Raw genomic sequence first — 49,475 nt, 5'->3', positions numbered from 1 at the left:
AGCCACGTCGCGACGTGGCTCGGGTCGTCTTTGGTTGTGCGGCCGCCTGCCCGCGCGTCACACGCCGAAGTACTCCCGCACCACCGGCGCGATCCCGCGGAACGCCTTGCTCCGGTGCGACAGCGCGTTCTTCTCCTCGCGCGTCAACTCCGCCGACGTCCGGTCGGCGTCGTCCGGCCGGAAGACCGGGTCGTACCCGTGCCCACCGTCGCCGATGGGCTCGGTCGTGACCTCGCCGTTCCAGACCGCCTCGACCACGTGCTCGGTGCCGTCCGGCGTGACGAACGCCGCGGCGCACACGAACGCCGCCGTGCGCTCGACGACCCCGTCGAGGTTCCGCAGCAGCAGCGCGATGTTGTCCGCGTCGACCCGCGTGCCGGCGTACCGCGCCGAGTGGATGCCGGGAGCACCGTCCAACGCGTCCACAGCGATGCCCGAGTCGTCGGCGAGCGCCGGGAGCCCCGTGTGCGCGACCGCCGCCCGGGCCTTGATGAGGGCGTTCGCGGCGTAGGTGTCCCCGTCCTCGACGGGCTCCGGGCCGTCGTACCCGACGAGCTCGACGCCGTCGCCCAGCGCCGACCCGAGGATCTCGCGCAGCTCGACGACCTTGCCCTTATTGTGCGTCGCCAGGACCACCGTGCGGGAGGTCACGCGAGCCCCAGCACGGACTTCTGGATCGCCGCGAGGGACTGGTTGCCCGCGAGCCCGAGGTCCAGCAGCACGTTGAGCTCGTCGCGGTCGAAGGGTGCGTGCTCGGCGGTCCCCTGCACCTCGATGAACTTGCCCGAGCCCGTCGTGACGATGTTCATGTCGGTGTCGGCGGCGGAGTCCTCGGTGTACGCGAGGTCGAGCATCGGCTCGCCCTTGACGATCCCGACGGAGATGGCCTGCACGCTGTCGAGCAGCGGAGTCGCCTTCTTCGCCACGAACCCGCGGTCGCGCCCCCACTCGATCGCGTCCACCATCGCGACGTACGCGCCCGTGATCGACGCCGTGCGGGTGCCGCCGTCGGCCTGGAGCACGTCGCAGTCGATGACGAGCGTGTTCTCGCCGAGACCCTTCGTGTCGACGACCGCGCGCAGTGACCGGCCGATCAGGCGGGAGATCTCGTGCGTGCGCCCGCCGACCTTGCCCTTGATCGATTCACGCTGCATGCGCTCGTTCGTCGAGCGGGGCAGCATCGAGTACTCGGCGGTGACCCAGCCGGTGCCCTTGCCGGCGAGCCACCGCGGGACGCCGTTCGTGAAGGACGCGGTGCAGAGCACCCTGGTGTTGCCGAACGAGATGAGCGCGCTGCCCTCGGCCTGCGTGCTCCACCCCCGCTCGATCGTGACGGGACGGTGGTCGGTCGCGGTGCGGCCGTCGATGCGGAGCGTGTCGCTCATGGGGTCCTTTCGATGCGGGGCAGCGTGATGGCCCCGGTCTGGAGGTGGCCGACGCTGGAGACCTCGGGGCCGAGGAAGCGTCGGGCGAGTCGGATGAAGCCGTTCTTGTCGTCGCCGGTCGCCTCGAACGAGTAGGTCGGCGGCTCGGTGGCAGTGCGTTCGAGCCCGTGCTCGACGAGTCGTCGGTACACGTCGTTGGCGGTCTCCTCGGCGCTGGAGACGAGCGTCACGTCCGGGCCCATCACGTACTGGATGGCGGCGGACATGAGCGGGTAGTGGGTGCACCCGAGGACGAGCGTGTCGACGTCGGCTGCGCGGATCGGTGCGAGGTAGCCCGCAGCGACCTCGCGGAGCGCTGGGGAGGAGGTGTCCCCCGCCTCGACGAACTCGACGAAGCGCGGGCATGCCGCGAGGCTCAGACTGATGTCCGACGCGACCGCGAAGGCGTCCTCGTACGAGCGCGACGCGATGGTGCCGACCGTGCCGATCACGCCGATGCGTCCGGTGCGGGTCTGCTTGACGGCGGCGCGTGCAGCGGGCTGGATGACCTCGACGACGGGGATGCCGTAGGCCTGCTCGTACCGTTCGCGGGCGTCCCGGAGCACCGCGGACGAAGCGGTGTTGCACGCGATCACGAGGGCCTTCACCCCCTGTTCGACGAGGTCGTCCATCACCTCGAGCGCGTAGCGACGGACGTCCGCGATGGGCTTCGGGCCGTACGGCGAGTGCACGGTGTCGCCCACGTACCGGATGCTCTCGCGTGGCAGCTGGTCGATGATGGCGCGGGCCACCGTGAGTCCGCCGACCCCGCTGTCGAAGACTCCGATCGGTGCATCCGTCACGACACCAGCGTACCGAGCGCGCGGGCCCGCCCGCCCGCCCCACGGGCGGGCGAAATACGCACCGACCCGACGGAATCCGCCCGCTCGCGAAAGCCGCCGGTCCAGGAGGCGCGACCCGCCCCCGCCAGGCCGCCCCGCGCCTCCAGGCCGCCCCCACCCCGCGAGCGGGCGGAACACGCACCGCCCGCCGCGCCGACCCGGCACGTACCGCCCGCTCGCGCGCGCCGGCCGTCGGATCCGTACCTCCGAGCCCGGGCGACACTAGTGTCGGAGAGGTGACCAGCGCGCTCCTCACGGACCAGTACGAACTCACGATGGTCGACGCGGCCCTCAAGGACGGCACGGCCGACCGCCGGTGCGTGTTCGAGGTCTTCGCCCGCCGCCTGCCGGACGGACGCCGCTACGGTGTCGCCGCGGGCCTCGGCCGGTTCCTGACCGCGCTGACGGACTTCCGGTTCGGCGACGACGAGATCGCGTTCCTGCGCGACCGCGGCGTCATCGACGCCGGGACGGCCTCGTACCTCGCTGACTACCGGTTCACCGGGGACATCCGCGCCTACCGCGAGGGCGAGGTCTTCTTCCCGAACTCCCCCGTCCTCCAGATCGAGGGCACCTTCGCCGAGGCGGTCGTGCTCGAGACCCTCGCGCTGAGCATCTTCAACGCCGACAGTGCGATCGCGAGCGCCGCCGCACGCATGGTCTCCGCTGCCGACGGTCGTCCGCTCGCCGAGATGGGCTCCCGGCGCACCGGCGAGTGGAACGCCGTCGCCGCCGCCCGGGCCGCGTACATCGCGGGCTTCGGGGCGACGAGCAACCTCGAGGCCGGGCGCACCTGGGGCATCCCGACGATGGGCACCGCGGCGCACGCGTTCACGCTCCTCCACGACTCGGAGGAGGACGCCTTCCGGTCGCAGATCGACGCCCTCGGGACCGGCACGACGCTGCTCGTCGACACCTACGACATCGAGGCCGCCGTCGACACCGCGGTCCGGCTCACCGACGGCAAGCTCGGCGCCGTCCGCATCGACAGCGGCGATCTGCCTTCCGTCGTGGCGTCGGTCCGCGCACAGCTCGACCGGCTCGGGGCGACCGACACGAAGATCACGGTCACGAACGACCTCGACGAGTACACGATCGCGGCACTCCGCGCGGCACCGGTCGACTCCTACGGCGTCGGGACCTCCGTGGTCTCCGGATCGGGCCACCCGGCCGCGGGCATGGTCTTCAAGCTCGTCGCACACCGCGACGCGAGCCACCGCGACGCGAGCCACCGCGACGCAGCCGACGGCGGTGCGGCCGACGACGGCTGGGTCCCGGTCGCGAAGAAGTCGGCCGAGAAGGCCACCGTCGGCGGACGCAAGCAGGCCGGCCGCCGCCTCCGCAACGGCATCGCCACCGCCGAGGTCGTGCTGACCACGGGTCAGGTCGGGCCGGACGAACGCCCGCTGCTCGTCCCGGTGGTGACGAACGGCGAGGTGGACCCGGCGTTCCTCGGCGTGCAGGGCGTCGAAGCGGCCCGCGCGCACCACAAGATGGCGAAGGCCGAGCTGCCCGCCGACGCCTCACGCATCGGTCGGGGCGACCCGGCCATCCCCACGCTCGTCATCTGAGCGTCGGCGTCACTCCGCCTTCATCTTCTCGTAGATCGCCTTGCAGTCGGGGCAGACCGGGAACTTTGGGGTCCCGCCCGGGGATCCACTTCTTCCCGCACAGCGCCTTGACGGGCTTGCCGGTCAAGGCCGACTGCAGGATCTTGTCCTTCTTGACGTAGTGCGAGAAGCGCTCGTGGTCGCCGGGCTCGATCGCCTCTTCCTCGAGGAGCTTCTCGAGCTCGCGGTCCATCACGTCGAGGCCGCCACCGGGTTCCGTCATGCTCATGCGTCCAGGGTACGACGACCGGGCGCGCGCCGCGACGGTCCGCAACGCGCGGGGGGCGTGGCCGACCCGTGACGGCCTGGAGGCGCGGGGCGGGGTCGACCCGCGCCTCCAGGCCGTCAGGTGGTCACCCCGGGAGGCGACCCGGCTCAGTTGCGCTGCGCTGCGGCCAGCAGGTCCGGCCCGTGGCGGTCGAAGAGGCGACCGCCGATCGCGACGCCCGCCACCAGCACGACCACGCCGACCAGGACCCCGACGACGAGGGTCAGGATCCCCCACGGCTCCGGGCCGTCGACGAAGGCGAGCACCGCGAGCCAGGCCGCGGGGACGGAGCAGACCAGGATCCCGACCACCATCGACGACTGCGCGACCGAGGCGAGGACGCCGGCGGCCTGCGGCTGCTGGAAGGGGTGGTCGCCCGGTCGGACGGTCGGGTACGGCAACAGGACGGACACGACGCTCGACAGCCCGAGGCCGGACAGGAGCGCGCTCGTGCTCACGCCGACCAGCAGCGGGAAGGCCGTCCAGTCGCCGAACAGCCACGCGGAGACCCACGAGCCGGCGACGAGTGCGGGGATGCCGACCGTGAGCACCGGCACGAGGCGACCGAGTCGGTCGCTCCAGCCCGGGGCTCCCGAGGCGACGTGCAGCCACACCGCGGTGTTGTCGTACGAGACGTCGTTGTGCGGCAGGAAGCCCGCGATGAGCGCCATCAGCGGCAGCGGCACCAGGGCGGTCCAGTGCCACGGCACGCCGGCAACCCCGAGCGGGATGACGACGAGCGGGACGAAGACGATGATCAGGTAGGACGCGCGGTACCGCGGGTCGCGTCCCCAGTAGGTGAGGGCCCGTGCCGCCACCGCGCCGACGGGCGTGGAGCCGAGCGTGTCGAACCATCCGAGGCCCCGGTACCGACGGGTCCGCGCACGGCCGTCGACGGTCTCGAGCGCCCGGCCGACCACGGCCCACCAGGCGAGGCCGAGCAGGGCCACGACGACCACCGCGACGACGAGCTTGACGATGCCCTCGCCCACACGGCCGCTCGCGACGTCGGCCGGGACGGCCCAGGCGGCGCCCCACGGCGTCCATCCGGCGACGTCGGCGACGCGCTGCATCTCGGCGCCGGCCGGGTCGAGCCAGTCGACGCGGAGCAGGAGCGACACGGCCGGGATCGCCAGCACGACGATGACCAGCGCGACCAGCCAGCCGGCGTCCCGCGACCGGTGCGGACCGATCAGGGACGCACCGACGGCGCTGCCGACGCGGATGAGCAGGGCGCACGTGGCGATGGCGAGGAGGGCGGCGACGACGCCGAGGACGCCGACACCCGCACCGCGCATCCACGCGACCGACTGCGCGACGGCCACGACGGCGACCGCGACGACCGGGACCCCGATGAGTCCGGCGACCCCGAGCCCGACCGCCAGGTCGCGTCGGCCGATGCCGAACACGGTGAAGCGCCGCGGATCGAACTGGTCGCCGCGCCCGACGACGAGCGGGACGACCGTGAACGCGAAGGCGATGAGCGTGCCGACCGGGACGACGACCGAACGCGCGACCTCGGGTGCGGCGTCACGGAGCCCGACGACCTCGATCGCGACGAGCACCGCGGCGACGAGTCCCGCGACGCTGCCGAGCACGACGAGGACCGACCGGCGGGCGCTCCCGCGGACCTCGCCCGCGAGCAGGTCCGCCCTCAGCCGGAGAAGCTGTGCAACCATTCCATGCTCTCTGCCACGACGCGGCCGCCCGCGAGTTCGACGAACTTGTCCTCGAGGCTCTTGCGCCCGCGGACCTGCGCCATCGTGCCGGAGGCGAGGACCTTGCCGCCGACGATGATGGCGACGGAGTCACACGTGCGCTGCACGAGCTCCATGGAGTGGCTGGAGAGCACCACCGTGCCGCCCCCGCGCGTGTAGCGACGGAGGATCTCGGTGATGGTCGCTGCGCTCACCGGGTCGACGGACTCGAACGGTTCGTCGAGCACGAGCACCCGGGGCGAGTGGATGAGCGTCGCCGCGAGGGCGATCTTCTTCGCCATGCCCACGGAGTAGTCGGCGACCTGACGGCCGAGCGCCTCGCCGAGACCGAACGCCTCTGCCAGGTCACTGCTGCGCTTGCGCGCGGTGGCACCGTCGAGCCCGCGGAGGGTCGCCGAGTAGTACAGCAGCTGCGCGCCGGTCAGCCGGTCGAACAGCCGGAGCCGGTCCGGCAGCACGCCGAGGTCCCGCTTGGCGGCGGTCGGGTCGGCCCACACGTCGTGGTCGAGCACGGTCACGCTGCCGGCGTCGGGGCGCAGGAGTCCGGTGACCATCGACAGGGTGGTCGTCTTGCCGGCGCCGTTCGGGCCGACGACGCCGAAGATCGAGCCCTGGCGGATCTCGAGGTCGACCTCGTCGACGGCGAGGGTCTGGCCGTAGCGCTTCACGAGGCCGTCGGCACGGAGGACGACGGGCTGCTGGGGCTGCTTGGCCGTGGGCGCGGGGCGCTTCGTGCCGCTCGGGCGCTTCTTCGCGGACTTGGTGTCGGGCGCCGCGGTGTCCGCTGCGGTGTCGGCTGCTGCCGTGTCCGCTGCGGGGTCCGTGGCGGTTGCGGTGTCCGTCGGGGTCGCGCGGTCGGTCGGGGTCGCGCGGTCGGTCGCGTCCGTGCCGGCGGTCGCGTCCGTCTCGTCCGCCCGGTCGCGCGGGCCAGGAGGCACGGTGCCGGTCGTCCCCGCCGTCTGCGTCGGGCGGGTGGCACGTCCCTTGCCGCCGCGCGCCTTGGCAGGGCGGTGACCGGTGGTCGTCGGCGCCACCGCCTGCGCGGCGACGCGGTCCACCCCCGTCTCCGTCGTCTCGGTGGCCGTCGTGTCGTCGGTCATCGTGTCCTCAGCGGAGGCGTCGTGTGCATCCCCGTCCCCCATGTCGTCGTCAGCGGCGTCTCCCGCCGCGGTGGCGTCGTCGTCCTCGGTGGCCGCGTCGTCCGCGGTGTCGTCGTCGCCGTCGGCGGCCGCTTCGGCCTCGGTGTCGGCGTCCGCTTCCTCGGTCAGCCAGGCAGCGTCCGACGTGGCGTACACGTCGTCGTCGTCCCCTGCTGCTGCGGCCACCGCCCCACCGTACCAACGCTCACCGGACAGCGGGGGACGCCTCGGGCGCAGTGTCCCGAATCCCCGGCGCTGTGTCACGAATTGAGCACGAAGCGGCCGAGACCGTACCCCGGTGGAGGGTCGTTCCGTATCATTCACCGAGGCACGACGAAGTGTTCACCACTTGGAAACCTGCCCCGGCCGGTGTCCCCGTGACGATCCCTCCCTGCGAATGCGCGCAGAGACGGCGGTCTTCCCGGGCAGATCGGATCTTCCGGGAGCACACTCGACGAGGCCCGCCCGTGCCCCAGGGCGCGCGGGCGGACACCAGAAGGGACCAGCATGACCACGCAGATCGTCATCCTCGCAGCGGGGATGGGCAGCCGCCTCGGGCGCAGCCTGCCGAAGCCGCTGACCGAACTGAGCGACGGCCGCACCATCATGCAGCAGCAGTTCGACAACATCCGTGCGGCGTTCGGTTCGAGCGCACGCGTCACGATCGTCGTCGGCTACAAGTCGGAGTACATCGTCGAGGCCTTCCCCGAGGCGAACTTCGTCTACAACGAGTCCTACGACTCCACGAACACCTCGAAGAGCCTGCTCCGCGCCCTCAAGGCGACGGGCAAGGGCGGCGTGCTCTGGATGAACGGTGACGTCGTCTTCGACCCGCGTGCCCTGGTGCGTGCGGCCGACATGATCGACGAGGACCGCTCGTTCGTCAGCGTCAACACCGACAAGGTCTCCGACGAAGAGGTCAAGTACACCGTCGACGCCGAGGGCTTCATCCACAAGCTGTCGAAGCAGGTCGTCGGTGGCCTCGGCGAAGCCGTCGGCATCAACTACGTGTCCTCGAAGGACAAGCAGGCGCTCATCCGCCAGCTCGGTCGCGTCGACGACCAGGAGTACTTCGAGGGCGGCATCGAGGCTGCCATCGCCGAGGACGGGCTACTCTGGAGCCCGATCGACATCTCCGACCTCTACGCGGTCGAGATCGACTTCGCCGAGGACCTCGAGCGCGCGAACAACCTGTTCGCCTGAACCAGCGTCAAGACCCCCTCGGCAGTTCCGCCCGAAGGGAAACCGTGACCACAGCGAGTGCGCCGACCGCGCCCGCGGCTGCCGCACCAGCGGCGTCCCGGAGCGCCGGTCGGCGCTATCGTCATGCCCTCTGGCTGCTGACGATCCGAGACCTCCGCGTCCGCTACTCGACCTCAGCGCTCGGCTACTTCTGGTCGATCCTCGACCCGCTCGTGATGTCGGCGATCTACTGGTTCGTCTTCACGCAGGTGTTCCACCGCGGGTCGGTCGGCGAAGAGCCGTACATCGTGTTCCTGCTGTCGGCGCTGCTGCCGTGGATGTGGTTCACCGGTGCCGTCTCGGACTCCACGCGGGCGTTCATCAAGGAGACCAAGCTCATCCGGTCGACGACGATCCCGCGCAGCATCTGGGTCGCCCGGGTCACGGCGTCGAAGGGCATCGAGTTCCTCCTCAGCCTGCCGGTCCTCGCCGTGTTCGCGATCGCGACGGGGGCGCACTGGCACTGGGAGATCGCGCTCTACCCGCTCGCGATCGTGCTGCAGTGCGCGCTCGTGTACGGGCTCGGCCTGATCGTCGCGCCGCTCGTGGTCTTCTTCCGTGACCTCGAGCGTGCGGTGAAGCTCGTGCTCCGCTTCCTCTTCTACGCATCGCCGATCATCTACGGCACGTCGGCACTGCCCGACAAGCTGCACGACCTCGCGGCCTTCAACCCGCTCAGCGGCATCTTCGGCATCTACCGCGCGGCGTTCTTCCCGTCGCAGCTGAACTGGTTCGAGGTCGGGGTCTCCGTCGTCGTCACCGTCGTCGTCCTCGCGATCGGACTCGTCGTGTTCCGCCGCAGCGAGCACCGCGTCCTGAAGGAGCTGTGATGACCGCCACCGAGCAGACCAGCCGCAGCGCGACGGTCGCCCCCGTGATCTCCGTCCGCGACGCCGGCATCCGGTTCAAGCGCAACCGTCGGGCGAGCCGGAGCTTCAAGGACCTCTTCGCCGGCAGCAACCGCCGCAAGCGCGCGGACGAGTTCTGGGCGCTCCGGGGTGTGTCGTTCGACGTCCGCCCGGGTGAGGCGATCGGGGTCGTCGGCCGCAACGGTCAGGGCAAGTCGACGCTGCTGAAGCTCGTGGCCCAGGTCATGCTCCCCGACGAGGGACGCATCCACGTCGGCGCCGGGGTCGCACCCCTGATCGAGATCACCGGTGGCTTCGTCGGAGACCTCTCGGTCCGCGACAACGTCTACCTCACTGCGGGACTGCACGGCATGTCCCGGGCGGAGATCCGCGACGCCTTCGACGAGATCATCGAGTTCGCCGAGATCGGCGACTTCGTCGACACCCCGTACAAGCACCTGTCGAGCGGCATGAAGGTGCGCATCGCGTTCGCGGTCATCTCGCGCCTCGACGAACCGGTGATCCTGGTGGACGAGGTCCTGGCGGTCGGCGACAAGGGGTTCCGCGAGAAGTGCTACAAGCGGATCGAGGAACTCCTCGCCGGCGGCCGCACGCTGTTCTTCGTCTCGCACAGCGACAAGGACCTCCGCCGCTTCTGCGAGCGTGGGCTGTACCTCGACAGGGGTCGCCTGCAGCTCGACGGCACGATCGAGGAAGCACTGCAGCGGTACTCGTCCGACTACGCAGTCTGACCACCGATCCCCGTCCACAACCAGGGTCCCCCGGGCCGCTCTCCACAGCCGCCACTCCCCCGAGCCGAACCGGCCGCCGGACGTCAGACCCTCACCCTACGGTGACGGCATGCACCACCCGACACCGGCCTACCCCGTCCCGTTCTCGATCGACCGTTCCCGTGCCCCGCGCCGCTACGACCTGCTGAACACCGGCGACGAACCCGTCGACGGCATCACGCTCACCCACCTCGGCACCGGCTACTGCCCGCCGCTCGCCGTGCACCGGCTCGAACCGGGTCGGTCGCTCTCGATCGCCGTGTTCGGCGCCACCACCGACGACACGGGCGTGGTGATCGTCCGCTGGCGTCGACCGGACCGCTCCGAGTACCTCTGGCGGATGTCCCTCGTGGGTGACGCCCGTGCTGCCTGACCGTCCTCGTCGTGCCACCGCCGACCGGTGGGTCCGGGTCGGTCCCTCAGTCCTCGCCGCGCGCCGCCGCGACGGTCTGCCAACGGGCGAGCAGCCGTTCGACCGCGTCGTGCAGCCGCTTCGTCGCCGCACCGGGCGTCGTGTCCCCGAAGTACCGCTCGACCCAGTGCTGCAGCTTCGCGAGCTCGGCGGCGTCGTTCGCCGCGGCGTCGACCCGCGCGACGACGTCCTGCGCATCGGACGCCGTCAACCAGTTGGCGTCGCTCAGGTACCCGCGCTCGTCGACGTCCGCCTCGGGCGAGACCGGCCGGGTCACGATGAGCGGCTTGCCCACGGCGAGCCGGTCGTAGATCATCGCGCTGATGTCCGTGATCGCCACGTCCGCTCCGGCGAGCTGCCACCCCAGCTCGGCACCGTCGTCGTACACGTGGTGGGCGCCCGGGTCGGCGGCGTTGGCGCTCGCGATGGCAGCGACGATCCGCTCGTGCGCCGCCTTGTACGCGGCGTCGCGCACACCGCTGCGGGGGTGCGGCCGGTAGACGAGCCGGTGCGTCGGCGACGCGAGCACCCGTTCGGCGATCGTGGTGCCGTGGCTCGCGATCGACCCGTAGGCGGCCGCTGCGCGGTCCCCCTCCCACGTCGGCGCGTAGAGCACGACCGTGCGGTCGTCGGCCGGGTACGGCGGGGCGCCGGCGAAGTGGTCGGCCTGCGGGCGACCGATCGAGATCGTCCGGGCATCCAGGTCGTAGTCCCACAGGGCGTCCGACAGCCGTCCACGAGCGGCGTCACCGGCGATCAGGGCGTAGTCGTACGCCTTGAACTGGTTCGTCGTCATGTACATCTTGTCGCTCTCGCCGTGGTTCACGAAGACGTGCCACATGCGCCCGTACCGCATCATCTGGAAGTTGCGGGCGTTCTGGTTGACGTAGAAGACGATCTTCGGGGCCTGCTGCTCGACGAACTGCTCGAGGTCGACGACCTGGCGCGCGTAGACCACGGGCACCGGGGACTCGTCGAGCAGGGTGAGCATGGTGCCGGGGCTCCGCGCGATGATCGCGACCGGGTGGGTCGCCGCGAGTTCGGCGAGGGGGGCGTACCACTGCCGCACCTGGTACATGTTCACGGGGCCGTCGGCGAAGTAGACGGCGATCTCCACGGTGCCCGGAGCAGGGGCCGCCACCGACGGCAGTCGGCGTGCGAGTTCACGACGGCTGCGTCGCGACTTGAGCAGGCGGTCGGCGAGCCGCAGGGCCGTGCGCGCGTCACTGATGATCGGCATGGTCTCTCCTCCTGGGTCCGGGGACGGTTCGGTGCGGGCGGGTCAGACGACGGGCGGACGGCCGGCGAGCGTCATGCGGCCGATCGTGAGCCAGCCCATCACGTGCACGGGACCGCAGTCGCTCCGCCAGCCTTCACGGACGCCACCGAACCAGGTGGCGAGCCGCTGCGGGTGTCGCCACCAGCGCGCGACCTGGATCGCCGCCCACGACCCGACGTACAGCGGTCGGAGCACCGCCGGCAGGTTGCGCCGAGCCAGCCAGACCCGGTTCCGGGCGTTCAGCCGGTAGTACTCGGTGTGGCGTGCCGGGTCGATCGCGGGGTGGTGCGCGACGAGGTCCCCGGCGTACCAGGTCCGTCGGCCGGCATCCCACACGCGCCACGCGAGCTCGATGCCCTCGTGCGCGTAGAAGTACTCCGCTCCCCAGCCGCCGGTCGCGCGGTACACGTCCATCGGCAGGACGACCGCCCCTTCCCACACCGAGAACACCGGCGACGAGTGGTCGGGCTCGCCCTTGCGGATCCGCGGGATCCAGCGCGTCGGGTTCGCAGCGCCGGTGGGGTCGACGACCCGGGGTTGCACGAGACCGAGCGACGGATCGCGCTCGAACCGGCCGATCGCGTCGCGCAGGAACGTCTGCGACGGCACCGAGGCATCGTCGTCGAGGAAGAACACGTAGTCGCCGTCGACCACCTCGGCCCCGGCGTTCCGCCCGGCGGGGATGCCCACGTTCTCGGGCAGGGCCAGCGCGCGGACGCCCTCGGGCAGACCGGTCGGCTCCCAGCCGTTGCCGACGCACACCACGTCGAGGTCGACGTCCTGCTGCGCGAGCACGCTCTCGAGTCCACGACGCAGGTCGTCCGGGCGGGTCCCCTGCGACAGGCTCACCACGGCGACACGGGGCCGCTCGCGGTGCGGGACCGCGTGACGACGGAGCGTGCCCGGGGTCACCCGCGGACCCGCTTCGACGAGATGATCGCCACGAAGTGCCCGAACGTCGCCAGGACCGCCAGCGGCAGGAGCGCCCCCACCAGGATCCGGTCGGCCAGGGGATGACCGATCACGAGCGCCAGCAGCGCGAAGACGAACGCGAGGATGCTCAGCTCGACCGAGTGGTACAGGCGGTGGAACGGCAGGAACCGCGCGGCGCGACGCAGCGTCGCGAGCCGTCGTCCGGACGGGGCGGTGCCGGCGTCGCGACGGTCGACGAGCTTGTCGAGCCCGGCGTTCGCCCGTGCGACGTGCACCATGTCGTTGAGCGCCTTGTTGAGGACGATCACGAGTCCCAGCGCGCAGCCGATCGTGGTCCACATCCAGTCCGCGCCGTGGATCGGCCACGTGGCCGCACGGACGCCGAGTGCGATGGGGATGAGTCCCTCGGTCGTGTAGTGCCCGACCTTGTCGAGGAACACGCCGGCGGGCGACCGGGTCCCCCGCCACCGGGCGACCTCGCCGTCGCAGCAGTCGACGAGCATCTGCAGCTGCCCGAGCACGAGCGCGAGCGCCGCGCCCCAGATGCCCGGGATGAGCAGGGCGGCCGCGACGCTCCACCCGACGAGGATCATCAGGCCGGTCACCTGGTTCGCCGTCACGCGGGTCTTCAGCAGCACCCACGTCAGGTACGGCGAGACGTCCCGCAGGTACAGCGACGCCGTCCAGTGCTCGGCGTTCGCCCGCGACCGGACCTCGTCCGGTTGGGCGACGGCACGGAGTTCGGCGATCGAGGTCGGGCGGGCGTTCCCGCGGCCGGTCGTGTCATCGGTCAAGAGGTCAGGTCACCGTCCCGTGTGCGTGGTCAGCTCGGACGTCCGGGTCAGGAAGCCGATGATGAAGCCGAGTCCCCACCCGACGTGGATGCACGGCAGCACCACGACGAGCCAGAGGAGCGTCGGCAGCCCCGACCGCCGGGCGACCGCGACGGCCCCCAGCACGACGAAGACGATGTAGACGGCGGGCACCACGAAGCCGAGCAGCGCCCACGCCGCCCCCGTCCCGAGTGCGGCGCCGATGATCCCGACGATGCCGGCGACGATGCCGAGCGCCATCGCGGCGACCATGGCCGGGGGCACGAAGTAGCGCAGGCCGTTGTGGGCGGGGAACCGGCGGGCGAGCTCGCCGCGCCACAGCCCCGTGGCGACGAACTGCCGGACCAGACGCTTCAGGCTCGGCCGCGGGCGGTACGTGACGACGAGCTCCGGGGTGAACCACACCGTGCCACCGGTCTGCCGGAGGCGCCGGTTGAGCTCCCAGTCCTGGCCGCGCTTGATGCCCTCGTCGAACAGCCCGACCTCGAACAGTCGGTCACGCCGGAACACGCCGAGGTACGCCGTCTCGGCCGGACCGGCCTGGCCGCCGACGTGGTGCGGCGTGCCACCGAGCCCGACGCGGCTGCCGTACGCCAGCGCCACGGCGCGTTCGAACGGGGTCCGCCCCTCGGCGCGCATGATCCCGCCGACGTTGTCCGCGCCCGACTCCTGCAGCACGCGCACGGCGATCCGCGTGTAGTCCTGCGGCAGCACCGAGTGCGCGTCGACACGGACCACGACGGGGTGCACGGACGCGCGGATCGCCACGTTCAGCCCGGCGGGCGTGGAGCCGGCGGGGTTCTCGATCGCGCGGATCCGGGGGTCGGCGGCGCTCATCTCGGCGACGAGTTCGTTGGTGCCGTCGATCGACGGGCCGAGGGCGAGGATGACCTCGAACGGACCGGAGTAGTCCTGCTCGAGCAGACTCTGGACGGCTGCCCGGACCTCGGTGACCTCGTTGAGGACGGGCATCACGTACGAGACGCCCGGCAGGGGCTGTCCGTCTGTCTGCATCGGTACCTCGGGGTCCTCACCTGGGTGCACGGGACGCACCGCGGACGGTGCCGCCCCGCAAGAGCGACCCTGAGCCTATCAAGTCGCCGCGGGTCGTCGGGTCGTCGGGGCGACCGGCAGACGGACGGGAGGTGGGCCCCACCCGGCCGGTACCGGCGCGTCGCGGAGCCTGCGGAGCGTCGTGACGGCCGAGACGGGAGGTGGGCCCCACCCGGCCGGTACCGGCGCGGCGCGGAGCCTGCGGAGCGTCGTGACGGCCGAGACGGGAGGCGCGGTGCCAGCTGGCACCGCGCCTCCCGTCCGTCGCTGGTCGCGTCAGCCCTTGTAGGTGCCGAGCGTGACGTCCGCCTCGCGCGTCTCACCGCCGCGGATGAAGGTGATCGTGGTCTTCGCGCCACCGGCGAAGTACCGCACCTGTGCCGTGAGGTCGGTCGCGTCGGACACCGTCGCCGAGCCGATCTTCGTGACGACGTCGCCCTTCTGCAGGCCGGCCTTGGCCGCCGCGCCACCGGACGACACCGACTTGATGAGGCCGCCCATCTGCGTGGCGTTCGCGTCCTCCGCGGCGTCGCCCACGGTCGCACCGAGTAGCCCGTGCGTGGCGGAGCCGTTGTCCTTGATCTCGTTCGCGACCCGCTTGACGAGGTTCGACGGGATCGAGAAGCCGACGCCGATGCTGCCGGACTGGCTCGACGACGAGTCGGACGAGCTGCCCGCGCTCGCGATGGCCACGTTGATGCCGATGAGCTTGCCCTTGGAGTCGAGCAGCGCACCACCCGAGTTGCCGGGGTTGATCGACGCGTCGGTCTGGATGACCGGCAGCGAGACGGTGCTGTTCGTCGACGAGTCGCTGCCGTTGCCGCCGTTGCCCCAGAAGTCGAAGGGACCGCCGCTCGAGCCGTTCCCGCCCTCGTTCGAGTCGCCGCCCTCGGTGGGAGCGCTCGAGGTGACCTGGATGCTGCGGCTCAGGGTCGAGACGATGCCGTCCGTCACGGTGTTCGACAGGCCGAGCGGTGCACCGATCGCCACCGCGGTGTCGCCGACGTTGAGGTCGGACGAGTCCGCGAAGCTGATCGGCTTCATGTCGGTCGCGTCGATCTTGATGACCGCGAGGTCGACCGTCGGGTCCGTGCCGACGAGCTTCGCCGGGTAGATCTTGCCGTCCGACGTCGTCACCGTGATCGTCCCGTTGGAGCTGTCGCCGTCGAGCGTCACCACGTGGGTGTTCGTGACGATGTAGCCGTCCTTGCTGAAGACGACGCCGGAACCGGTGCCGGCTTCGCTGCTCGACGAGACGTTGATCGTGACCACCGAGGGGGTCGCCTGCGCGGCCACCGCGGTGACGACCGTGGCGTTGTTGTAGTCGTTGACGGTGAGGTTGCCGCCGCCCTGCGCGCTCGAGGACCCGACGACGTTGCTGCCGCCCTGCGTGTTGGACGCGGCGAGCCAGCCGGCGCCGCCGCCGACGAGGCCCGCGATGACGACGCCGGCGATGATCGGGAGGGCGAGGCGGCCGCGACCGGTGCCGGTGCGGCGGCCGGGGGCTGCTGCTCCGACGCCTGCTCCGGCTGCGCCTGCTGCTCCGGCGGCTCCGGTGTCGAAGTAGTGGCCGTTGCGCTGGTTCGAGCCGTCGACGTCGCCGAATGCGCTCGTGGGGGCCTGGGCGGACGGGGCTCCGGCGTACTCGGAGGCCGATGCCGGCGCCGAGGTCGGCTGGGCGTACTCGCCGTAGCGGGGCTGCTGGCCGTACTGCGCCTGCTGTCCGTACTGCGACTGGCCGTACTGCTGCTGGCCGTACTGGGACTGGCCGTACTGCTGCTGGTCCTGGCCGTACTGCGGCTGTCCGTACTGCGGCTGGCCGTACTGCTGCTGGCCGTACTGGGACTGCTGCGCGTGGTCGGTGCCGTACGGGGTGGCGTGCGCACCATACCCGGCCGGCGCCTGGCCGTACTGGCTCGTCTGGCCGTACTGGCTGGGCTGGCCGTTCTGGTCCGGCTGGCCGTACTGGCTCGTCTGGCCGTACTGGCTCGTCTTGCTCGTCTGGCTCGTCTGACCGGCGTCGCCGTCGTTCTGGGACAGCGTCGGGTAGGGCGCCGTGTACCGGTCGGTCGGGTGGTCGTTCGAGGCCGCGATGACATCGGTCTCGCTCGCGGGAGCGATCACGTCGGTGTGGTCCGCGGAGCCGTCGTTCGGCGAACGGTCGCTCGTCGGAGCATCGCTGCTCGGAGCGTCGTCGCGGAACGCGTGGTCGAAGTGCTCGGAGTCGTTCGGCGAAGCGTCCTCGGATGCGGCCTTCGCGGCCGCGTCGTCCGGACGGATGTCGTCGCCCTGCCCGTTGGGCGTGGTGTCGGTCATGCTGGACGTGCTCCTTTCAAGCTCGTGCAGTCTGTCGCACCCACCTGAGCGGTGCTCCTGGTGACGCTGCAAGCGACCTATGGCGATCTTATGCGTGGGCTGTGCGGCCGTTCCCGAGATGACCTCGGCCCGGCCGCTAGGTTGGGGTCCGTTCAGCGCCGCGAGTGCGGTCGACACCTCGGAGGGAACCACATGCGCCACGCAGGACCCTGGTTGCGAGCAGCAGAGGGAGCGATGCTCCTCGGCCCGGACGGCGTCCCCGCGCCGACGGTGTTCGCCGAGATGAGTGCGCTCGCGGCGGCCACGGGCGCGGTCAACCTCGGGCAGGGCTTCCCGGACGAGGACGGTCCCGCCGAGGTACTCGAGGCAGCGGTCGCAGCCATCCGCGACGGCGTCAACCAGTACCCGCCCGGACGCGGGACCCCGGACCTGCGGGCGGCCATCAGCGAGCACCAGGCCCGGTGGTACGGCCTGGAGGTCGATCCCGACCGCCAGGTGCTCGTCACCGCCGGCGCGACCGAGGCCCTCGCCGCGACGCTCCTCGCCCTGGTGGAACCGGGCGACGAGGTCATCACCTTCGAACCGTTCTACGACGCGTACGGTGCGCTCATCGGGCTCGCCGGTGGTACCCACGTGACGGTGCCGCTGCGGGCACCCGACTTCCTCCCGGACGAGGACACCCTCCGCGCCGCGTTCTCCGACCGCACCCGTGCGGTGCTCGTGAACACCCCGCACAACCCGACCGGCCGTGTCCTCCCGACGGAGGTGCTCACCACGATCGTCGAACTGGCCACGAAGTACGACGCGGTGATCGTCACCGACGAGGTGTACGAGCACCTGACCTTCGACGTCCCGCACGTCCCGATCGCCACCCTGCCCGGTGCCGCCGATCGCACCGTGACCATCTCGAGCGCTGGGAAGACCTTCAGCACCACCGGCTGGAAGATCGGCTGGCTCACGGCGGCACCGGCGCTCGTCGACGCGATCACCACCGTGAAGCAGTTCCTGACGTTCGTGAACGGCGCGCCCTTCCAGCCCGCGGTGGCGACCGGACTCCGGCTGCCGGACAGCGTGTTCGCCGGCATCGCCGCCGAGCTGTCCGCCAAGCACGACCTGCTCGCCGCGGGACTCCGAGCGGCCGGCTTCGAGGTGATGCGCCCGGACGGCGGGTACTTCGTCATCGCCGACACGGCCGCACTCGGGTACGAGGACGCCCGGGCGTTCTGCCTGCAGCTCCCCGAGCTCGCCGGGGTGGTCGGTGTCCCGGTCTCGGCGTTCGTCCGACCCGATCACGCCGACGGCTACCGGTCACTCGTGCGGTTCGCCTTCTGCAAGCGGCGCTCGGTGCTCGAGGACGCCGCCACTCGGCTCGCCGATCTCGCCCTGCGCGGCTGACTCCCCCGCGGGCGGGCGGACCGGACCCGCCCGCCCGCCACCGCGAGCGGGCGGTATCAACCCGACCCACGCCTCCAGGCCCACGCATTTCGCCCGCTCGGCGCCGGCGCGCCACCGCGCCTCAGCGCGAACGGGCGGAATCGACGCTGCTCACGCCTCCGTGCCCACGCATTTCGCCCGCTCGCCGCGAGCGCCACCGCGCCCTTAAGCGAGCGGGCGGCATCGACACCGCTCGCGCTTCCGCGCCCACGCATTTCACCCGCTCGTCACGAGCGCCGCCGCGCCCCAATGCGAACGGGCGGAATGGGAGCCGCCCGCGCCTCCAGAGCGGCGTATTTCGCCCGCTCGGCGGGGACGCACACGCGCACGCATCCCCCGCGCGCCGCCGCGCGGGTCAGGGGCGGGGCGTGACCTCGTAGCGGCGGAGGGCCAGCGACGGGTTCGTGCGGCGCACGGCGTCCGTCACGGCGGTGTCGATCCCCGCGACGAGCATCCCCGGGACCGCCCCGGCAGCGGCGACCGCGACGCCCGAGGGGTCGAGGACGACCGAGCCCCCGATGCCGATCGGCGGCGTCTGTCCCACCCCGACCACCCACACGGTGTTCTCGATGGCACGGGCGGTGAGCAGCGTCCTCCAGTGGTGCTCCTTGCCGGGGCCTCGGACCCACTCGGCGGGCAGGACCACGACGTCGGCGGCGCCGTGTTCGGGTGCGGCCAGGCGCCGGGTGACCTCGGGGAACCGCAGGTCGTAGCAGGTCTCGAGGCCGACGCGCAGCCCGCCGAGCTCGAACACCGGCAGCTGTTCGGGGTCGCCGGACTCGATGTGGTCCGACTCCTTCGAGCCGAACGCGTCGTAGAGGTGCACCTTCCGGTACGTCGCGGCGATCGACCCTTCGGGCAGGACCGCGATGAGGGTGTTCCGGAAGCGGTCCGGGACGTCAGCGGCTTCGGCGACGCCGACGACGAGGGCGATGCCGACCTCGCGGGCGATGGCCTGCAGCCCGGTGACGAACGGACCGTCGAGCGGTTGGGCGGCGGCCACGAACCGGTCGTCGATCTCGGCGGTGAAGTACGAGGTGTACTCCGGCGTGACGAGGAGGTCGGCGTGACGGGCGGCGGCGTCGACTGCCGCGGCGCGGACGGTCTCGAGGTTCGCGACGGGGTCGTCCACGGGTGCGAACTGCGCCGCGGCGACGGTGAGGGTGCCCATCCGCCGAGCGTACCGGGCGGCCCGAGACTCGGCTCCGCGGACGTTCCTCGCGCAGTGCGGGCGCGAAACTGTCCGCCCGGCCGAGACTCGGCGCCGCCCACCCGCACACGCGCCCACCGGCACAGCACCAGCCAGCACGCCAGCACGCGCACACGAAGAAGGCCCCGGTCCGACTGGACCGGGGCCTTCTCTGTGACGCTTGGTTGCGGGGGCAGGATTTGAACCTACGACCTCTGGGTTATGAGCCCAGCGAGCTACCGAACTGCTCCACCCCGCGGCACGTTGAACAGCCTACACGGGGCCGTGGCGGGGCACAAATCGAGTGCCCCGCCACGGTGTGTCTAGTTCCCGCCCTCGGCCTCGGTGGCGGCCTGGATCGCGTCCTGCAGCCGCTGGTCGGCCTCGGCAGCGGCGACCAGGTCGTTGTCCGCGTAGGCGTCCTGGCGGTCCTGCAGCGCCTGCTTGGCGTCGTTCAGGGCCTTCTGCAGCGCCGCGTTGTCGACCGTGCCGGAGCCGGACGAGCCCGAGGACGCACCGGAGTCGGAACCCGACGACCCGGAGTCCGACGAACCCGAGTCGGAACCCGACGACGCACCCGAGTCACCCGAGCCACCCGACGCACCGGAGTCACCGGCCGACGCACCCGAGTCGCCGCCGAAGAGGCTGTTGAGCGCCTCGTCGAGGGTGTCCTCGAACGCGATCTTGTCGCCGAACGCCACGAGCACCTTCTGCAGCAGCGGGTACGAGCCGCTCGACGTCGACTGCACGTACACGGGCTGCACGTAGAGGAAGCCGCCACCCACCGGGAGCGTGAGCAGGTTGCCCTGCTTCACGGTCGAGTTCCCGCGCTTCAGGATGTTCAGCTCCTGCGAGACGGTCGAGTCACCGTTGAAGAGGCTCTGCACCTGACCGGGCCCGGGGATGTTGTCCGTCTTCGGCATCGTCAACAGCGTGAGCTTGCCGTAGCCGGACCCCTTCTTGCCCTTCCCCGCGCCTCCGGCATCGGAGTCCACGGCGAGGTACCCGGTCAGCACGTTCCGGTTGTTCGCCCCGGCCGACTGCTGCGGGATGTAGGTCGTGTACAGCGTGTACGCGGTCCCCTGCCCCGGCACCTTCATCGTGAGGTAGTACGGGTCCTGCAGGTTGCCCTTGGCCGTCGTCGTGGTGGTCGCCCCGAGCGCGTTCGTGCCCGAGTTGGTCGTGGTCGACGCGTCCGAGGTGTCGGTGTCGTTCGTCCCCGAGGTCGGTTCCTGCGGCACGTTCCAGGCGTCGTCACCCGAGTAGAACGAGTTCGCGTTCGTGACGTGGTAGGTGCCGAGGATCGACCGCTGCACCTTGAACAGGTCGGTCGGGTACCGCACGTGGTCGAGCAGCTCCGCGCTCATGCTCGACACGGGCTTCGTCGCCGTCGGGAAGATCTTCTGCCACGTCTTGAGCACCGGGTCCTTGGTGTCCCAGGCGTAGAGCGTCACCTTGCCCGTGTACGCGTCGACCGTGGCCTTCACCGAGTTCCGGATGTAGTTGACCTGGTCGGTCCGGTACGCCGAGCTCTCGGCACCCGCGATCGTGTCGGAGAGGCTCTGGCTCTGCGAGTACGGGTACGCGTCGCTCGTCGTGTACCCGTCGACGACCCACTGGATGCGGTGGTCGACGATCGCCGGGTACGCGTCGTTGTCGAGGGTCAGGTACGGCGCGACCTTCTGCACGCGGGTGATCGGGTCGCGGTCGTAGAGGATCTGCGAGTCCTGGTTCACGGCGTTCGACAGCAGGATCTGCTCGGACTGGAACTTCGCGGCGTAGACGAGCCGGTTGAAGAAGTTGCCGATGCTCGGGCCGCCGTCGCCGGCGTACGTCGTCGTGGCGTTGCCGCCGCTGTCGTCGTTCTCGTCCGAGCCGGACGGGTAGTCGAGCTCGACGTTCTTCGAGCCCTTCGGCGCACCGACGATCGAGTACGCCGGCGAGGTCTCACCGAAGTACACGCGCTGCTGGAAGTCGCCGAGGGCACCGTTGGACGGGATCCCCGACTCGAGGAACACCGGCTTGCCGTCGCTGGCGCGCTGGTTGCCGTACGCCGCCGTCACGCCGTAGCCGTGCGTGTAGACGAAGGCACGGTTGTACGGGGTGTTCGCCTGCGCGCTGAGGCCGTCGAGGTCGATGTCGCGCACCGCGATCACGGTGTCCTCGGTCTCGCCCTTGACGTCGTAGCGGTCGACGTCGAGCTCCTTCGGGAATTGGTAGTACTGCCGGTACTGCTGCAGCTGGCTGAAGGTGTCCGAGACGATCTTCGGGTCGATCAGGCGGATGTTCGCCGTCGTCTGGGCGTCCTGCGCGAGGGCGCCGGAGCTCGCCTCGGTCGTCGCGTCGTAGTTCTGCTCCTGGACGCCCGCGACACCGTAGGCGTCACGGGTCGCCTTGATGTTCCGCTCGATGTACGCGGACTCGAACGTCCGCTCCGAGGGCTTCACCTGCAGGCGCTGGACGATCCACGGGTAGATGCCGCCGATGACGATCGCCGCGACGAGCAGGAGCCCGGTACCGACGATCGAGATGCGCCAGCGGCCGATGACCGCGGTCACGATGAAGAGGATCGCCACGATCGCGGCGATGCCCGCCATGATCTCGCGACCCGGGATGACGGCGTTCACCTCGGTGTACTGCGCACCGGTGATGAGCGAGTTCGACTTCGTCAGCGCGGCGTACTGGTCGAGCCAGAGGCTCACGGCCTGCAGCGCGACGTAGACGGCGGCGGTGATCGCGAGCTGGATGCGCGCGGCCTTCGAGATCCGGACCTCGCGCCCGCCGAAGCGCATCGCGCCGTACAGGTAGCACGCGGCGAGCGCGGCCAGCCCGGCGATGAGCACCACGGCCGACGAGTAGGCCACGATCGCGCGCCAGAACGGCAGTTCGAACACGTAGAAGCCGATGTCGAGCCCGAACTGCGGGTCGGTCTTGCCGAACGGCGTCCGGTTGAAGTACTCGAGCACCATGGTCCACCGGCCGGCGGTCGACAGCCCGGCGAAGATGCCGAGCACGACCGGGATCCCGATCATGACGGCACGGCGCAGCGGCTCGATGACCTGCTGGTAGCGATCGAGCTGCGAGTTGAGCTTCGCGTAGACCGGCCGGAACCGGAACGCGATCGCGATGCTCGCGTAGACGGGCACCGCCATCCCGAGGAACCCGGCGAGGAACATCAGGGTCCCGGCGATCCACCGCGTGGTCAGGACCTGCTGGAAGCCGAGCTGTGCGAACCACGCGTAGTCGGTGTACAGGCTCGCGAAGATGAAGAAGGCGATCACCAGTGCGGCCAGCACGATGATCGTGACCACGATCGGGACCCGCGGCGAACGCCGCCCCGAGGTGGACGAGGTTGTCGTCACTTGATGTGCTCCAGACGTGTCGAACCGGCGGGCCCGGCGCGGCGGGCCGTCAGTGCATCGATCCTATGTGGCGCGAGCACCCCTGAAACTGTACGGAGGCTCAGGATGGTGGGTCGCGCCTCCTGGAACGCGGTTCGGGAGGCACGGATCGCGACGGCCGCGGACGTCGCCTGGAGCGCGTGGCCGGGTCTACGACGTGCAGCGCGCGAGCTTCGCGGTGCTCTTCCCGGAGGCGATCGTCTGCAGGTCGGTGACCGCCTGGTCGAGCGTGGCGACCTTGTAGACGTCGAGTCCGTCCGGGACGTGGCCGACGACCTCGCCGCAGTTGTCGGCCGGCGCGAGGAAGACGGTCGCGCCGGCGTCCTTCGCGCCGTAGAGCTTCTGCCGGATGCCGCCGATCGCGCCGACCTCGCCGTCGGCGGTGATCGTGCCGGTGCCGGCGACGTGCTTGCCGCCGTTGAGCTTGCCCGGCGTGATCTCGTCGATGATCCCGAGGGCGAACATCATCCCGGCCGACGGGCCGCCGACGTCCTGGAGCTCGATGGAGACGCGGAACGGGAAGTCGTACTGCTCGGTCACGCCCACGCCGATCAGGGCCGTGCCCTGCTCGCTCCGCGGCGTCAGTTCGACCGTCTTCTCGGCGCCGTCGCGTTCGACGACGACCGTCGCCGGGCCCGAGGTGCCGTGCTTCGCGACCAGCTCACGGAGCGAGGTGGCGTCGGCGTTCTCGGTGAGCGAGGTCCCGTCGAAGGAGCGGATGACGTCGCCCTTCTCGATGACGCCGTCGGCTGCCGAGCCCTTCTGGACCGTGCCGACCTCGAGGTCGGTGGGCAGTTCGTACCCCTGCTGGATGAGGGCCGCGGCCACGGCGGACTGCTGCGACTGCTGCATGTCGGCGGTGTCCTGCTGGTTGACCTGGTCGGTGGTGACGCCCTCGGGGTAGATCGCGGACGCCGGGATGACCGCCTCGGACTTCGTGAAGAGCGCCCGGATGACGCTCGTCCAGGAGGGGCGGTTCGTGGCGTCGCCCTGGATGCCGACGGTGAGCATGTCGAGTGCGCCGGCGGTGGGGTAGGTCGGGTGGCCGTCGACCTGGATGAGCTTGACCTGCTTCGCGTCCTTGCCCGTGCCCTGCTCCTGGGTCCCGATGGTGTTGTACACCGGGCCGGGGACCTCGATCAGGTAGGGGCTCGGCAGCAGGCTGGCGAGGAGCCCGAGGACGACGGCACCGATCAGGAACGCCCAGCCGACGGTCCGGGAACGGGGACGACGACGGGGCTCGGCGGCGAAGAGGGTCACGAGAACGTCCTTCCACGGGGGCTGTTCGCCCTCGGCGCAGCGGTTCGGGCGTTCCCACGGGGGCGTCCCAGGCGCGGCCCCGTGAGCAGCGATTAGCGTAGTCGTCATGCCTGATGAACCGCAGCCGGGGCCGGACGACGACTTCCAGGAGATGCTCCGGAAGCTCCTCTCCGGCGAGGGCCAGATCGACCCGTCGCAGCTCGCCGGTGCCGCCGGACTGCCGAACGACCCGGCCTTCGTCGCGAACCTGATGAGCCAGCTGCAGCGTGCCGCGCAGTCGGGCGGTGACGGCATCGACTTCTCCGTCGCGTCCGACCGCGCCACCGCGATCGCTCGTGAGGGCGGCCACCCGGTCGACCCCGCGACCTCGCAGGCGGCCGACCAGGCGTTCCAGGTCGCGGCGCTCTGGCTGGACGAGGCCACCTCGGTCGCCGAGCTCACCGCGACGCCGAGCCTCTACACGCGCGAGCAGTGGGCGAAGGCGACGACGCCGGTGTGGGCGCAGATCGCCGAACCCGTGGCGCTGAGCATCTCGAACGCCCTGACCGAGGCGATCGAGCAGCGCGCCCCGGAGCAGCTCAAGGCGATGCTCGGCGACGTCTCGAAGGCGATGCGCGGCGTCGGCGGCGCACTGTTCGCGATCCAGCTCGGCCAGGTCGTCGGACAGCTCTCGAAGGAGGTCGTGTCCGGCGGCGACGTCGGCGTGCCGCTCCTCGACGAGCAGGTCGCCGCACTCCTGCCGCAGAACGTGGCCGAGTTCGCCGAGGGACTCGACGTCCCCGAGGACGAGGTCCGCATCTACCTGGCCGTCCGGGAACTCGCGCACGCACGGCTGTTCCGTTCGGCCCGCTGGCTCCGCCTGCACATCATCTCGTCGATCACCGACTACGCGCGGGGCATCCACATCCCGTTCGACCGCGTCGAGGAGCTCGCGTCCGAGATCGACCCGACGAACCAGGAACAGCTCCGCGACGCCCTCGCGTCCGGTGCCCTGATCCCGCCGCGCACCGAGGAGCAGGAGACCGCCCTCGCCCGCCTCGAGACGATGCTCGCGCTCGTCGAGGGCTGGGTCGACACCGTGACCGCCGCCGCCACCGAGCGCCTGCCGAAGTCCGGCGCGATCGCGGAGATGGTCCGTCGTCGTCGTGCGGCCGGTGGTCCGGCCGAGTCGGCGTTCGCGACCCTCGTCGGCCTCGAACTCCGCCCCCGCCGCCTCCGCGAGGCAGCGGCGATGTGGCAGCGGGTCACCGACGAGCTCGGCACCGAGCAGCGCGACGCGCTCTGGTCGCACTTCGACGCGGTCCCGACCTCGGACGACATCGACGCGCCGGACGCCTTCGTGGCCCGGCTGCGCAACCCCGGCCGCTCCGCCGAGGACGACGAGTTCGACAAGGCGCTCGAGGACCTGCTCAACGACGCCACCGGTGACCGTCCGCGCGAGGACGAGTCCGGCAACGTCGACGAGGGCGACGCTCCGAAGTAGTTCTCCACAGATCCGCTGTCCCTGCCCCGCGCGGGCGTCTGGTCCGCCAGCGTGGGGGCATGGGCATCCGCATCGATCCGACCCTCGAGTTCGTCTGGCGCGACCCGACCACCGTCCAGCTCGGGGTCGATCCGCCGCGCGCCGTCGTGCCGGTCCCGAGCACGGCCGAGGAACGGTTCCTGTGCGCACTCCGCCGCGAGACCGGCCGCGACGCACTCTCCGGAGTCGCCGCGGCGAGCGGGTGTCCGCCTGGTCTCGCCGCGCGCGTCCTCGGGGATGCCTCACCCGCGGTCGTCGACGTCCTGCCGGAACCGCTGGCCCGGGTCGAGGTGCACGGCACCGGGACCCTGCCGGACGCGGTCGCCCAACTGCTCTCGGGCGAGGGCGTCACGGTCGCGCGCACGACGGCGCCGCGGGGCGGACCGGTGACCGTCCCCGACCCGGATCCCCAGCTCGCCGTGGTGGTGGCCGACCACGTCGTCGACCCGGCGGTCCGCGCGGCCTGGACCCGGCGGGGCACCGCACACCTGCCGGTCGTCGTCGGGGACGGACGCGTGCGCCTCGGGCCGTTCGTCGTCCCGGGTGCCGGGCCGTGCCTCCAGTGCGTCGAGTACGCGCACGTCGACGACGACCCGTGCTGGCCGGCCATCGCGGCGCAGGTGTGGGGCCGCCCCGCGGCACCGCTCTCGCCCTACCGGATCGCGGCGGTCGCGGCGGCGGCGACCCGGATGCTCCTCGAACGGCTGCCGTCACGCACCCAACACCCCGGTCCGGACCAACTGGTCTTCGAGCGCGACGACCTGTCGGTCAGTCGGCTCCCGGTGACGTTCCATCCGCGCTGTTCGTGCCGAGCGCTGCCAGGAACCGACTCGCCACCCGGGCTCCCCCACGCGTGGAACCCTGTCGCGACCACGTGACCGTCACCGACCGGCGGGCACGGGTCAGCCCGACGTAGAAGAGCCGGCGTTCCTCGTCGATCTCGGCGTCGGTCGTGGCGTACGAGATCGGGAGCAGCCCCTCGGCCGCACCGATCACCACGACGTGCGGCCACTCCAGGCCCTTGGACGAGTGCAGCGTGGCGAGGGTCACGGCGTCCAGCTCCGGCTCGTGGTGCGTCGCGGCACGGTCCACCAGGTCCTGCGTGAACTGCTGCATCGTCGTGCCGGCGGGAGCGTCCTCGGCGAGGCCCATGATCGCCTGCAGCGCTTCCCACTGCTCGCGCACGGCGCCGGTGCCCTCCGGTGGCGTCGGCGTCCACCCGCTCACCTGCAGCACGAGGCCGACCCGCCGGGTGAGCTCGTCGTCGGTCTGCCGGACGGCCTCGCCCCGCATGTGGTGCACCGCGAGCTTCACCTCGGGGCGGTCGAAGAAGCGGGTGCCGCCCTGGACCCGGTACGGGATGCCCGCGCGTCCGAGCGCCGACTCGACCGCGGCGGCCTGGGCGCCGAGGCGGTAGAGCACCGCGACGTCCCCGTAGGACGCGCCCGAGGCCGGGTCGGCGACCAGCGACGCGATGGTCCGGGCGACCGTCTGCGCCTCGTCGCCGTCGTGCACGCACGCGAGCACCTCGGGCCGTGGTCCGGGCTCGGTGTGCTGCGCGACGAGGTCGAGGGCGCCCGGTTGCCCGCGCATGAGCGCGTTCGCGGCGTGCACCACCTCGCGCGTGGAGCGGTAGTTCCGCTCGAGCCGCAGCACGGATCCGCGGGGGAACTCCGAGCCGAAGCCGAGCAGGTAGCGACTCGACGCCCCCGCGAACGAGTAGATCGTCTGGCTGGCGTCGCCGACGACGCAGACGTCGTCCCGGCCGCCGAGCCACGCGCGCAGGAGGTCGTGCTGCACGGGCGAGACGTCCTGGTACTCGTCCACGACGAAGAAGCGGTACTGCTGCCGGACGTACGACGCCACCCGCGGCTCGGACTCCACCATGCCGAGCGTCGCGAGCAGGACGTCCTCGAAGTCGAGCTGCCGTCGGTCGTCCTTGAGCTGCTCGTACGCGCGCATGAGGTCGAGGACCCGGCGCGGCGCGGTGTCGCGCGGCATGACCCGTTCGGCCGCCGCGGCCTCGTACTCGTCGTACGAGAGCATCTGGACCTTCCGCCACTCGACCTCGCCGGCCAGGTCACGGAGCGTCGGGGTGTCCACACGCAGGCCGACCGTGTCCGCCGCGTGCGCGATCATCCGACCCTTGGACTCGACGATCTTCGGGGCGTGGCCGCCGACGGTGTCCGGCCAGAAGTAGCTGAGCTGCGCCATCGCCGCGGCGTGGAACGTGCGGGCCTGCACCGTGCCCGCCCCGAGGGAGCGCAGCCGCGACCGCAGTTCGCCGGCCGCCCGGGTGGTGAAGGTCAGGGCGAGGACGTGGTTCGGCGCGTAGGTGCCGGTGGCGACGCCGTACGCGATGCGGTGCGTGATGGCGCGGGTCTTGCCGGTGCCGGCACCGGCGAGGACCGCCACGGGACCGAGCAGGGTCCGGGCGACGGTGCGCTGTTCGGCGTCGAGCGCGGCGAGGAGCTCGTCCGGCGACGGCGGTCGGAGCGGCTCGGCCCCGGCCCCGGCGGCGGCGTTGCTCACGGCAGGTCCAGCGGCCCGCCGTACCACTCTTCGATGATGGCGCGGGCGATCGACGTCTTCCCCGGCAAGAGCAGGGTGTCGCCCGCACGCTCGCGGATCTCGTCGCGCGAGAACCACCGGACGTCGAGGATCTCCACCCCGTCCGGCCGGGCCGTCGTCGGGTCCCCGTCCACCGCACGGGCGCGGAAGCCGAGCATGAGCGACGCCGGGAACGGCCACGGCTGCGAGCCGAGGTACTCGGGTTCCTCGACGCGGACGCCGGACTCCTCCCAGACCTCGCGCCGGACGGCGTCCTCGAGCGACTCCCCCGGCTCGACGAAGCCCGCGAGCAGCGAGTACCGGTCCGCGTCCCACGCCGCGTTCGACCCGAGCAGGATCCGGTCGTCGGCGTCGGTGACCCCGACGATGATCGCCGCGTCGGTGCGCGGGAAGTGCTCGTGTCCCTCGGGATCGCGGCGCACCCAGCCGCCGGTGACCACGTCGGTCGCGGATCCGGTGCGGGGCGAGAAGCCGTGCACGGCGTGCCAGTTCGCCATCGCCACGGCCTCGACCGCGAGGCCCTGGTCGCGCGGCGACAGCTCGGTCCCGAACATCCGCAGGCTCTCCCACGCGTCGTCGGCCGGTTCGATCCGGGCGGCGGTCTCGGCGTCGAGGAACGCGGCGACGAACCGGGTGCCGGCGGGCGCATCGGGGGCGTCGGACACGGCGCGACCGAGGTACAGCGTCACCGCGTCGACCGGCACGGCATCGGCGGAGACGAAGCGGAGGGTGCCGTCGGCGTTCCGCAGCATCTCGGAGCCGCGGACGGGCAGGTACCGGGTCGACGGGTCGTCCCGCAGCACCCGGTCCAGGTCGTCCGTCGTGCGGAACTCCGCGTCGCGGTCGAGGTCGTTGCGGGAGAGGGGCAGCCTCGCGGCGAACTCGACGGTCACGGCAGGGGGCTCCTCGGGTCGGATCGGGTCGGCGGTGCAGGAGCCCGGGCTGCCGCGGGCCAGCGTGGCGCACGCTCGACCACCGGCTGCGGACCTACCCTGAGGGGCATGGCGGGATCCCAGTTCACTCTAGCCGCGTTGGCGACCACGGCCGTCTCAGGCCTCGTCGTCACGGGCACGCGCACGCTCGGCTCGGCCGCGTCCGGGGACTACGAGTCGGCCGTCCTCCGCGACGCCGACGGCGCCTGGTCCGCGATCCGCCGCCCACGCAACCAGCGGGCCGAGGCCCGACAGTCCGCCGACCTCGTCGCGATCCGGGCGCTGAGCGCCGGGATCCGCACGCGCCTCCCGTTCGGCGTCGCCGAGTACCGCGGACAGGCGCCCATAGGCTCGACCCGCGCCATCGTCACCTCGTACCTGCCCGGGACGCACCCGAAGCTGCAGGCCCTCGTCGAACGACCGGAGCTCGCGACCAGCGTCGGCCGGGCGATCGCCGCGATCCACCAGCTGCCGACGAGCTTCGTCACCGACGCCGGCCTGCCGTCCCTCACCCCGTTCGAGGTCCTGCGCTCCGCCGTCTCCGTGATGGACCGCGCGGTCGCCACGAAGCTCGTCCCGGCGGCGCTCAAGGAGCGGTGGGAGGGCGCGGCGCGCGACCAGCAGCTCTGGCAGTTCACGCCCACCGTCGTGCACGGGTCGCTCGGCACCGAGACGATCCTGGTCGCCGGCGACGACGTCTCCGGCGTCATCGACTGGGGCGAGCTGCGGCTCGGCGACCCGGCGAAGGACCTCGCGTGGGTGCTCGCCGGCCGCAAGGACGCGTTCGACACCGTCCTCAGCGCGTACGAGGCGAACGGCGGCGGCCGGGACCGGCAGCTCGCGCAGCGCGCGCGGGTGCACCACGAGCTCGAGACCGCGCAGTGGCTGCTGCACGGCGTGCAGGTGAAGAGCACCGAGGTCGTCGACGACGCGGTCGCGATGATGCACCGGCTGGTGGACGCGGTGCAGACGCCGAGCGCGGCACCGCTGCAGTCGGTCTCGCCGGAGACGATGGAGATCGGCGAGGTCGAGCAGCTGCTGTCGTCGACCGAGCGTCGGCACGGCTGACGCGCGTCGGCACGGCTGACGCGCGTCGGCACGGCTGACGCGCTCCGGCGCTGGAGCGCGGCTGACGCGTCGGCGCGGCTGCCGCGCGTCGGCCCTGGAGGCGCGGCTCGCCCCCGCCCCGTCGCCGGCGGTCCGCCGCGCCACCGGTCCGGATCGAACCACGGTTCCGACATCGAACCAGCGTCCGCGCGTTGTTCGACGTCGGATTCGTGGTTCGACCTGCGGGCCCGCGTCAGCGCGGCCGGGCCGGCGCCGGGCCGGCGTCAGCGCGGCCGGCCGGCGCCGCGCCGGCGTCAGCCGATCGCGTCCCGCCAGGCGCGCTCGAGTCCGGCGCGGTCGAGGAGTTCGCGCGGCCGGACCTCGAGGTCGTCGGCCACGAAGTAGAACACCGCGTCGACCTCGTCGATCGGACGCCCGGTGAACTCCGCGTAGGCCACCCGGTACAGCGCGAGCTGCAGCTGCCGCTTCGCCAGGTCGTCGTCGCCCGACGGGGCCTTGCCGGTCTTCCAGTCGACGACCTCTGCCCGGCCGTCGATCTCGTAGACCGCATCGAGCTTGCAGACGACGCTGTGGCCGAGGAACGGGATGTGGATCTCGCGTTCGACCTCGATCGGTGTCAGCTCGGCCCACCGTGACCGGGCGAAGGTCGCCTGGAAGTCGGCGAGCCGCCGGGCGTCGTCGTCGGTGACCGCGACGTCCGCCGAGGCGTCGACCACGTCGTCCGGGTCGAGGTCGAGTTCGTCCGGCCAGGCGTCGAGCGTCTCGAGCGAACCGCCGCTGCGGGCACGCTGCTCGACCCACTGGTGGAAGAGCGTGCCGAGGCGGGTGGCGCGGTACGGCCGCTCCGGCATCGGTCGCCGCAGCCGCTCGGCCACGGCGTCCGGTTCGGCGAGGTAGTCCTTGAACCCGGACGCCGGGACGCGGTGCGGGACGACCACCCGGTGCCGGGCCGACCGGTTCGCGGCGCGCTCGGCGAGCAGCAGGTCGATGTCGGCGCTGAACCGACCGGCCGCCCCGGGGTTGGCGTTCCGCACGCGGTCGGCGGCGGCGACCACCCGGGCGGCGCGCTGCCCGAACGGCACGTGCGGCCAGGACTGCGTGGCCCCGGCATCACCGAGGGGGTTCTCCTCGTGCTCGGTCGTCTCGGGGACGGCGGCGGCGTCCACGACACCGGCGTCGACGAGGTCCCGCAGGTACCGACTCGGCTCGGTGGGTCGGACCCCGCCCGCCCAGAACGAGCCGGAGACGAGCAGGTCGTGCTTCGCCCGGGTGAGCGCGACGTAGGTGAGGCGACGCTCCTCGTCCTCGTTGCGGGCCTTCACCTGTTCCTTGTAGGCGTCGATCGCGAGCGTGACGTCCTTCTGCGTGTCGTGCCCGCGCCAGTCCAGTCGCGGCAGCTCGTCGGCGTCTCCCCGGAACTCGTACGGCAGCCGGCCGAAGCCGATCCACCCGGACGAGCCCTCCAGCGGGCGGGCCGGGAGCGCACCCTCGACCAGTCGGGGAACCGCCACGGCGTCCCACTCGAGGCCCTTCGACCCGTGGATCGTCAGGATCTGCACGGTGCCGGCCTCGGGCTCCTCGGAGCGGGGACCCATGTCGTCACGACGGGCAGCGGCGTCGATCCAGCCGAGGAACGCACCGAGGTCGGCCCGGTCGTCAGTCGTCACGAAGCCCGCGAGCTCGTCGATGAAGGCGTCGAGGAACGCCCCGCTCCCCTGCTCGTGCGCGGCGACCTCGATGTCGAGCCGCATCTCCTGCACGACGAGCGTGACGAAGTCGACGAGGTCGCCGCTGGCCCGGGACCGGAGCGCCTGGAGCTGGCGGCCGAGGTCGCGCATCCGGAAGCGTCCGGTCTCGCTGATGTCGGCGAGCGCGCCGTGCTCGTCCGGGGCGGTGGCGACGAAGTCGAGGGCGTCGACGATCGAGCCGTGCTCCCCCGCGGCGACCGACGCCCGGAAGGCTGCGGTGACGTCGTCGTCGAGTCGCTGCTGGGTGTGGTCGCGGCCGAACAACCAGCGGGCCAGGGCGTGCAGGGCGGCGATGTCCGCGGCGCCGATCCGCCACCGGGCACCGGCGAGTAGCCGGATGAGGTCGTTGCCGGCGGCGGGGTCGTGCAGCACGCGGAGGTACGCGACGAGGTCGACGATCTCCGGCCGCTGCAGGAGTCCGCCGGTGCCGAGCACGTGGAACGGCACGCGACGGTCGCCCAGGGCGGCGGTGAACGCGGCGAGGTCCTTCCGCGAGCGCAGCAGGAGCGCCATCGACCCCGTCGGGTCGGCGGCGCGGCGCGCGGCGAACCACTCCGCCACGGCGGCGGCCTCGTCCGGGAGGGTCTCCGGGAACACGGCGTGGACCGTCCCGGCGTCCGCCCCGGGTCGGGGGACGAGGCGCTCGACGTCGACCTCGGACGCCTCGGACAGGGGCGCGACGACGGCGTTGGCGCCGGCGAGGACGTCGACCGGGTTCCGCCAGCTGGTGGAGAGCGCGAAGGTGACGGGGCGTGCGGCGTCGGCGCCGTCGTCGGACGTCCCGCCGAAGTCCCGCGGGAACCGGGCGAGGTTGGCGGCGCTCGCCCCACGGAACCCGTAGATGGACTGGTGGGGGTCGCCGACCGCCATCACCGGGTGCCCGCGGAAGAGCCGGGCGAGGAACCGCGTCTGCACGACCGAGGTGTCCTGGTACTCGTCGAGGAGCACGACGCCGTACCGCTGCCGGAGGTCGGTGACGACGCGCGGTGCCGACTCGGCCGCGGCGAGGGCGAGGGCGATCTGGTCGGAGAACTCCACGAACCCGCGGTCCACCTTCTGCCGGCGGAACTCCTCCACCAGGTCGACGAGGGGTTCGAGGGCACCGACCGCGGCGACGGCGTCGGTGATCACCTTGTACGCGCCGCCGCGGGCGTTCCCCGGCAGCTGGAGCAGCTCGGCGAAATCGATCGCGAACCGACGCAACCGCTCCGGTTCGACGAGGTGCTCGGACACCGCGCCGGCGAGCGAGACGACCGCGGCGGTCACGGTGTCGACGTCGCGGTCGAGCCCGGCCAGCCGGTCGTCCCGCGCTGCGACGACGACCCGGCGCGCGAGCTGCCAGGCGGACGGTTCGGTGAGCACCTGGGACTCGCCGTCGCGGCCGACGAGCAGGGCGTTCTCGCGGAAGACCGAGTTGGCGAACGCGTTGTAGGTGGACACCGTCGGCGCCTCGAACGCGTCACCGGCTTCGAGCAGCCCGACGTCCTCGAGCGCGCGGATGCGGTCGTTGATGCGGACCGACAGCTCGCCGGCGGCCTTGCGGGTGAAGGTCAGGCCGAGGATGCCGTCGGGGCGGACCATCCCGTTCGCGAGCAGCCAGACGACCCGCGACGCCATCGTCTCGGTCTTCCCGCTGCCGGCTCCCGCGACGACGAGCGCCGGGGTGAGCGGGGACTCGATGACGGCGCGCTGCTGCGCCGTGGGGCGCGGGCGTCCGAGGGCGTCGGCGATCGCGTCGGCGTCGTGCCGGGGCGGCTCGACGCGGTCGGGGTCGGCGGTGCGGGCACCGTCGGGGCCGAGCAGCTGTTCCTCGTTCACCAGGTCACCTCGCCCACGACGTGGATCCGGCACTCGACGCCGGTCCGGGCCTTCTCGCAGTGGTCGTCGACGTTCGCGAGGAAAGTCCGTCCGGCCATGCCCGTCGCCACGGTGTGCAGCCGCTGGCGGTAGGCCTCACGCGTCTCGTCATCGAACGCCTGCTGCGTCCGCTCGGAGTAGGCACGGCCGCTGCGGGCGTTCTGCACGAACACGAGCCGGGCATCGGCCATCGCCGAGCCGGCGGGGACCCCCTCGACCGCGCCGTCCTCGACCGCGAGCTGGTACGCGCCGAGCTGGGGGTGTTCGGGCATGTCGTTCTTCTCGCTCGGCATCGAGCGCCCGGTCTTGAGGTCGACGACGCTGACCCGGCCGTCCGGGTCGACCTCGATCCGGTCGATGCTGCCGCGCATCCGTGCCGGCCCGGTGACGAGCGCGAACGAGGTCTCGGCCCCGAGCAGTCGGCGTCCGGCGCTCGCGAAGGTGCGGAGGTAGTCGCTCAGTCCCTCGATCATGCGACGGGTGCGGGCGCGTTCGCGATCGGCGATCCACGGCGACTCGAACGTCAGCTCGTCCCACCGGCCCTCGACGTGCTGCCACAGGGACTCCACGTCGACGGCGGTGGCGTGCTCCATGGTCTCGTGCACGATCGTCCCGATGCCCATCGCGGGGCTCGGGGCGCTGCCGCCGAAGGTCTGCACGAACCAGTGCACGGGACACTCCTCGAAGGTACCGATGCGGGAGGGCGAGACCGACACGGTCGGGGGCACGGGCTCGCCGCCCTCGTGCTCGGGTGCCGGCTCGGCGTCGAGGTCGACGAGAGGGTCGTCGGTCGAGGGCTCGGCGAGCCCGTACCAGTCGTCCGGAGCGGCGCCGGGGACCTCGGCCTCGGCCAGGCGTGCGAGCGCGGACGCGGCCTCGTGGTCGCCCGAGGCCACCACGCGCCGACGGAGCGATCCGGCGAGGCCGCGCAGGGACAGCGGGTGCACGGTCGGCTGCCGGTCGGGCGGCACGGGCACGAGGCGGACGAACGGCGAGGGCGACTCGTCGTCGTTCGCCACCGTCCCGATGATCACCTGGGTGGTGGCGCGGGACACCGCACGGGCGAACAGGCGGAGTTCGTCGGCGATCACGGCGGCGCGGTCGTCGATCGTCTCGTGGTCGATCCCCGCGGCGGCACGGACCAGGCCGTCGGGGTCGAGCAGGCTGCCCCGTACCCGGGTGTTCGGCCAGACGCCGTCCTGCAGCCCGAGCACCACGACGACGTCGCACTCGAGCCCGATCGTGGCCGAGGGGGTGAGCACGCGGACCCGGCCGGCGGTGCGGTCGGGCCCGATCGAGTCCTCGGGCAGGTCGGCGCCGAGCAGGTCGTCGACGAACACCCGCGCGGGGGCGTCCGGCGTGCGCTCGACGAACCGCTTCGCCGCGGTGAACAGCCCGACCACCGCGTCGAGGTGCCGGTCGGCCTCGGCCGCACCGACCCCGCCGGCAGCCGACTGGCCGCCCCAGACGCCGGCGAGCCCGCTCCGTTCCCAGAGGCCCCAGAGGATCTCCTCGATGCTCGCACCGGACTCGGCGTCGTGGTGCGCCTGCACCAGGCTCCGCGCGAGCCGCGTCGCGCGTCGGGCGAACCCGGCGTCGACGGTCGCCAGGCGCTCGGGCGCCCCGAGTGCGTCCACGAGGAGTTCGTCGGCCGTGCGGGTACCGCCACCGGCCAGTTCTTCCCGCCGCAGCGCGAGGCGGAGTCGCCGCATCGCCAGGGTGTCGAGCCCGCCGAGCGGCCCGGTCGCGAAGGACGTGGCGAGCACCGGGTCGAGCGGGAGGACCCCGAGCGCGACGGCCGCGGCGTCGAGCAGGGACCGCGCCGCGGTGTCGTCGCGGGGTCGGACGGGCGCGGCCCCGGCGGTCGCGGGGACCTCGGCCACGGAGAGCGCGCGGACGAGCTCGGGGATCGCGGCCCCGCTGCGGGTGACGACGGCCATCCGGTGCCACGGGACGCCGTCGAGCAACCGGTGTTCGCGGAGCCGCCGGGCGATCGCGACGACGAGCGCAGCACGGCTCGCGCCCTCGAGGTGCACGACGGCGTCGGAGCGGGCGTCCGCCGTGGTCGCCACGGCGGTGCGCTGCCGTCCGGCCGCGGCGGCACCGATGCGCGCCGTGATGCCGGAGACGAGCGCGCGGACGGGTGCCGCGTGCCGGTGCACCGTGCCGAGGACCAGCTCGTCGACGCGGTCCACACCGAGCCGGGAGGCCAGGCGGCCGAGCACGTCGGGCTCGGCCCCGCGGAACGCCGACGCGGCGATGTCGGGGTCACCGAAGGCGACGATCTGCACGCCGGAGCGGGCGAGCGCCCCGAGCAGCGCGATCTCCCCCTCGACGAGCTCCTGCGTGTCGTCGACCACGACGAGGCGCAGCGCGGCGACGCTCGCCGGGACCTGCCCCCGCAGGACGGCGGCCGTGGCGTAGGCGACGAGTTCGGCGGCGTCGAGGCTGGTGGCCCGGAACGAGGTCACGGCGGCGCGGTACTCGTCGACGAAGTCCCCGACGGCCCGCCACTCCGGACGCCCGGTGTCGTCCCCGAGTTCGCGCATGTCCTCGGGTTCCACGCCCGCGGCGACCGCCCGCATCATGACGTCGCGCAGGGCGGTGCGGAAACCGGCGCGTTCGCGGACGACGGCGGTGATCGGTGCCGGCCAGTCCGGACCCGTGCCGTCGGTCTCGTGCCCGTCGAGCAGGTCGGCGATGATGCGGTCCTGCTCGCCACCGGTCAGCAGGGTCGGGGTCTCGAGGCCCTGGACGGCCGCGGCGTGCGCGACGAGCTGGAAGGCCAGCGAGTTCACCGTCCGTGCGAGTGCACCCGGCATCACCCGGTCGACCGAGGCGGCGAGTCGGTCGCGGAGCGCGGTCGCGGCCGTGCGGGCGCTCGTCAGGGCGAGGACGGTGGCGTGACCGTCGGGCGAGATCGCGTCGTCGCGCGTGAGCCGTGCCGCCACCAGCCGCGACAGCGTGGTCGTCTTGCCGGTGCCCGGTGCGCCGATGACCGCAGCGTGCCGGCCGTCCGGCAGCGCGAGCACGGCGGCCTGCGACGGGTCGGACGCCAACGCCCGCGCGACGCCCGTGGCCTCGGGTGCGGGCGTGAGCGTCGTCTGGGGCACCCTCGTACGGTAACCGCAGCGACCGACAGTGCGCCTGCGGCGAACGCCCGATGGCCGTCGGGGCCGCTCGGATACGCTGTGCTCGTGGACATCAAGATCGGCATCACCAACAGCCCGCGCGAGATCGCGTTCGAGACCGCCCAGACCGCCGACGAGATCGAGAAGGCCGTCGCGGCCGCGCTCGACGACAAGGCGACGCACCTCTCGCTGCAGGACGACAAGGGCCGTCGGTTCATCGTCCCCGTCGCGTCCCTCGCCTACGTCGAGGTCGGCGCGGAGGAGTCCCGTCGCATCGGTTTCGTCGCCTGACGTGGAGCTGCTCTTCGCGGTCCTCGGCGGGCTGATCCTCGGGGCCGTCGCGCACGTGGTCCTGCCGTGGCGGTCGAGCCGTGGCTCCCTGCTCGGCCCCGCGGTCGGCGGCATCGTCGCCGCGGTGCTGTGGGAAGCCCTGACCTGGGCCGGCTGGCAGTACGACGCGACCTGGATCTGGGTCGTCGCCCTGGTCGGTGCTGGCGTGGTCGCCCTCGTCGCGGAGTGGGTCCTCGGCAAGCGCCGTACGGCTGCCGACGCGGCGTACTACGAGCGCGTCAAGGCCTCCGGCGCCTGACCCGGGGGCCGTCAGGCCGTCAGGCCGAGCGCGTCCATGCGCCGCGTGTGCGCAGCGATGAGCTCGGTCCAGACCGGCTCGAGCCGTTCCTGGTCCTCACGCGCGTGCGATGCGAGCGCCGACCGGGCCACGAGCAACGTGTCCCCGACGAGCCGCCGCCCCCACATCGCCAGTCGCGACCCGACCTGCGGGTCCTCGGCGATGCGTTCGGTGAGCTCCTCGACGACGGCGGCTTCCTCACGCGCGTCGAACACGGTCTTCAGGCGCTGCCGGACCTCGGCCGGGAGCGACCGGAGCAGCGAGCCGAACAGGTCGTTGAGGATCCCCGCGGTGACGTAGCCCGTGAGCATCGACTCGTACCAGTCCGCGCCGCTCGTGCGCTCGAGGAACAGGTCGATCGCCTCGCGGTGGGGGGCCATCAGCGCAGCCGGGTCACCGCCGGTCCGTTCGATCTCGGCGACGATGGCGCGGTGCCGCTCGAGCGCCGTCGTCGCGAGCACGCCCGTGACGAGCCGTCCGGACAGGGTCGGCGCACCGGCCCCGGCGCGGCCCATCGTCTCGTAGAGCGAGAGTTCGAGGTACGCCGCCTGGCCCAGGTAGACGTCCAGCTCGGGGCTGACGTCGTCGAGCTGCAGACGTTCCACGGGCGAGGCGTTCCGCGGGTTCCGCGACGCGAGCCACGCGGACGCGAGCTCCGCCGCGCGCTTCCGGTTCCACCACGACACCACGGCTCCAGCATAGGGGCCTGGAGAACCGAGCCCGACCCGCCGGTAGACTGGTCGGGACTTCCACCAGAACTAAGGTGATTCTTTGACTTTCGCAGACCTCTCCATCGAGCAGGACATCGTCGACGCGCTCGCGACGAAGGGCATCCTCGAGCCCTTCCCGATCCAGCAGCAGACGATCCCGCTCGCCCTCACCGGCCAGGACATCATCGGCCAGGCCAAGACGGGTACGGGCAAGACCTTCGGCTTCGGCCTCCCCCTCATCCAGCGCCTCGGAGCCGACCCGGCGCCCGGCGTCAAGGCCCTCGTCGTCGTGCCGACCCGCGAACTCGCGGTCCAGGTGACCGAGGACCTCGAGCTCGCCACCTCGAACCGCCCGACGACCATCGCGGCGATCTACGGCGGCAAGGCGTACGAGGGGCAGATCGAGCAGCTCAAGGCCGGCGCCCAGATCGTCGTCGGCACCCCCGGGCGCCTGATCGACCTGCAGCGCCAGCGCCTGCTCGACCTGTCGCACGTGCAGGAGGTCGTCCTCGACGAGGCCGACCGCATGCTCGACCTCGGGTTCCTGTCGGACATCGAGCGCATCTTCCAGGCCATCCCCGAGGTGCGGCACACGATGCTGTTCTCGGCGACGATGCCCGCGCCGATCGTGGCGCTCGCCCGCCGCTTCATGAGCCGCCCGGTGCACATCCGCGCGACCGACCCCGACGAGGGTCTGATGCAGGCGAACATCAAGCACCTCATCTACCGCGCGCACTCGCTCGACAAGGACGAGGTCATCGCCCGCATCCTGCAGGCCGAGGGGCGCGGCAAGACCGTGATCTTCACCCGCACGAAGCGCGCCGCCGCGAAGCTCGTCGAGGAGCTCAAGGACCGCGGGTTCAACGCCGCAGCGGTGCACGGCGACCTCAACCAGGAGCAGCGCGAGCGTGCCATGGCCGCCTTCAAGGCCGGCAAGCGCGACGTGCTGATCGCCACCGACGTCGCGGCCCGCGGCATCGACGTGGACGACGTCACGCACGTGATCAACCACACCATCCCGGACGACCCGGACACCTACCTGCACCGTGCCGGGCGCACCGGCCGTGCGGGCAAGACCGGCATCGCGGTCACGTTCGTCGACTGGGACGACCTGCACAAGTGGACGCTGATCGACAAGGCGCTCGAGTTCGGCATCCCCGAGCCCGTCGAGACCTACTCGTCGTCGCCGCACCTGTTCGAGGAACTCGACATCCCGGCCGGCACCAAGGGCCGTCTGCCCGGCGCTTCGGCGCACGCGGCATCGGCCGGTGGCCCCGCCGAGAAACAGTCGGGCGACCGTCCGCGCAGCGGCTCGCGTCCGCCCCGCACCCGGACGCGGTCCGGCTCGGGTTCGGCATCCGGTTCCGGCAACGGCTCGGGAGGCGCGGCACGGTCCGCCTCGCAGCCTGCGGACGCCGAGTCCCCGGCCCAGTCCGGTGGTGCCGAGGGCGCACCGGCCGACGGTTCGACCGACGGCGCCGCGAAGCGTCGTCGTCGGCGTCGCCGCCGCGGGAGCGGCAGCGGCTCGTCCGAGGCGACCGCCTCGGCGCCGCAGGGGTCGTCGGACGGCGAGTAGCGCCTCCAGGCCGTCACCGAAGGGTCCGTCGCCGACGCGACGGGCCCTTCGTCGTCCCCGTCCGCCGGAGCGGCCGCGCTGGTCAGGCCAGGCGGGAGCCCGCGCCGACGACGGGCGCGCTGCCGGTCGCCTCGGAGCGGATGGCGTCGAACGCCGCCAACGCCGTGCGGTGCTCGCCCAGCCGGTTCGGCTTGCCCGTGCCGTGGTAGTCACTCGACCCGGTGACGAACAGGCCGTACCGCGTCGCCCAGTCGAGCAGGGTGCGCTTGCCGTGCGCGAGGTTCTCGCGGTGGTCAACCTCGAGCCCACCGAGCCCGGCCTCGACCAGTTCGCGGAGCATCGGCTCGTCGATCACGATCCCCCGTGACGACGCGGCGGGATGGGCGATGACGGGGACGCCGCCGGCCTGTCGGATGAGCTCGACGCCCCGGAGCGGGGACGGCGCCTCGTGCGGCTCGTAGTACCCGGAGGCCGGGTGCAGGATCCCCCGGAACGCCGCGCTGCGGTCGGCCTCGAGCCCGCGGGCGACGAGGGCGTCGGCGATGTGCGGGCGGCCGATCGTGGCCCCGTCGCGGGACTGCGCGAGCACGTCGTCCCAAGTGATCGGGTGGTCGCGGCCGATGCGGTCGACCATCCGGCGGGCCCGGGCGAGGCGTCCGTCGCGGATCCGTTCGGTCTCGGCGACGAGCGCCGGGTCGGCGGGGTCGACCAGGTAGCCGAGGACGTGCACGCTGCGGTAGCCGACGCGGGTGCTCAGTTCGAGACCCGGGAGGAGCGTGACCGGCAGGTCGCGGACGGTCGCCGTGGCCTCGTCCCACCCCGCGGTCGTGTCGTGGTCCGTCAGCGCGACGGCGTCCAGTCCGGCGGCTGCTGCCGCCCGGACGAGGTCCGCGGGTCGCTCGGTGCCGTCGGAGACGCTCGAGTGCGCGTGCAGGTCGATGAACGGATCGGGCACGTCGACAATGCTATCCACAGGTGAGCGGGCGCACAGGCCGCGGAGCGACGGGCGGTGCGATGATGGGTGCATGTCCGACACCACGCCCCGCGCGACGAGCAACCGTTCCACCACCCCCGGATCCTCGACGTTCAAGGACTACATCGGCTCGCAGTGGGCCGATCGTGACCGTCCGCTGCCCGAGCCCCGCGAGCAGGCCGCCTTCGCTGCCGAACGCCGCGCGAAGCTCTCCGAGCTGCACCCGGGCCGGACGATCGTCGTACCGGCCGGCCAGGCCAAGGTGCGATCGAACGACTGCGACTACCCGTTCCGCCCGCACTCCGCGTTCGCGCACCTGACCGGCTGGGGCACCGACACCGTCGTCGGCTCCGTGCTCGTCATGACGCCGAACGGCTCCGGGCACGACGCCACGCTGTACTTCCGCGCGACCGCCGGGCGCGACTCCGAGGAGTTCTACGCCAACCCCGAGATCGGGGAGTTCTGGGTCGGCCCGCGCCCCTCGCTGGACGAGGTCGCGGCGGACCTCGGTCTCGCGACCGCCGACCTCGGCGCGTTCGACGCCGTGCGCGCCGGGCTCGACGCCTCGGCCCTCGTCGTGCGCGACGCCGACACCGACCTCACCCGTGGGCTCGACGACCGGATCGGCAGCGCCGTCGGTGGCGCGCCCGAGGCCGACGGCGTGCCCGCGACGGACGACGCCCTCGCCCGTGACCTCTCCGAGCTGCGCCTCGTGAAGGACGCGTACGAGGTCAACGAGCTCCGCAAGGCCGTGAACGCGACCAAGGCCGGGTTCGACGACGTCATCGCCGACTTCGACGCGGTCCTGGCGCACCCCCGCGGCGAGCGCATCGTCGAAGGCACGTTCAACCGCCGTGCCCGTGCCGACGGCAACACCGTGGGCTACGACACGATCGCCGCCTCCGGCCACCACGCCTGCATCCTGCACTGGACCCGCAACGACGGCGCCGTCGAGCCGGGCGACCTGATCCTCATCGACGCCGGGGTCGAGGTCGACTCGTTCTACACGGCCGACATCACCCGCACGCTCCCGGTGAGCGGCACCTTCACCGACGTGCAGCGCCTCGTGTACGAAGCCGTGCTCGAGGCGGCGGACGCGGCCTTCGCCATCGTGAAGCCCGGCATCACCTTCCGTCAGGTGCACGCCACCGCGATGGAGGTCATCGCCCGCAAGACCGCCGAGTGGGGCTTCCTGCCCGGCAGCGCCGAGGAATCGCTCCAGCAGGACAACCAGTTCCACCGTCGCTACATGGTGCACGGCACGAGCCACCACCTCGGCCTCGACGTGCACGACTGCGCGAAGGCCCGGCGTGAGATGTACATCGACGGCACCGTGCAGGCCGGCATGGTCTTCACGATCGAGCCCGGCCTGTACTTCCAGCAGGACGACCTCACCGTGCCCGAGGAGTTCCGCGGCATCGGCGTCCGCATCGAGGACGACATCCTCGTGACCGAGGACGGCGCCGAGAACCTGTCCGTCGGCATCCCCCGGACCCCCTCGGAAGTGGAGGGGTGGATCGCCCGCTCCGGCCGCTAGCCTGAGCGGGTGACGACACCGGAGGTCTCCCCCAGCCCCAGCGAGAGCGCGTTCTCGATCGACGTCGAGCACTTCGACTCCCCCGACGCCCAGCGGCTCCGCGCCGCCCAGCGCCTGGAGATCGACCGTGCGTACGGCGGCGACACCGAACCCGGCGACAAGCCGACGGCGGACTCCATCGCGGTGTTCTTCCTCGCGCGGGACGACGACGGCACGCCGCTCGGCTGCGGCGGGCTGCGGGTCGTGCAGGACGGCATCACCGAGATCAAGCGGATGTACGTCCGGCCGGAGTCCAGGGGTGCCGGTGTCGCGGCGGCGCTGCTGCGTCGGTTGGAGGACGCTGCGCTCGACCTCGGTTCGCCGGCGCTCGTGCTGGAGACCGGGAACGAGCAGAAGCGTGCGATCGGGTTCTACGAGCGCGAGGGGTTCACGCGCATCGCGAACTTCGGGCCGTACGTCGGGGTGCCGACCTCGATCTGCTACTCGAAGGTCCTCTAGCCCGGGCCCCGAGCGGGCGAAGTACGTCCCGCTCGCAGCACCTCGGCGGCCGTTCCCGCCCGCTCGACGACGTGCGCGCGGCGTGTCCCGCCCGCTCGACGACCTGCACGCGGCGTGTCCCGCGCGCCGAGGTCGCGGAAACGGCCGCTCCCCGCGACGGGGAGCGGCCGTTCGTGCGACCTCGGCGGACGTGAGCGGCGCGTCGTGCGACCTCGACCCCAGCCTCGCCCCGACCTCGGCCCCGAGCCCCGCCCCGACCGTTACCCCGAGCTCGGCGGCCGCCGGCGACTCAGCGCGACTCGTCGTCCTTCGGGGCCGCGGACTCCGCGGACTCGGCGGAGCTCGGCGCCGGCGGCGTCGCCCCGGTCACCCGCTCCCCGTAGCGCGGCGGCTCCTCCGCACGCGGCTGCTGTGCGGACGCGGGCGCTGCCGGCGCGGGAGCGGTCGCCGGGGTCTCCCCGTAGCGCGGCCCCTCGTTCGTGCCGTAGCGCGGCGTCCCCGTCTGCGCGCCGGAGGACGGCGTGCCGGGCTGCTGCGCGCCTCCTGGCTGGTGGTGCGGTGTGGCGTGCCCACCGTACGGCGATCCCTGCTGGCCGGCGCCCCACCCGCCGCCGGACCCGGCCGACTGCCCGCCGGACCCGGGAGCACCGGAGCCGGACCCGGGCCCCGGACGCCACGGCTGCTGCGGCGACTGCCCCTGGAACCCGGTCCCCGGCCCGCTCTGCGGTCCCGGCGCACCCGGCGTACCGGGGTTCCAGTGCGTGGTGGGCGCGAGCCCGGCGTCACCGAGGATGCGACGGGCCTGGCCCACGAGCTGCGGCTCGATGACGATCTGGTAGTTCGTCGCGAGGACCTGGTGCACGCTCGTGAAGTCCCGCTGCCGCTTCGTGATCGCGAACGAGACGATGCCGTAGAGCATGCCGAACGCCGCACCGATGATGGCGGCGGCGAGGATGAGGCCACCGGCACTCGGCGAGAAGAGCGTCAGCACGATGCCGAAGAAGATGCCGAGCCAGAGGCCGGACAGCGCGCCGGCGATCGCCGCACGGCCGTACGTCATCTTGCCGGTGACGCGCTCGACGGTCTTGAGGTCGTTGCCGACGATCGAGAGCTGGTTGACCGGGAAGTCGGCCTCGGCGAGCTTCGCCACCACGCGCTGGGCGTCGGGGTAGCTGTCGTAGGTGCCGAGGACGTCGCCCTTGGGCAGCGTCGGGAAGGCCTGGGCGGTCCGGCCGCCGAACGGGCTCTGATTGCTCACACAGCCATCATTCACCGCACACCTTGCAATCGCACGTGCACTCTCAGGGAAGCCGCCGACCGCCACGGCGGATCCGGCCAGACGCACCGACTACGCTGGGTCGGGTGAGCGCCACGAAGGTCTTCGTCGCCCGCCTCGCCGGGTGCTCCGTCTTCGACCCCGCGGGAGACCGCGTCGGCCGCGTCCGAGACGTCCTGGTGGTGTACCGCCGGGCCGATCCGCCGCACGTCGTCGGTCTCATCGTCGAGGTCCCCGGCAAGCGCCGGATCTTCGTGAGCATCGGCCGCATCACCTCGATCGGTGCCGGGCAGGTCATCACGACCGGCCTCGTGAACATGCGCCGCTTCGAGCAGCGCGGTGGCGAGGTCCGGGTGATCGCGGAGATGCTCGGCCGCAAGGTCCTCATCAAGAAGGAGCGCATCCGCGCCACCATCGAGGACGTCGCGATCGAGGACCGCGGGCAGGGTGACTGGGAGGTGTCGCAGCTCTTCCTCCGCAAGCCGAAGACCACGCCGTCCCCGTTCGGCAAGGGCCCGACGACGTTCGCGACCTGGAACGAGGTCACCGAGGACGAGCTCCCCGGCGAGGCCCAGTCAGCCGAACACGTGATCGCCGCCTACTCCGACCTGCTGCCGGCCGACCTGGCGTCGACGCTGCTCGACCTGCCCGAGGAACGGCGGTTCGAGGTCGCCGAGGAGCTCCCCGACGACCGGCTCGCCGACGTGCTCGAGGAGATGCCCGACCAGCAGCGGATCGAGATCCTCACCCGGCTCGTCGACTCCCGTGCGGCCGACGTGCTCGACCACATGCAGCCGGACGACGCGGCCGACGTCCTCGCGCAGTTCTCCGACGAGCGCAGCGAGGCCCTCCTCCAGCTCATGGAGCCGGAAGAGGCGCAGGACGTCCGCATGCTCCTCGAGTACGAGCCCGACACCGCCGGTGGTCTCATGACGACCGAACCGGTGATCGTCTCCGCGGACGCCACCGTCGCCGAGGGGCTCGCACTCGTCCGCCGCCACGAACTCGCGCCGGTGCTCGGCGCCGCCGTCTGCGTGACGCTGCCGCCGTACGAGCCGCCGACCGGCCGGTTCCTCGGCCTCGTGCACTTCCAGCGGATGCTCCGCTACCCGCCGAACGAACGACTCGGCACGCTCATCGACCAGCAGACCGACCCGGTCCGCGTCGACGCGAGCGCGGCCGAGGTCACGCGCATCATGGCGACCTACAACCTGCTGTCCGTCCCCGTGGTCGACGATGCCCACCGTCTCGTCGGGGTGGTGACGATCGACGATGTCCTCGACCACGTCCTGCCGGACGACTGGCGAAGTCAGGGCGAGGGGGAACCCTCACCGCTTCCGCGCCAACGCCCACGCAGGACGCCCGTGACGACGGGAAGGAGGACCACCCGTGGCCCGAACGGATGACAACCGCCGCGATCGCGAGCGGACCGATGCTCGACTCGACTCCCCCAAGGGCATGCGCACCCGCGTCCTGCCGACCCGGCGCCGAGGTCGCGGTGACGCCTTCGGTCGCGCGACCGAGGGCATCGCGCGTGCGATGGGAACGCCCTGGTTCCTCGTCGGCCTGACCCTGTTCTGCGTCGTCTGGATGGGCTACAACACGCTCGCCCCGAAGCCCTGGCAGTTCGACTCCGCGGCGATCGGCTTCACGGCCCTGACGCTCGTGCTGTCCCTGCAGGCGTCGTACGCGGCACCGCTCATCCTGCTCGCCCAGAACCGGCAGGACGACCGCGACCGCGTGCAGTTCGAGCAGGACCGGCAGCGCGCCGAGCGGAACCTCGCCGACACCGAGTACCTCGCCCGCGAGGTCGTGGCGCTCCGCCTGGCGATGCGGGACATGGCGTCGAAGGACTTCATCCGCGCCGAGATCCGCTCGCTGCTCGAGGAACTCGACCGGCGCGACGCCGAGGACGCCGGCTTCGCCGACGAGTCCGGCACGACGGCCCGTGGCTGACGGCGGCCGGTCGGACGAGCAGCTGGGCAGCGCGGTCCTCGCCGCGCTCGGCCGCGTGATCGACCCCGAGATCCGCCGGCCCGTCACGGAGCTCGACATGATCCGTGGTGTCGACGTGCAGCCAGGAGGCGCGGTGCGCGTCGACCTGCAGCTCACGATCGTCGGGTGCCCGGCCGCCGACACCATCGAGCGCGACGTGCGTGCGGCCGCCGGTTCCGTGGACGGCGTCTCCAGCGTGGCGGTCGACGTGTCCGTGATGGCCCCGGCGACCCGTGCCGCGCTCACCGAACGCCTCCGCGCGGGGAGGCCCCGGGGCGTGCAGTTCACCCCGGACTCGCTCACCCGGGTGATCGCGGTGACGAGCGGCAAGGGCGGCGTCGGCAAGTCGACGGTCACCGTGAACCTCGCCGCCGCCCTCGCGGCCCGCGGGCAGCGCGTGGGCATCGTGGACGTCGACGTGCACGGCTTCAGCGTCCCCGGGCTGATGGGGCTCACCGACGCCGCGGGCGTGGCCCCTCGCCCGACCCGGGTCGACAGCATGATCCTGCCGCCGGTCGCGCACGACGTGAAGGTCGTCTCGATCGGCATGTTCGTGGACGACGTCTCGACCGCGGTGTCCTGGCGCGGTCCGATGCTGCACCGCACCGTCTCGCAGTTCCTCACCGACGTGTACTTCGGCGACCTCGACGTGCTCCTGCTCGACCTGCCGCCCGGTACCGGTGACGTGGCGATCTCGGTCGGCCAGCTGCTCCCCCACGCCGAGGTCCTGGTCGTCACCACGCCCCAGGCGGCCGCTGCCGACGTGGCCGAACGGAGCGGGATCGTCGCCCGTCAGACCGGGCAGCGGGTGATCGGCGTCGTCGAGAACATGGCGGGCCTCGTGCAGCCCGACGGGTCGGTGCTGCACCTCTTCGGTGAGGGCGGTGGTGCGGAGACCGCCCGTCGGCTCTCCCGCGACCAGGAGACCGCCGTCCCGGTGCTCGGCAGCGTGCCGTTGTCCGTGCCGCTCCGCGAGGGCGGCGACGCCGGCGTCCCGGTGGTGCTCGGCGATCCCGAGGACCCGGCGGCGGTGGCGCTGGCGGCGATCGCGGACCGCATCGGCACGATGGGACGGGGCCTGTCAGGCCGGAAGCTCGGGCTGTCGCTGTCGTAGGGTCGGGTGCATGAGCACTGATCACGTCAGCGTCGACTGGGAGCAGGCCCGCGACACCAACCGCGCGAACTGGGACGACCGGGTGCCCATCCACGAGGGCGCCTACGAGATCGACGCCCTGACCGACCCGGGCCACCGCTCGACCGTCGTCCGCGACGACCTACCCGCACTGCGACCGTGGCTGCCGGACGGCTCCCTCGCCGGCCTCGACCTCTGCCACCTGCAGTGCCACATCGGCACGGACACGGTCTCGCTCGCGCGTGAGGGCGCCCGCGTCACCGGCGTCGACTTCTCGCCCGCGGCGCTCGCCTCGGCCGCCGGGCTGTCGGCACGCCTCGGCCTCGACGTGACCTGGGTCGAGACGGACGTCCTCGACGCCAGGGCCGCGGTGGTGGGCGACTTCGACGTCGTCTACACGAGCATCGGGACGATCTGCTGGCTCGACGACCTCGACCGGTGGGCCGCCCAGGTGTCGGCGCTCCTGCGACCGGGCGGTGTGTTCTTCATCCGCGACGGCCACCCCGCGCTGTACGCGCTCGACGAGGACGCCGACGGGCTCGTCACCCGCTACCGGTACTTCGCGGACGGCTCCGCCCAGCAGTGGGACGACGCCGGCACCTACGCGGGCGACGGCACGGTGTCGAACACCCGCACCTACGAGTGGCCGCACCCGCTGTCGCAGATCGTGAACGCCCTGCTCGGCGCCGGGCTCCGGCTGCGCCGACTCGACGAGGGTCGGACGCTGCCGTGGCGGTTCAGCCCGCGCATGGTCGACACCGGGGACGGCTCGTGGGAGTGGCCCGGCGAGGACCGCGACCGCCTCCCGACGACCTTCACGATCGTCGCGTCGAAGGACTGATCCGCCAGCCGATCGACGCTGCCTGTACGTCCTTTCATGGACAGGTCGTTCCACCGCGGAGCAATATGCAGGGGTATTCCACAATGCTCCTGCGGAATCGGGTCCGCAGGGGCTCCACCCGTGTCCGGCAACGCCGCCGGACCGAGGACAGGAGAACCGTGTGAACAGCAGGACCAGACTCAGGATCGGACTCGTCGCGGCCCTCGCGGCTGCGCTGGCGGGCGGGTCCGTCGCAGCAGCACCGGCCATGGCGGCCACACCGGCGTGCGCCACCGCGTGGAGCGCGGGCACCGCGTACAACGGCGGCGCGACGGTGAGCGAGAGCGGGACGAACTACACCGCGAACTGGTGGACGCAGGGAGACGACCCGGCGACCCACTCCGGCGCGACCGGCAGCGGCCAGCCCTGGACGTCCACGGGAGCCTGCGCCGGCACCGGCGGCGGCGGCGGCGGTACGACCAACCCGGGCGGCGGCACCACCACCCCGGGCACCGGCGGCAGCGGCGGGACGGCGAAGGGCCTGGTCTTCAGCCCCTACAAGGACGTCACCGTGAACCTCGACTGGAACACGAACGTGATGAACACCGCCGTCACCGGCACGCGCATCCCGGTCGTCGGGTCGAGCAACAGCCTGGTGTCCACCCGGGAGCCGGGCCTCAAGGCGATCACCCTCGCCTTCGCCACCGGCACCTGCGGCAGCGAGAACTGGGGCGGCGTCGCCGCGGACGCCTTCGCGAGCGCCAACATCCCGAAGCTCGACGCCGCGGGCGTGAACTACATCGTGAGCACCGGCGGTGCGGCGGGCTCGTTCAAGTGTTCGGGCACCGCGCTGCAGAGCTTCATCGCCCGGTACGCCACCCCGCACATGATCGGCGTCGACTTCGACATCGAGAGCGGGCAGTCCGCCGCCGACGTGCAGAACCTTGTCAACGCCGCAGCGCTCGCGCAGTCGAAGTACCCGGGGATGCGGTTCTCGTTCACCCTCGCGACCCTGGCCGCCAGCGACGGGAGCTTCGGCGGCCTGAACAGCACCGGTGACGCCACGGTCAAGGCCATCAAGGCATCGAGCCTGACGAACTACACCGTCAACCTCATGACGATGGACTTCGGCCGCGCGACGACCGCGAACTGCGTCCTGTCCGGATCGACCTGCGAGATGGGCAAGTCCTCGATCCAGGCCGTCACGAACCTCGAGCACACGTACGGCATCGCACCGTCGAAGATCGAGGTCACCCCGATGATCGGCGTGAACGACGCCTCCGACGAGGTCTTCACCCTCGCCGACGTGGACACGCTGTCCGCCTACGCGAAGGCGAACGGGCTCGCCGGGGTCCACTACTGGTCCCTCGACCGTGACACCCCGTGCTCCTCGACGACGGCGATGTCCACCTGCAGCTCCGTCCCGAGCGCACCGGCCCTCGCGTGGACGGACCGCTTCCTGGCCGACCTGCAGTAGTCGCCACCGTGAACGGACTGGAGGCGCGGTGC

The 49,475-nt window shown here is 72.2% G+C and carries 39 protein-coding genes, 1 tRNA gene and 1 pseudogene; 19 read left to right on the top strand and 22 right to left on the bottom strand.

The annotated features are described in order from the left end of the window. Window positions 1–57: 57 nt before the first annotated feature. The 3 genes from rdgB to murI are packed head-to-tail and all read right to left on the bottom strand — an operon-like array spanning window position 58 to window position 2,227. Window positions 58–651 (bottom strand): RdgB/HAM1 family non-canonical purine NTP pyrophosphatase, encoded by a 594-nt coding sequence (gene rdgB / locus BIV01_RS04125; protein ID WP_071302032.1) that lies wholly within the window; start codon window positions 649–651, stop codon window positions 58–60. Then, window positions 648–1,385: a ribonuclease PH gene (rph, locus tag BIV01_RS04120; protein ID WP_070416667.1), complete on the bottom strand. Its 738-nt coding sequence runs from the start codon at window positions 1,383–1,385 to the stop codon at window positions 648–650. Before rph ends, rdgB begins: the two co-directional genes overlap by 4 nt. Then, window positions 1,382–2,227: a glutamate racemase gene (murI, locus tag BIV01_RS04115; protein WP_070419170.1), complete on the bottom strand. Its 846-nt coding sequence runs from the start codon at window positions 2,225–2,227 to the stop codon at window positions 1,382–1,384. The genes rph and murI overlap by 4 nt, the downstream gene beginning before the upstream one ends. 314 nt (window positions 2,228–2,541) lie before the next feature. On the opposite strand from murI, the gene BIV01_RS04110 reads away from it, so the two are divergent. Further along, on the top strand, window positions 2,542–3,837 hold the full coding sequence (locus tag BIV01_RS04110; protein WP_071302040.1) for a nicotinate phosphoribosyltransferase: 1,296 nt from the start codon (window positions 2,542–2,544) through the stop codon (window positions 3,835–3,837). A 9-nt stretch (window positions 3,838–3,846) separates the two neighbouring features. Here the strand turns inward: BIV01_RS04110 and BIV01_RS04105 are convergent. The 3 genes and pseudogenes from BIV01_RS04105 to BIV01_RS18880 all read right to left on the bottom strand — a co-directional run bounded on the left by BIV01_RS04105 (window position 3,847) and on the right by BIV01_RS18880 (window position 7,187). Further along, window positions 3,847–4,105, bottom strand: a pseudogene (locus BIV01_RS04105) (DUF3039 domain-containing protein). 146 nt (window positions 4,106–4,251) lie between these two features. Beyond that, window positions 4,252–5,823, bottom strand: a complete 1,572-nt coding sequence (locus BIV01_RS04100) for a hypothetical protein (protein ID WP_071302031.1) — start codon at window positions 5,821–5,823, stop codon at window positions 4,252–4,254. Next, complete coding sequence (locus BIV01_RS18880; RefSeq protein WP_254791775.1) at window positions 5,799–7,187, bottom strand: ABC transporter ATP-binding protein; 1,389 nt, start codon at window positions 7,185–7,187, stop codon at window positions 5,799–5,801. The genes BIV01_RS04100 and BIV01_RS18880 overlap by 25 nt, the downstream gene beginning before the upstream one ends. Window positions 7,188–7,508: 321 nt before the next feature. On the opposite strand from BIV01_RS18880, the gene BIV01_RS04090 reads away from it, so the two are divergent. From BIV01_RS04090 to BIV01_RS04075, 4 genes are all read left to right on the top strand, one after another. Next, a complete protein-coding gene (locus tag BIV01_RS04090) occupies window positions 7,509–8,204 on the top strand; it encodes a phosphocholine cytidylyltransferase family protein (protein ID WP_070416669.1) in 696 nt (231 codons plus the stop codon). Between the two features lie 44 nt (window positions 8,205–8,248). After that, a complete protein-coding gene (locus BIV01_RS04085) occupies window positions 8,249–9,073 on the top strand; it encodes an ABC transporter permease (RefSeq protein WP_070416670.1) in 825 nt (274 codons plus the stop codon). Continuing rightward, complete coding sequence (locus tag BIV01_RS04080; protein WP_071302030.1) at window positions 9,073–9,843, top strand: ABC transporter ATP-binding protein; 771 nt, start codon at window positions 9,073–9,075, stop codon at window positions 9,841–9,843. Before BIV01_RS04085 ends, BIV01_RS04080 begins: the two co-directional genes overlap by 1 nt. Window positions 9,844–9,952: 109 nt before the next feature. Continuing rightward, the gene (locus BIV01_RS04075; protein ID WP_071302029.1) at window positions 9,953–10,255 is read left to right on the top strand and encodes a hypothetical protein; all 303 of its coding nucleotides are present in this window, start codon (window positions 9,953–9,955) and stop codon (window positions 10,253–10,255) included. A 46-nt stretch (window positions 10,256–10,301) separates the two neighbouring features. Here the strand turns inward: BIV01_RS04075 and BIV01_RS04070 are convergent, their stop codons facing one another. The 5 genes from BIV01_RS04070 to BIV01_RS20175 form a co-directional block, all read right to left on the bottom strand. Next, window positions 10,302–11,534 (bottom strand): CDP-glycerol glycerophosphotransferase family protein, encoded by a 1,233-nt coding sequence (locus BIV01_RS04070; RefSeq protein ID WP_071302028.1) that lies wholly within the window; start codon window positions 11,532–11,534, stop codon window positions 10,302–10,304. Window positions 11,535–11,576: 42 nt separating this feature from the next. Continuing rightward, complete coding sequence (locus BIV01_RS04065) at window positions 11,577–12,485, bottom strand: glycosyltransferase family 2 protein (protein WP_071302027.1); 909 nt, start codon at window positions 12,483–12,485, stop codon at window positions 11,577–11,579. Then, window positions 12,482–13,300: a CDP-alcohol phosphatidyltransferase family protein gene (locus tag BIV01_RS04060; protein ID WP_071294999.1), complete on the bottom strand. Its 819-nt coding sequence runs from the start codon at window positions 13,298–13,300 to the stop codon at window positions 12,482–12,484. Before BIV01_RS04060 ends, BIV01_RS04065 begins: the two co-directional genes overlap by 4 nt. 9 nt (window positions 13,301–13,309) lie before the next feature. Beyond that, complete coding sequence (locus BIV01_RS04055) at window positions 13,310–14,353, bottom strand: glycosyltransferase family 2 protein (protein WP_071302026.1); 1,044 nt, start codon at window positions 14,351–14,353, stop codon at window positions 13,310–13,312. 315 nt (window positions 14,354–14,668) lie between these two features. Then, entirely contained in the window at window positions 14,669–16,708 is a 2,040-nt protein-coding gene (locus BIV01_RS20175) for a S1C family serine protease (RefSeq protein ID WP_083413753.1), read from the bottom strand. 192 nt (window positions 16,709–16,900) lie between these two features. On the opposite strand from BIV01_RS20175, the gene BIV01_RS04045 reads away from it, so the two are divergent. Continuing rightward, entirely contained in the window at window positions 16,901–18,103 is a 1,203-nt protein-coding gene (locus BIV01_RS04045) for an aminotransferase class I/II-fold pyridoxal phosphate-dependent enzyme (protein WP_071302025.1), read from the top strand. A 394-nt stretch (window positions 18,104–18,497) separates the two neighbouring features. Here the strand turns inward: BIV01_RS04045 and BIV01_RS04040 are convergent, their stop codons facing one another. The 4 genes from BIV01_RS04040 to BIV01_RS04025 all read right to left on the bottom strand — a co-directional run bounded on the left by BIV01_RS04040 (window position 18,498) and on the right by BIV01_RS04025 (window position 23,992). Further along, the gene (locus tag BIV01_RS04040; RefSeq protein ID WP_071302024.1) at window positions 18,498–19,313 is read right to left on the bottom strand and encodes a carbon-nitrogen hydrolase family protein; all 816 of its coding nucleotides are present in this window, start codon (window positions 19,311–19,313) and stop codon (window positions 18,498–18,500) included. Window positions 19,314–19,513: 200 nt separating this feature from the next. Continuing rightward, window positions 19,514–19,590, bottom strand: a tRNA-Met gene (locus BIV01_RS04035). Window positions 19,591–19,654: 64 nt separating this feature from the next. Beyond that, on the bottom strand, window positions 19,655–22,642 hold the full coding sequence (locus BIV01_RS04030) for a UPF0182 family membrane protein (protein ID WP_175473631.1): 2,988 nt from the start codon (window positions 22,640–22,642) through the stop codon (window positions 19,655–19,657). Window positions 22,643–22,882: 240 nt separating this feature from the next. Further along, a complete protein-coding gene (locus BIV01_RS04025) occupies window positions 22,883–23,992 on the bottom strand; it encodes a YlbL family protein (protein ID WP_071302023.1) in 1,110 nt (369 codons plus the stop codon). A gap of 106 nt (window positions 23,993–24,098) precedes the next feature. Between BIV01_RS04025 and BIV01_RS04020 the strand changes: the two genes are divergently transcribed. Beyond that, complete coding sequence (locus BIV01_RS04020) at window positions 24,099–25,475, top strand: zinc-dependent metalloprotease (RefSeq protein ID WP_071302022.1); 1,377 nt, start codon at window positions 24,099–24,101, stop codon at window positions 25,473–25,475. A gap of 59 nt (window positions 25,476–25,534) precedes the next feature. After that, a complete protein-coding gene (locus BIV01_RS19240; RefSeq protein ID WP_139199202.1) occupies window positions 25,535–26,392 on the top strand; it encodes a hypothetical protein in 858 nt (285 codons plus the stop codon). On the opposite strand, the gene BIV01_RS04010 is transcribed toward BIV01_RS19240, so the two are convergent. Together BIV01_RS04010 and nudC are read right to left on the bottom strand one after the other, a co-directional pair. Beyond that, window positions 26,283–28,046 carry an ATP-dependent helicase gene (locus tag BIV01_RS04010; RefSeq protein WP_071302020.1) on the bottom strand — a complete coding sequence of 588 codons (1,764 nt, stop codon included), beginning with the start codon at window positions 28,044–28,046 and terminating at the stop codon, window positions 26,283–26,285. The genes BIV01_RS19240 and BIV01_RS04010 overlap by 110 nt on opposite strands. Beyond that, window positions 28,043–28,978 (bottom strand): NAD(+) diphosphatase, encoded by a 936-nt coding sequence (gene nudC, locus BIV01_RS04005; RefSeq protein ID WP_071294993.1) that lies wholly within the window; start codon window positions 28,976–28,978, stop codon window positions 28,043–28,045. Before nudC ends, BIV01_RS04010 begins: the two co-directional genes overlap by 4 nt. A 108-nt stretch (window positions 28,979–29,086) precedes the next feature. On the opposite strand from nudC, the gene BIV01_RS04000 reads away from it, so the two are divergent. After that, window positions 29,087–30,085 carry a phosphotransferase gene (locus BIV01_RS04000; RefSeq protein ID WP_071302019.1) on the top strand — a complete coding sequence of 333 codons (999 nt, stop codon included), beginning with the start codon at window positions 29,087–29,089 and terminating at the stop codon, window positions 30,083–30,085. Between the two features lie 293 nt (window positions 30,086–30,378). Here BIV01_RS04000 and BIV01_RS03995 read toward each other — a convergent pair whose 3' ends face one another. Next, window positions 30,379–33,651, bottom strand: coding sequence for an ATP-dependent DNA helicase (locus BIV01_RS03995; RefSeq protein WP_254791774.1), 3,273 nt, complete (start codon window positions 33,649–33,651; stop codon window positions 30,379–30,381). Continuing rightward, the gene (locus tag BIV01_RS03990; protein WP_175473630.1) at window positions 33,648–36,803 is read right to left on the bottom strand and encodes a UrvD/REP family ATP-dependent DNA helicase; all 3,156 of its coding nucleotides are present in this window, start codon (window positions 36,801–36,803) and stop codon (window positions 33,648–33,650) included. Before BIV01_RS03990 ends, BIV01_RS03995 begins: the two co-directional genes overlap by 4 nt. Before the next feature lie 84 nt (window positions 36,804–36,887). On the opposite strand from BIV01_RS03990, the gene BIV01_RS03985 reads away from it, so the two are divergent. Beyond that, window positions 36,888–37,112: a DUF3107 domain-containing protein gene (locus BIV01_RS03985; RefSeq protein WP_070419176.1), complete on the top strand. Its 225-nt coding sequence runs from the start codon at window positions 36,888–36,890 to the stop codon at window positions 37,110–37,112. 1 nt (window position 37,113) lies between these two features. Then, window positions 37,114–37,410, top strand: a complete 297-nt coding sequence (locus BIV01_RS03980; protein ID WP_070416685.1) for a hypothetical protein — start codon at window positions 37,114–37,116, stop codon at window positions 37,408–37,410. Between the two features lie 11 nt (window positions 37,411–37,421). Here BIV01_RS03980 and BIV01_RS03975 read toward each other — a convergent pair whose 3' ends face one another. Continuing rightward, window positions 37,422–38,138 carry a ferritin-like fold-containing protein gene (locus BIV01_RS03975; RefSeq protein WP_070416686.1) on the bottom strand — a complete coding sequence of 239 codons (717 nt, stop codon included), beginning with the start codon at window positions 38,136–38,138 and terminating at the stop codon, window positions 37,422–37,424. 82 nt (window positions 38,139–38,220) lie between these two features. Between BIV01_RS03975 and BIV01_RS03970 the strand changes: the two genes are divergently transcribed. Then, window positions 38,221–39,735 carry a DEAD/DEAH box helicase gene (locus tag BIV01_RS03970; RefSeq protein ID WP_071294990.1) on the top strand — a complete coding sequence of 505 codons (1,515 nt, stop codon included), beginning with the start codon at window positions 38,221–38,223 and terminating at the stop codon, window positions 39,733–39,735. Between the two features lie 82 nt (window positions 39,736–39,817). Here the strand turns inward: BIV01_RS03970 and BIV01_RS03965 are convergent, their stop codons facing one another. After that, window positions 39,818–40,690 carry a PHP domain-containing protein gene (locus tag BIV01_RS03965; RefSeq protein ID WP_083403228.1) on the bottom strand — a complete coding sequence of 291 codons (873 nt, stop codon included), beginning with the start codon at window positions 40,688–40,690 and terminating at the stop codon, window positions 39,818–39,820. A gap of 70 nt (window positions 40,691–40,760) precedes the next feature. Between BIV01_RS03965 and BIV01_RS03960 the strand changes: the two genes are divergently transcribed. Then, window positions 40,761–42,245, top strand: a complete 1,485-nt coding sequence (locus BIV01_RS03960; protein WP_071302018.1) for an aminopeptidase P family protein — start codon at window positions 40,761–40,763, stop codon at window positions 42,243–42,245. Between the two features lie 9 nt (window positions 42,246–42,254). After that, window positions 42,255–42,743 carry a GNAT family N-acetyltransferase gene (locus tag BIV01_RS03955; RefSeq protein WP_092384196.1) on the top strand — a complete coding sequence of 163 codons (489 nt, stop codon included), beginning with the start codon at window positions 42,255–42,257 and terminating at the stop codon, window positions 42,741–42,743. A 289-nt stretch (window positions 42,744–43,032) separates the two neighbouring features. Here BIV01_RS03955 and BIV01_RS19235 read toward each other — a convergent pair whose 3' ends face one another. After that, window positions 43,033–44,001 (bottom strand): general stress protein, encoded by a 969-nt coding sequence (locus BIV01_RS19235; RefSeq protein WP_071302017.1) that lies wholly within the window; start codon window positions 43,999–44,001, stop codon window positions 43,033–43,035. 104 nt (window positions 44,002–44,105) lie between these two features. On the opposite strand from BIV01_RS19235, the gene BIV01_RS03945 reads away from it, so the two are divergent. The 5 genes from BIV01_RS03945 to BIV01_RS03925 all read left to right on the top strand — a co-directional run bounded on the left by BIV01_RS03945 (window position 44,106) and on the right by BIV01_RS03925 (window position 49,443). Next, complete coding sequence (locus tag BIV01_RS03945) at window positions 44,106–45,425, top strand: magnesium transporter MgtE N-terminal domain-containing protein (protein ID WP_070416690.1); 1,320 nt, start codon at window positions 44,106–44,108, stop codon at window positions 45,423–45,425. Beyond that, window positions 45,409–45,975 carry a DUF1003 domain-containing protein gene (locus BIV01_RS03940; RefSeq protein WP_374115141.1) on the top strand — a complete coding sequence of 189 codons (567 nt, stop codon included), beginning with the start codon at window positions 45,409–45,411 and terminating at the stop codon, window positions 45,973–45,975. The genes BIV01_RS03945 and BIV01_RS03940 overlap by 17 nt, the downstream gene beginning before the upstream one ends. After that, the gene (locus BIV01_RS03935; protein ID WP_071302016.1) at window positions 45,968–47,128 is read left to right on the top strand and encodes an Mrp/NBP35 family ATP-binding protein; all 1,161 of its coding nucleotides are present in this window, start codon (window positions 45,968–45,970) and stop codon (window positions 47,126–47,128) included. The genes BIV01_RS03940 and BIV01_RS03935 overlap by 8 nt, the downstream gene beginning before the upstream one ends. A gap of 10 nt (window positions 47,129–47,138) precedes the next feature. Beyond that, window positions 47,139–47,987, top strand: a complete 849-nt coding sequence (locus BIV01_RS03930; protein WP_071302015.1) for a class I SAM-dependent methyltransferase — start codon at window positions 47,139–47,141, stop codon at window positions 47,985–47,987. A gap of 160 nt (window positions 47,988–48,147) precedes the next feature. Next, on the top strand, window positions 48,148–49,443 hold the full coding sequence (locus tag BIV01_RS03925; protein WP_071302014.1) for a carbohydrate-binding protein: 1,296 nt from the start codon (window positions 48,148–48,150) through the stop codon (window positions 49,441–49,443). The last annotated feature ends 32 nt before the right edge of the window (window positions 49,444–49,475 follow it).

The organism is Curtobacterium sp. MCBA15_013 (assembly GCF_001865095.1).
Taxonomy (GTDB): Bacteria; Actinomycetota; Actinomycetes; order Actinomycetales; family Microbacteriaceae; genus Curtobacterium.
This window is presented reverse-complemented; position numbering and strand designations above follow the sequence as displayed.

Bases quoted from the DNA above. Each gene is read 5' to 3' on its own strand.
- BIV01_RS04080 (WP_071302030.1), top strand. From the start codon at position 9,073: ATGACCGCCACCGAGCAGACCAGCCGCAGCGCGACGGTCGCCCCCGTG.
- BIV01_RS04000 (WP_071302019.1), top strand. From the start codon at position 29,087: ATGGCGGGATCCCAGTTCACTCTAGCCGCGTTGGCGACCACGGCCGTC.
- BIV01_RS04040 (WP_071302024.1), bottom strand. From the start codon at position 19,313: ATGGGCACCCTCACCGTCGCCGCGGCGCAGTTCGCACCCGTGGACGAC.
- BIV01_RS19240 (WP_139199202.1), top strand. From the start codon at position 25,535: ATGGGCATCCGCATCGATCCGACCCTCGAGTTCGTCTGGCGCGACCCG.
- BIV01_RS04110 (WP_071302040.1), top strand. From the start codon at position 2,542: ATGGTCGACGCGGCCCTCAAGGACGGCACGGCCGACCGCCGGTGCGTG.
- BIV01_RS20175 (WP_083413753.1), bottom strand. From the start codon at position 16,708: ATGACCGACACCACGCCCAACGGGCAGGGCGACGACATCCGTCCGGAC.
- BIV01_RS03960 (WP_071302018.1), top strand. From the start codon at position 40,761: ATGTCCGACACCACGCCCCGCGCGACGAGCAACCGTTCCACCACCCCC.
- BIV01_RS04055 (WP_071302026.1), bottom strand. From the start codon at position 14,353: ATGCAGACAGACGGACAGCCCCTGCCGGGCGTCTCGTACGTGATGCCC.
- BIV01_RS04100 (WP_071302031.1), bottom strand. From the start codon at position 5,823: ATGGTTGCACAGCTTCTCCGGCTGAGGGCGGACCTGCTCGCGGGCGAG.
- BIV01_RS04070 (WP_071302028.1), bottom strand. From the start codon at position 11,534: ATGCCGATCATCAGTGACGCGCGCACGGCCCTGCGGCTCGCCGACCGC.
- rph (WP_070416667.1), bottom strand. From the start codon at position 1,385: ATGAGCGACACGCTCCGCATCGACGGCCGCACCGCGACCGACCACCGT.
- BIV01_RS04020 (WP_071302022.1), top strand. From the start codon at position 24,099: ATGCCTGATGAACCGCAGCCGGGGCCGGACGACGACTTCCAGGAGATG.
- BIV01_RS03930 (WP_071302015.1), top strand. From the start codon at position 47,139: ATGAGCACTGATCACGTCAGCGTCGACTGGGAGCAGGCCCGCGACACC.
- BIV01_RS04075 (WP_071302029.1), top strand. From the start codon at position 9,953: ATGCACCACCCGACACCGGCCTACCCCGTCCCGTTCTCGATCGACCGT.
- BIV01_RS04045 (WP_071302025.1), top strand. From the start codon at position 16,901: ATGCGCCACGCAGGACCCTGGTTGCGAGCAGCAGAGGGAGCGATGCTC.
- BIV01_RS04090 (WP_070416669.1), top strand. From the start codon at position 7,509: ATGACCACGCAGATCGTCATCCTCGCAGCGGGGATGGGCAGCCGCCTC.